Source organism: Kribbella sandramycini (assembly GCF_013131805.1).
GTDB lineage: Bacteria > Actinomycetota > Actinomycetes > Propionibacteriales > Kribbellaceae > Kribbella > Kribbella sandramycini.
Genome location: NZ_JABJRC010000001.1, coordinates 402,783 through 459,993, shown reverse-complemented (window position 1 = coordinate 459,993; position 57,211 = coordinate 402,783). Strand labels below are relative to the sequence as shown.

The 57,211-nt window shown below is 69.5% G+C and carries 51 protein-coding genes (1 of these 51 running past the window's edge); 37 read left to right on the top strand and 14 right to left on the bottom strand.

The window, feature by feature from the left end; all coding sequences use genetic code 11:
- On the bottom strand, nucleotides 1-270 hold the 5' portion of the coding sequence (locus tag HPO96_RS01970) for a glycosyltransferase (protein ID WP_202885463.1). Its footprint begins 957 nt before the window's first position; 270 of the gene's 1,227 nt are visible here — the first part of the coding sequence; it begins with the start codon at nucleotides 268-270; the stop codon falls past the left edge of the window.
- Nucleotides 267-1,589 carry a UDP-glucose dehydrogenase family protein gene (locus HPO96_RS01965; protein WP_171670473.1) on the bottom strand — a complete coding sequence of 441 codons (1,323 nt, stop codon included), beginning with the start codon at nucleotides 1,587-1,589 and terminating at the stop codon, nucleotides 267-269. Before HPO96_RS01965 ends, HPO96_RS01970 begins: the two co-directional genes overlap by 4 nt.
- A gap of 103 nt (nucleotides 1,590-1,692) precedes the next feature.
- On the opposite strand from HPO96_RS01965, the gene HPO96_RS01960 reads away from it, so the two are divergent.
- On the top strand, nucleotides 1,693-2,277 hold the full coding sequence (locus tag HPO96_RS01960; RefSeq protein WP_171670471.1) for a hypothetical protein: 585 nt from the start codon (nucleotides 1,693-1,695) through the stop codon (nucleotides 2,275-2,277).
- Entirely contained in the window at nucleotides 2,274-2,936 is a 663-nt protein-coding gene (locus HPO96_RS01955; RefSeq protein WP_171670470.1) for a hypothetical protein, read from the top strand. Before HPO96_RS01960 ends, HPO96_RS01955 begins: the two co-directional genes overlap by 4 nt.
- A 31-nt stretch (nucleotides 2,937-2,967) precedes the next feature.
- Here HPO96_RS01955 and HPO96_RS01950 read toward each other — a convergent pair whose 3' ends face one another.
- From HPO96_RS01950 to HPO96_RS01940, 4 genes are read right to left on the bottom strand one after another with little or no spacing between them, the layout of a single operon-like run.
- Nucleotides 2,968-3,309 (bottom strand): helix-turn-helix domain-containing protein, encoded by a 342-nt coding sequence (locus tag HPO96_RS01950; RefSeq protein WP_171670468.1) that lies wholly within the window; start codon nucleotides 3,307-3,309, stop codon nucleotides 2,968-2,970.
- Nucleotides 3,306-3,563, bottom strand: coding sequence for a type II toxin-antitoxin system RelE/ParE family toxin (locus tag HPO96_RS01945; RefSeq protein ID WP_337796475.1), 258 nt, complete (start codon nucleotides 3,561-3,563; stop codon nucleotides 3,306-3,308). Before HPO96_RS01945 ends, HPO96_RS01950 begins: the two co-directional genes overlap by 4 nt.
- Nucleotides 3,523-3,690, bottom strand: a complete 168-nt coding sequence (locus tag HPO96_RS39490; protein WP_337796548.1) for a hypothetical protein — start codon at nucleotides 3,688-3,690, stop codon at nucleotides 3,523-3,525. The genes HPO96_RS01945 and HPO96_RS39490 overlap by 41 nt, the downstream gene beginning before the upstream one ends.
- Nucleotides 3,691-3,743: 53 nt before the next feature.
- The gene (locus HPO96_RS01940) at nucleotides 3,744-4,529 is read right to left on the bottom strand and encodes a class I SAM-dependent methyltransferase (RefSeq protein ID WP_171670467.1); all 786 of its coding nucleotides are present in this window, start codon (nucleotides 4,527-4,529) and stop codon (nucleotides 3,744-3,746) included.
- Nucleotides 4,530-4,687: 158 nt separating this feature from the next.
- On the opposite strand from HPO96_RS01940, the gene HPO96_RS01935 reads away from it, so the two are divergent.
- The 17 genes from HPO96_RS01935 (at nucleotide 4,688) to HPO96_RS01855 (ending at nucleotide 22,455) form a co-directional block, all read left to right on the top strand.
- Nucleotides 4,688-5,764, top strand: a complete 1,077-nt coding sequence (locus HPO96_RS01935) for an NAD-dependent epimerase/dehydratase family protein (RefSeq protein WP_171670465.1) — start codon at nucleotides 4,688-4,690, stop codon at nucleotides 5,762-5,764.
- Nucleotides 5,764-6,993 (top strand): class I SAM-dependent methyltransferase, encoded by a 1,230-nt coding sequence (locus tag HPO96_RS01930; RefSeq protein WP_171670463.1) that lies wholly within the window; start codon nucleotides 5,764-5,766, stop codon nucleotides 6,991-6,993. Before HPO96_RS01935 ends, HPO96_RS01930 begins: the two co-directional genes overlap by 1 nt.
- A 26-nt stretch (nucleotides 6,994-7,019) precedes the next feature.
- The gene (locus tag HPO96_RS01925) at nucleotides 7,020-7,847 is read left to right on the top strand and encodes a sugar phosphate nucleotidyltransferase (protein WP_171670462.1); all 828 of its coding nucleotides are present in this window, start codon (nucleotides 7,020-7,022) and stop codon (nucleotides 7,845-7,847) included.
- Nucleotides 7,847-8,500, top strand: a complete 654-nt coding sequence (locus HPO96_RS01920) for a PIG-L deacetylase family protein (RefSeq protein ID WP_171670460.1) — start codon at nucleotides 7,847-7,849, stop codon at nucleotides 8,498-8,500. Before HPO96_RS01925 ends, HPO96_RS01920 begins: the two co-directional genes overlap by 1 nt.
- Entirely contained in the window at nucleotides 8,494-9,612 is a 1,119-nt protein-coding gene (locus HPO96_RS39485; protein ID WP_171670458.1) for a class I SAM-dependent methyltransferase, read from the top strand. Before HPO96_RS01920 ends, HPO96_RS39485 begins: the two co-directional genes overlap by 7 nt.
- Nucleotides 9,612-10,160 carry a dTDP-4-dehydrorhamnose 3,5-epimerase gene (rfbC, locus tag HPO96_RS01910; protein WP_171670457.1) on the top strand — a complete coding sequence of 183 codons (549 nt, stop codon included), beginning with the start codon at nucleotides 9,612-9,614 and terminating at the stop codon, nucleotides 10,158-10,160. Before HPO96_RS39485 ends, rfbC begins: the two co-directional genes overlap by 1 nt.
- Nucleotides 10,157-11,473, top strand: coding sequence for a glutamate-1-semialdehyde 2,1-aminomutase (locus tag HPO96_RS01905; RefSeq protein ID WP_171670455.1), 1,317 nt, complete (start codon nucleotides 10,157-10,159; stop codon nucleotides 11,471-11,473). The genes rfbC and HPO96_RS01905 overlap by 4 nt, the downstream gene beginning before the upstream one ends.
- A gap of 22 nt (nucleotides 11,474-11,495) precedes the next feature.
- Entirely contained in the window at nucleotides 11,496-12,137 is a 642-nt protein-coding gene (locus HPO96_RS01900; RefSeq protein ID WP_171670453.1) for a phosphatase PAP2 family protein, read from the top strand.
- On the top strand, nucleotides 12,134-13,096 hold the full coding sequence (locus HPO96_RS01895; protein ID WP_171670452.1) for a glycosyltransferase family 2 protein: 963 nt from the start codon (nucleotides 12,134-12,136) through the stop codon (nucleotides 13,094-13,096). The genes HPO96_RS01900 and HPO96_RS01895 overlap by 4 nt, the downstream gene beginning before the upstream one ends.
- 2 nt (nucleotides 13,097-13,098) lie before the next feature.
- A complete protein-coding gene (locus HPO96_RS01890; RefSeq protein ID WP_171670450.1) occupies nucleotides 13,099-14,322 on the top strand; it encodes a polysaccharide pyruvyl transferase family protein in 1,224 nt (407 codons plus the stop codon).
- The gene (locus tag HPO96_RS01885) at nucleotides 14,319-15,593 is read left to right on the top strand and encodes an MATE family efflux transporter (RefSeq protein WP_171670448.1); all 1,275 of its coding nucleotides are present in this window, start codon (nucleotides 14,319-14,321) and stop codon (nucleotides 15,591-15,593) included. The genes HPO96_RS01890 and HPO96_RS01885 overlap by 4 nt, the downstream gene beginning before the upstream one ends.
- Entirely contained in the window at nucleotides 15,590-16,732 is a 1,143-nt protein-coding gene (locus HPO96_RS01880; protein ID WP_171670446.1) for a glycosyltransferase family 4 protein, read from the top strand. The genes HPO96_RS01885 and HPO96_RS01880 overlap by 4 nt, the downstream gene beginning before the upstream one ends.
- A 260-nt stretch (nucleotides 16,733-16,992) precedes the next feature.
- Nucleotides 16,993-18,483 (top strand): sugar transferase, encoded by a 1,491-nt coding sequence (locus HPO96_RS01875; RefSeq protein ID WP_337796474.1) that lies wholly within the window; start codon nucleotides 16,993-16,995, stop codon nucleotides 18,481-18,483.
- The gene (locus HPO96_RS01870; RefSeq protein ID WP_171670443.1) at nucleotides 18,483-19,412 is read left to right on the top strand and encodes a GDP-L-fucose synthase family protein; all 930 of its coding nucleotides are present in this window, start codon (nucleotides 18,483-18,485) and stop codon (nucleotides 19,410-19,412) included. The genes HPO96_RS01875 and HPO96_RS01870 overlap by 1 nt, the downstream gene beginning before the upstream one ends.
- The gene (gmd, locus tag HPO96_RS01865) at nucleotides 19,409-20,392 is read left to right on the top strand and encodes a GDP-mannose 4,6-dehydratase (RefSeq protein WP_171670441.1); all 984 of its coding nucleotides are present in this window, start codon (nucleotides 19,409-19,411) and stop codon (nucleotides 20,390-20,392) included. The genes HPO96_RS01870 and gmd overlap by 4 nt, the downstream gene beginning before the upstream one ends.
- A gap of 5 nt (nucleotides 20,393-20,397) precedes the next feature.
- Nucleotides 20,398-21,174, top strand: a complete 777-nt coding sequence (locus HPO96_RS01860) for a WecB/TagA/CpsF family glycosyltransferase (protein ID WP_171670439.1) — start codon at nucleotides 20,398-20,400, stop codon at nucleotides 21,172-21,174.
- A gap of 9 nt (nucleotides 21,175-21,183) precedes the next feature.
- The gene (locus tag HPO96_RS01855; RefSeq protein WP_171670438.1) at nucleotides 21,184-22,455 is read left to right on the top strand and encodes an MATE family efflux transporter; all 1,272 of its coding nucleotides are present in this window, start codon (nucleotides 21,184-21,186) and stop codon (nucleotides 22,453-22,455) included.
- Nucleotides 22,456-22,496: 41 nt separating this feature from the next.
- Here the strand turns inward: HPO96_RS01855 and HPO96_RS01850 are convergent, their stop codons facing one another.
- The 3 genes from HPO96_RS01850 to HPO96_RS01840 form a co-directional block, all read right to left on the bottom strand.
- Complete coding sequence (locus HPO96_RS01850; protein ID WP_337796473.1) at nucleotides 22,497-24,005, bottom strand: fibronectin type III domain-containing protein; 1,509 nt, start codon at nucleotides 24,003-24,005, stop codon at nucleotides 22,497-22,499.
- A 144-nt stretch (nucleotides 24,006-24,149) separates the two neighbouring features.
- Complete coding sequence (locus HPO96_RS01845; protein ID WP_171670436.1) at nucleotides 24,150-25,670, bottom strand: WD40 repeat domain-containing protein; 1,521 nt, start codon at nucleotides 25,668-25,670, stop codon at nucleotides 24,150-24,152.
- A 147-nt stretch (nucleotides 25,671-25,817) separates the two neighbouring features.
- On the bottom strand, nucleotides 25,818-28,019 hold the full coding sequence (locus tag HPO96_RS01840; protein WP_171670434.1) for a LamG-like jellyroll fold domain-containing protein: 2,202 nt from the start codon (nucleotides 28,017-28,019) through the stop codon (nucleotides 25,818-25,820).
- 136 nt (nucleotides 28,020-28,155) lie between these two features.
- Between HPO96_RS01840 and HPO96_RS01835 the strand changes: the two genes are divergently transcribed.
- Together HPO96_RS01835 and HPO96_RS01830 are read left to right on the top strand one after the other, a co-directional pair.
- A complete protein-coding gene (locus HPO96_RS01835) occupies nucleotides 28,156-29,781 on the top strand; it encodes a Wzz/FepE/Etk N-terminal domain-containing protein (protein WP_171670433.1) in 1,626 nt (541 codons plus the stop codon).
- 2 nt (nucleotides 29,782-29,783) lie between these two features.
- The gene (locus HPO96_RS01830; protein ID WP_337796472.1) at nucleotides 29,784-31,127 is read left to right on the top strand and encodes a hypothetical protein; all 1,344 of its coding nucleotides are present in this window, start codon (nucleotides 29,784-29,786) and stop codon (nucleotides 31,125-31,127) included.
- Here HPO96_RS01830 and HPO96_RS01825 read toward each other — a convergent pair whose 3' ends face one another.
- A complete protein-coding gene (locus tag HPO96_RS01825; RefSeq protein WP_337796471.1) occupies nucleotides 31,128-32,288 on the bottom strand; it encodes a right-handed parallel beta-helix repeat-containing protein in 1,161 nt (386 codons plus the stop codon).
- Nucleotides 32,289-32,796: 508 nt separating this feature from the next.
- On the opposite strand from HPO96_RS01825, the gene HPO96_RS01820 reads away from it, so the two are divergent.
- From HPO96_RS01820 to HPO96_RS38880, 4 genes are all read left to right on the top strand, one after another.
- Entirely contained in the window at nucleotides 32,797-33,354 is a 558-nt protein-coding gene (locus HPO96_RS01820) for a hypothetical protein (RefSeq protein ID WP_171670429.1), read from the top strand.
- Between the two features lie 125 nt (nucleotides 33,355-33,479).
- Nucleotides 33,480-34,907 (top strand): PepSY-associated TM helix domain-containing protein, encoded by a 1,428-nt coding sequence (locus HPO96_RS01815; protein WP_171670427.1) that lies wholly within the window; start codon nucleotides 33,480-33,482, stop codon nucleotides 34,905-34,907.
- Nucleotides 34,908-34,977: 70 nt separating this feature from the next.
- Nucleotides 34,978-35,859: a GTP-binding protein LepA gene (locus HPO96_RS01810; RefSeq protein ID WP_171670425.1), complete on the top strand. Its 882-nt coding sequence runs from the start codon at nucleotides 34,978-34,980 to the stop codon at nucleotides 35,857-35,859.
- 9 nt (nucleotides 35,860-35,868) lie between these two features.
- Nucleotides 35,869-38,940, top strand: a complete 3,072-nt coding sequence (locus HPO96_RS38880) for a helix-turn-helix transcriptional regulator (protein WP_171670424.1) — start codon at nucleotides 35,869-35,871, stop codon at nucleotides 38,938-38,940.
- Nucleotides 38,941-39,257: 317 nt separating this feature from the next.
- Here HPO96_RS38880 and uxaC read toward each other — a convergent pair whose 3' ends face one another.
- On the bottom strand, nucleotides 39,258-40,664 hold the full coding sequence (uxaC, locus tag HPO96_RS01800; RefSeq protein WP_171670422.1) for a glucuronate isomerase: 1,407 nt from the start codon (nucleotides 40,662-40,664) through the stop codon (nucleotides 39,258-39,260).
- A gap of 178 nt (nucleotides 40,665-40,842) precedes the next feature.
- Here uxaC and HPO96_RS01795 point away from each other — a divergent pair, with 178 nt between their 5' ends.
- The 4 genes from HPO96_RS01795 to HPO96_RS01780 all read left to right on the top strand — a co-directional run bounded on the left by HPO96_RS01795 (nucleotide 40,843) and on the right by HPO96_RS01780 (nucleotide 45,203).
- Complete coding sequence (locus HPO96_RS01795) at nucleotides 40,843-41,853, top strand: LacI family DNA-binding transcriptional regulator (RefSeq protein ID WP_171670420.1); 1,011 nt, start codon at nucleotides 40,843-40,845, stop codon at nucleotides 41,851-41,853.
- Nucleotides 41,854-41,866: 13 nt separating this feature from the next.
- Entirely contained in the window at nucleotides 41,867-43,252 is a 1,386-nt protein-coding gene (locus tag HPO96_RS01790; RefSeq protein WP_171670418.1) for a mannitol dehydrogenase family protein, read from the top strand.
- 32 nt (nucleotides 43,253-43,284) lie between these two features.
- Complete coding sequence (locus tag HPO96_RS01785; RefSeq protein WP_171670416.1) at nucleotides 43,285-43,737, top strand: hypothetical protein; 453 nt, start codon at nucleotides 43,285-43,287, stop codon at nucleotides 43,735-43,737.
- Nucleotides 43,738-43,919: 182 nt separating this feature from the next.
- Nucleotides 43,920-45,203: an amidohydrolase family protein gene (locus HPO96_RS01780; protein ID WP_171670414.1), complete on the top strand. Its 1,284-nt coding sequence runs from the start codon at nucleotides 43,920-43,922 to the stop codon at nucleotides 45,201-45,203.
- Nucleotides 45,204-45,512: 309 nt separating this feature from the next.
- Here HPO96_RS01780 and HPO96_RS01775 read toward each other — a convergent pair whose 3' ends face one another.
- Both HPO96_RS01775 and HPO96_RS39480 read right to left on the bottom strand, forming a co-directional pair.
- Nucleotides 45,513-47,339, bottom strand: a complete 1,827-nt coding sequence (locus tag HPO96_RS01775; RefSeq protein ID WP_337796470.1) for a right-handed parallel beta-helix repeat-containing protein — start codon at nucleotides 47,337-47,339, stop codon at nucleotides 45,513-45,515.
- Between the two features lie 124 nt (nucleotides 47,340-47,463).
- Nucleotides 47,464-49,086: a right-handed parallel beta-helix repeat-containing protein gene (locus HPO96_RS39480; RefSeq protein ID WP_337796469.1), complete on the bottom strand. Its 1,623-nt coding sequence runs from the start codon at nucleotides 49,084-49,086 to the stop codon at nucleotides 47,464-47,466.
- Between the two features lie 144 nt (nucleotides 49,087-49,230).
- Between HPO96_RS39480 and HPO96_RS01765 the strand changes: the two genes are divergently transcribed.
- The 6 genes from HPO96_RS01765 (at nucleotide 49,231) to nadA (ending at nucleotide 54,830) form a co-directional block, all read left to right on the top strand.
- Complete coding sequence (locus HPO96_RS01765; RefSeq protein WP_171670409.1) at nucleotides 49,231-50,454, top strand: glycosyltransferase; 1,224 nt, start codon at nucleotides 49,231-49,233, stop codon at nucleotides 50,452-50,454.
- 73 nt (nucleotides 50,455-50,527) lie between these two features.
- Nucleotides 50,528-50,953, top strand: a complete 426-nt coding sequence (locus HPO96_RS01760; protein WP_171670407.1) for an adenylyltransferase/cytidyltransferase family protein — start codon at nucleotides 50,528-50,530, stop codon at nucleotides 50,951-50,953.
- Entirely contained in the window at nucleotides 50,950-51,684 is a 735-nt protein-coding gene (locus HPO96_RS01755; protein WP_171670405.1) for a CDP-alcohol phosphatidyltransferase family protein, read from the top strand. The genes HPO96_RS01760 and HPO96_RS01755 overlap by 4 nt, the downstream gene beginning before the upstream one ends.
- The gene (locus tag HPO96_RS01750; protein WP_171670404.1) at nucleotides 51,684-52,100 is read left to right on the top strand and encodes an FAD synthase family protein; all 417 of its coding nucleotides are present in this window, start codon (nucleotides 51,684-51,686) and stop codon (nucleotides 52,098-52,100) included. Before HPO96_RS01755 ends, HPO96_RS01750 begins: the two co-directional genes overlap by 1 nt.
- Complete coding sequence (locus HPO96_RS01745) at nucleotides 52,100-53,287, top strand: glycosyltransferase (protein WP_171670402.1); 1,188 nt, start codon at nucleotides 52,100-52,102, stop codon at nucleotides 53,285-53,287. The genes HPO96_RS01750 and HPO96_RS01745 overlap by 1 nt, the downstream gene beginning before the upstream one ends.
- A 361-nt stretch (nucleotides 53,288-53,648) precedes the next feature.
- On the top strand, nucleotides 53,649-54,830 hold the full coding sequence (nadA, locus tag HPO96_RS01740; RefSeq protein WP_337796468.1) for a quinolinate synthase NadA: 1,182 nt from the start codon (nucleotides 53,649-53,651) through the stop codon (nucleotides 54,828-54,830).
- Between the two features lie 75 nt (nucleotides 54,831-54,905).
- Here the strand turns inward: nadA and nfi are convergent, their stop codons facing one another.
- Entirely contained in the window at nucleotides 54,906-55,568 is a 663-nt protein-coding gene (gene nfi / locus HPO96_RS01735) for a deoxyribonuclease V (protein ID WP_171670399.1), read from the bottom strand.
- A gap of 63 nt (nucleotides 55,569-55,631) precedes the next feature.
- On the opposite strand from nfi, the gene HPO96_RS01730 reads away from it, so the two are divergent.
- Both HPO96_RS01730 and erpA read left to right on the top strand, forming a co-directional pair.
- Nucleotides 55,632-56,726: a glycerate kinase family protein gene (locus tag HPO96_RS01730; RefSeq protein WP_171670397.1), complete on the top strand. Its 1,095-nt coding sequence runs from the start codon at nucleotides 55,632-55,634 to the stop codon at nucleotides 56,724-56,726.
- 105 nt (nucleotides 56,727-56,831) lie between these two features.
- Nucleotides 56,832-57,188, top strand: coding sequence for an iron-sulfur cluster insertion protein ErpA (erpA, locus tag HPO96_RS01725; RefSeq protein WP_171670395.1), 357 nt, complete (start codon nucleotides 56,832-56,834; stop codon nucleotides 57,186-57,188).
- Nucleotides 57,189-57,211 lie beyond the last annotated feature (23 nt).

Below are 57,211 nucleotides of genomic sequence, written 5' to 3'. Positions count from 1 at the left end.
ACGGGCGCGCAGCACCAGCAGCAGCGTCATCAGGAACGAGTACGCGTACTCGAGGATGAACCCCGCCTTGCTGCCGCCCGGCGCGTAAGCCTTGTACTGATGGACGGCGACGCCGTCGATCACCTGGTACGACGGGTCGCCCGGGCCCTTCGGGCAGACGACCGTGACGTCGTACCCGGCGCCCTTCAGCGCCTTGCACTCCTCCCAGACCCGGCGGTCGAACGGGACCCACAGGTTCTGGATGATGATCAGGACGCGCGGACCGCTCACCAGCCGACTCCTTCGTATCCGGGCAGGGCCTCGACGTCCGCGCCGAGCCGGCCGCTCAGGTCGATGGTCCGGGCCGGTGGGGTGGCCAGGAGCGCCTCGACGGCGGCCGGATCGGTCGCGGAGACCAGGGCGACGTCGGCGCCGCGGAGCGCGGCGGCCGGATCGTCGGTGAGAACCCGCTGCAGGTGCGGAAGTTTGGACTCGACGTGCCGCAGGTTGGCGCCGACCAGCCGAGCCGGGTTCACGATCGCGTCGTAGATGCGCAGGTTGTAACCCTTGCCGATCAGCCGCTCGGCGAGCTCGACATTCGGGCTCTCGCGCAGGTCGTCGGTGGAGACCTTGAAGCTCAGCCCGAGCAGCGCGACCTCGCGGCCGGGCCCGGCGATCACCCGGTCGACGACGTCGCTGACCGTGCGCTCGTTGGTGGCCAGCGTGCCGGCCAGTAGCGGCAGCTCGGTGTCGTTGACGCGCGCCAGGTGCAGCACCGAGCGCAGGTCCTTCGGCAAGCACGAGCCGCCGAACGCGAACCCGGGCTTCAGGTAGTACGGCGAGATGTTCAGGCTGGTGTCCTGGACGAACAACCGCATCACCTCACGGGAGTCGACCCCGTAGTTGCGGAAGATCCGGCCCATCTCGTTCGCGAACGAGACCTTCGTCGCGTGGAACGCGTTACAGGCGTACTTGAGCGCCTCGGCCGTCCGGACGTCGACGACCTGGACCTCGACGTTCAGGAAGCCGAACAGCTCGGTCAGCTGCGCGCCGACCGTCGGGTACTGCGTCCCGACCACGACGAACGGGGGCTCGTAGAAGTCCGCCAGCCCCGACCCCTCGCGAAGGAACTCCGGGCACATCGCCGTCCCGATCGTCAGCCCGGCCGGCGCCGGCAGCTCGGCCAGCACGCCCGCGACCACCTCGTCGACCGTTCCCGGCGGCACGGTGCTGCGGATCACGATGCTGTGGAAGCCCGACTCCGGCGGCGACACCACGTGCGCCGCCTCGGCGATGTCCCGCACGGCCCGCTTGATGTACGTCAGATCCGTACTCCCGGCCGCGGTGGACGGCGTCCCCACACAGATCAGCGAGACATCGGCCCGCTCCAGCGCGAGCCGCGGATCCGTCGTCGCGTGCAACCGCCCCGACGTCACCCCCGCGGCGACCAGCTCGTCCAGCCCGGGCTCGACCACCGGACTGTGGCCCTCGGTGATCGGCCCGACCTTCGCGGTGTCGACGTCGACACCCCAGACCTCGTGCCCGGCGGCAGCCAAACACGCGGCGGTGACCGACCCCACATACCCCAGACCGAAAACGGCAACCTTCATAACGCCCCCCACAGGCTCAGAACACGGCAGCGCCCAAAAGAGCACCCACCAGCCCCCGCTGATACACCCCCTGAAGAATTTCGCGGAAAGTATCCTGAGTCACATGCAGTCCCACCACGACCTCCCCAACGGCGACCGCCTCTGGATATCCGCCCCCGACACCGTCGCGGCGGCCCTGCCGGGAATCGTCGAACTCTTCCGCTCCGGCGAATCCGAGGAGGTCTTCTTCGGCAACCAACGCCCCGAGGGCGCCGTCATCTCCTTCGCCCGGTGGCACGAGTACGAGTCGCTGAAAGCCGAGGCGGCCGCCGACCTGGTCGACGAACAGCGCTTCCGCGAGAACCTGCCGCCCGCCGACCGGACCCCGTACGAACCTCGAACCCCGGGCGCCGTCCTGGACCCCGGCGCCGCGCGCGACGCGGTACTCCACCTCGGCCCAGCCCCGGTCTTCATCGGCGCCGACGACCGTCCGGAGGGCGTCGTCATCAGTTTCGACACCTGGCTCGACTGCGAACAGGTCAAAGCGGACGCCGAAGCCGACCGGCGCCGCTACGACCTCGTCCGCGAACGCCTGGCCGACGCCGACGACCCCACCAAGTGGATCAGCTTCGAGGACATGATGGCCGAGTTCGGACTCGATCCGGACGCGGACGACCTCGAGCCGCCCAAGGGGCACCAGCCGTCGTGAAGTTCCACCTGATCGTCCACGACGATTTCAAGCAGGACATGGTCCGTTTGCACGCTGCGTGGCAGCGGGATCCGACAAGCCCGGAAGGGCTCGAGTTCCAGGCGGCTGTCGCCGGCCTGAAAGCGCTCCGTGAAGGTCGTGAGGACGCGTACGTCGGGAAGCAGCTCGGCTCCGGCCCCCGGTCCTACGATCTGCGCGACTGTGCGGAACTCAAAGTTCCCGTCGTAGCCGAGTGGACGTCACACGGACGCCCGCTCGGCCCGTCGCACCGCCTGGTGTACCGCGAGTTCGAGCCCTTGCCGACTGTCGAGGGCGGTCGGGTCGTTCACGACCCGGCCGCGACCCCCTACCGGCACGCAGTCGCCTTCGCGCACCGTGCTGACGATCCTGCATCGATCGCAGGCGAGCGCCTCGGCAGGCAGCGGTCGGTGCTCGATCGTGACCTGTACGGGCTGACCGGTGGCGGCCGGCCTTCGGTGGGGCCGGACGGGCGGGAGGGGGCGCAGACGACGCCGCACCGGATTCCGGTGCCGGGCGACTTGCTGCGTCAGGCCGCCATCTTGCGTGACAGCCCGCCGCCGACCCCGCGCCCTCCGGGTGGCGAGCCGGGCGCGGCTGCTCGGCATCCGGGTGGACCTGGGCAGCAGCGGGAGCGGTAGGTCCCCGACAGCTGGGCCGGGGCGGAAGCGGTCAGGCCGCGTCGGTGGTGTGCGCGATGAAGGAGACCTCGGCGCTGTCATTGTCGAGCGCGATGTTCAACGAGGCGTCGAGGGCCTGCGCTAGCCGGGCGAGCAGCGGGAGCGTCGGGACAGTGTCCGAGCCTTCGATCCGAGAGATCTTGGCCTGCGTCAAGCCCGCACGGACGGCCAGCTCCGTCTGCGTGAGGCCGAGCGCCGTACGGCGTTCGTAGACAGCCTGAGCAAGTGCCATCGACAGCCGGATCTCCCGCCTGGCCTCGGCGACATCCGCAGGCTCGGTAAAGCCTTCGCTCAGCTTCCGCTCGCGCAAGGTCTTCCATCGGCTGTGGCTCATGATTCCACCTCTCCTGCCTCGATGCTCCGAACGAATTCGTCGTGGGCCGGGCCGTGTTCGGCCTCGCAGACCTTCTTGGCCTGCAACGCTCGCTTCACCTCACTGTCCTCGCGCATTCGCGTCTTGCGAAAGACCGTCAGCAAGACCACGCGGCGGCCGGGCGCCAACCAGTAGGTGATTCGCATCGCCGCTCCGTCAAGGGTTGGGCGCAACTCACGGACTCCCTCGCCGAGATGGCGTGCATATGGGTTCACCCAGCGACTGGGCCGATCGCGCAAGCAGGCCGACGAACTCGTCGATCTTGAGGAAGTGTTTGGCCGGTAGGCTCTCCAGCCAGGCGCGTACCTCAGGCTCGATCTCGACCAGGTAGAGCTCCTCCACATCGGTCAGCGTATATGTCGTTGGCGACATAACAATCGCCGCGGCGGGTTGTCTCAGTTCTTGCGGAGCAAGTAGTAGGCGTAGCGGTGGTCGAGGTTGTTCTGGGGGACGAGGTAGAGGGACTCGGGGGTGAAGCCGAGGCGGGTCATGTCGGTCCAGAAGGTGTCGATGGGGTACGCCGTCATGCTGGCGGCGGTCGACTCGCGGTAGCGGTGGCGGCGGGAGGCGGTGCGGCGGTCGGTGGTTTGGTACTTGGTTTGGACGAAGGCGAGGGCGCCGGGTTTGAGGAGGTCGGCGGCGATCTTCATCAGGCGCAGGCCGTAGTCGGGGCTGGGGACCAGCTCCAGGACGTAGAGGCAGAGGAACAGGTCGGCTTGGCCGATCTGTTCGACGGCGGCCTCGGGGTCGGTCAGGTCGGCTTCGACCGGGGTGAACGGCGTGCCGGTGGCGGCCATCTCGCGGGCGCATTCGGCCAGGGTGGTGGCGTTGACGTCGACCCCGACGAATTCGCGGCAGTGCGGGGCGAAGGCGACGGCGTTGGCGCCGCCGCCGCAGCCCCATTCGACGACGCGGTCGAAGCTGCCGCTCGGGGCGACGTTCGCGAGCCGGGCGAACAGCTTCCAGTGCTCGGTGCCGACCGCGGCCCAGTCGACCGAGTTGAAGATGCCGGCGTCGCGGATGTGCGAGTTGCCGCGCCAGGTCGGCAGGTCGCTGCCCTCGGTCCAGTACGAGCGCGCATCGTGTGCAAGCCGTTCCTCCGAGTCGCCGAGACCGAGCCGGACCGTTGTCCGGTCGACGGCCTCGCGCAGCAGACCGCGGGCTGATCCGATCACGCTCATGGAGCCTCCTCAGGTCGCGCGTCCCGCCCGGGCGGCGACACCGAAGAGAGCTGAGTCACAGCGTGGTTGATACAAGCATCCCGATTCGATGTATCAGGACGGCTCGAAGCGGATCTGTATGAGGCGACAGGGGAGTGTCGGGGTGAGGGAGCGTACGGATGAGAGTGCTGGTCACCGGCGATCGGGGTTACATCGGAGCCGTGATGGTGCCGTTCCTGCGGGATGCGGGCCATTCCGTGGACGGGCTGGACACGGGACTGTACGAAGGATGTGACCTGCTGGGCGGCCCGGATCCGATCGGGACGCGCAGGCCGCGGGACATGCGGGACGTCCGCCCGGAGGAGCTCGAGGGGTACGACGCGGTGGTCTGTCTGGCCGCCCTGTCCAACGACCCGCTGGGCAACCTGGACAAGGAGGCGACGTACTCGGTCAACCTGAACGGCACGCTGAACGTCGCCCAGGCGGCCAAGGATGCCGGCGTCGAGCGGTTCCTGTTCGCGTCCAGCTGCAGCCTGTACGGCGCGGCCGGCTCCGAGGCGGTCGGCGAGGACGCCGAGATGTTCCCGGTGACGGCGTACGGCGAGACCAAGGCGCTGGCCGAGCAGGAGCTGTCGAAGCTGGCCGACGACAACTTCAGCCCGACGTACCTGCGGAACGCGACGGCGTACGGCGCCTCGACGCGGCTGCGGCTGGACATCGTGGTGAACAACCTGACCGCGGTCGCGCTGACCACCGGCCAGGTCCGGCTGGAGAGCGACGGCACCCCGTGGCGGCCGCTCGTCCACATCGAGGACATCAGCCGCGCGTTCCTGGAAGTCATGGAGTCGCCGCGGGACCTGATCCACGACGAGGCGTTCAACGTCGGCCGGTCCGAGGACGTCGTCCAGGTCCGCGACATCGCCGAGATGGTCAAGGAGGTCGTCCCCGGCTCGACGCTGTCGATCGCCGACGGCGCCGGCCCGGACCTGCGCAACTACAAGGTCGACTTCAGCAAGCTGAACGACACCTTCCCGGATCTGAAACTGGCCTGGACGGTCCGCAAGGGCGTCGAGGAGATGTACGCCGCCTACCAGCGGCACGGCCTGACCTACGACGACTTCACGTCGGCCCAGTTCGTCCGGCTGCGCCGGATCCAGCAGCTGCTCGACAAGGGGCTCGTCGACAGCCAGCTGCGCCGCCAGACCGACGTCCAGTTCCCCGGCCCGCTGGCCGATGTTTTCAAGGAGTCCAACTGATGGCCGCTGTGGATTGCCGCCTCTGCGGCCAGGAGCTGACCCGGACGTTCGTCGACCTCGGCATGTCGCCGCCGTGCGAGAGTTTCCTGCGCGCCGACCAGATCGACGCCGGTGAGACGTTCTACCCGCTGAACGTGCGGATCTGCGACAACTGCCTGCTCGTCCAGCTGCCGGCCTACGTCGCGGCCGACGACGTGTTCAGCGACTACCTGTACTTCTCGTCGTACTCGACCAGCTGGGTCGAGCACGCCCGCCGGTTCGTCGTCGACATGCAGGAGCGGCTCGACCTCGGCGCGGAGAGCCTGATCGTCGAGGCCGCGAGCAACGACGGCTACCTGCTCCAGCACGCGACCGCGCTCGGCATCCCGGTGCTCGGTATCGAGCCGGCCGGCAACATCGCCGCGATCGCGAACGAGAAGGGCATCCGGACCGAGAGCTACTTCCTCGGCGAGGCCACCGGCACCGACGCCGCCGCCCGCCACGGCAAGGCCGACCTGGTGGTCGGTAACAACGTCTTCGCGCATGTCCCGGACATCGTCGACTTCGCCAAGGGCCTGCGCGCGCTGGTCAAGGACGACGGTCTGGTGTCGCTGGAATTCCCGCACCTGCTCCGGCTGATCGAGCGTCGCCAGTACGACACGATCTACCACGAGCACTATTCGTACCTGTCGCTCAAGACCGCTTCGCTCGCGCTGGAGAAGGCCGGGCTCAAGGTCGTCGACGTCCAGGAGCTGGCCAGCCACGGCGGCTCGATCCGCGTCTTCAGCACGCCGATCGAGACGGCGGGGCAGCCGACCGAGCTCGTCGGCAAGGTCCTGCAGGACGAGGCGGACGCCGGGCTGCACACGGTCGAAGGGCACTCCGGTTTCGCGAACGAGGTCTTCACGATCAAGGCCGAGCTGGTCGAGTTCCTGATCCAGGCGCAGCGCGACGGCAAGACGGTCGCCGGGTACGGCGCTCCTGGTAAGGGCAACACGCTGCTCAACCACTGCGGCATCCGCGAGGACCTGCTGCCGTACACGGTCGACCGCAGCCCGCACAAGCACGGGATGTACCTGCCGGGCACGCACATCCCGATCTTCGCCCCGGAGCGCCTCGCCGAGACGCGCCCCGACTACATCCTGATCCTCCCGTGGAACCTGCGCGAGGAGATCGTCCACCAGCTCGGCTACGCCCGGGAGTGGGGCGCGAAGTTCGTCGTCCCGATCCCGCGCCTCGAAGTCATCTAGAACGTCTGTGGGGGAAGGAAAGTCTGATGAAGGTCGTGATCTTCTGCGGTGGGTTCGGGCTGCGGATGCGCAGCGGGGTGGACTCGGCGCCGAAACCGATGATGACGATCGGCGACCGGCCGGTCCTGTGGCACGTGATGCGGTACTACGCGCATTTCGGGCACACCGAGTTCATCCTGGCGCTGGGCTTCGGCGGCTCGGCGGTCAAGGAGTACTTCCTGCGCTACGAGGAGACGGTCTCCAACGACTTCGTGATGACCAAGGGCGGGCAGCGGATCGAGCTGCTCGACTCCGACATCAGCGAGTGGAAGATCACCTTCGTCGACACCGGGATCGACACCTCGATCGGCGAGCGGCTGCGCCGGGTCCGGCCGTACCTGGAGGACGACGACGTCTTCCTGGCCAACTACGGCGACGTGCTCACCGACGCCCCGATGGACAAGATCGTCGACCACGTCATCTCCAGCGACGTGACGGCGAGCCTGCTTGCGGTGCCGCCGCAGGCGTCCTTCCACGTGGTCGAGTTCGGCACCGACTCGCGCGTCACCGGGTTGCGCTCGGCGGCCGATCTGAACGTCTGGATCAACGGCGGCTACTTCGTGATCAAGAAAGAGATCTTCGACGTCCTGAACGAGGGCGAGGACCTGGTCGGCGACGCGTTCCCGCGGCTGTCCGCGGTCGGCAAACTCGAAGCCATTCCGCACCACGGGTTCTGGGCGCCGATGGACACCCTCAAGGAGCGCAGCCAGCTCGAGGAGCTGTACCGCTCAGGCAAGAAGCCGTGGGCGCTGTGGTCCCACGAGAACCGCCGGCCGAACCCGCCGGCCACCGACCCGGTAGTGGTGGCGATCTGATGCTGCCGTTCCAGCTCGGCCTGATCGACGGGCCGGTCCACATCGTTGCCCTCGGCGCGCATCCGGACGATATCGAGATCGGCTGCGGCGGCACGCTGCTCAAACTGGCCGAATCGGTGCCGGAGCTGACCGCCGAGTTCGTGATCGCGACCGGTACGCCGCTCCGGCTCGAAGAGGCCCGGCACGGCGCGGAGCTGTTCCTGCCCGAGTGCGAGGTGACCGTCACCTCGGCCGAGCTGCCGGACGGTCGCCTGCCCGCGCACTGGAACGAGACCAAGGAGTTGCTGGAGGCAACGGCCCGGGGCGATGGCCGGAAGCCCGACCTGGTGCTTGCCCCGAGCAAGCACGACGCGCACCAGGATCACCGGCTGATCGCCGAGCTGGCGCCGACGGTGTGGCGCGACCATCTCGTGCTGCACTACGAGATCCCCAAGTGGGACGGCGACATGAGCCGCCCGTCGCTGTACGTCGAGCTCACCGAGGAGCAGTTGCGGGAGAAGGTCGCCCGGCTGCACAAGGCCTACCCCTCACAGGTTGCGCACGACTGGTTCGACGAGGAGATCTTCACCGGGCTCGCGCGGATCCGCGGGATGGAGTGCCGCGCCCGGTACGCCGAAGCCTTCACGACCGGTAAGGGGATGCTGACGTGGTGAACTGCCGGGGCTGCGCCTCCGACGACGTCGTCCTCGTGGTCGACATCGGCGACCAGCCGGTCGCGGACCTCTTCCCGCCGGCCGACGCGCCTGGGCCCGATCCGCGGTGGCCGCTGTCGTTGTGGCTGTGCCGCGACTGCACGCTCGTCCAGCTCGGCCCGGTCGAGGCGCAGATCGCCGAGGAGCCGCTGGCGGTCGAGTCGGCGACGAGCCTCGCGCACGCCGAGTCCTCGGTGAAGGAGATCCTGCGCGACTACCCGGAGCTTGCCGGGGGCATCGTCTTCGAGTTCGGCAGCCCGCACGGCGGCTCCTGGCTGGAGCACCTGTACGCCGCGGGCTCGCGCCTGGCCGGCGACGGCGAGCGGGCCGACCTGGTCATCGACGTCCACGGCCTGGTGCACGAGCCCGCGATGGGCGACAGCTTCGAACTGCGCGCCGAGCGGCTCGCGCCCGGCGGCCTGCTGGTGATGGAGTTCCACCACCTGCTGCCGCTGTTCGTGGGCAACCAGTTCGACACGATCCGGCACGGGCACTGGTCGTACCAGTCGCTGCGCGCCGTCCGGAACATTGCCGCCCGCAACGGGCTGGCGGTCGAGTCGGTCAAGCAGGTCGAGATGTTCGGCGGCAGCCTGATGGTGATGCTGCGGCACACCGCCGACGCGAAGCCGGACCCGTCGGTCGACGTCATCCTGGCCGATGAGGAGGCCGCGGGGATCGCCGACGAGATCCAGCTGGCCAGCCTGCAAGAGGCCGCTTGGCACGCCGCGGGCGCGCTGCACGCCGAGCTGACCCGGCACAAGGCGGCCGGACGCCGGGTGCTCGGGTACGGCGCTCCGTCCAAGGCGCCGGTCCTGCTCGACCTCAGCAAGGTCGGCGCCGACCTGCTGGAGTTCACCGTCGACAAGGCGCCCGGCAAACACGGCCGCCGGATCCCCGGCGCGTGCATGGTCCCGATCCGCCCGGTCGAGGAGCTGAAGGCCGCCCGGCCGGACGTCGTCCTGGTGCTGACCTGGGATATCGCCGAAGAGGTGATCGCGCAGCTCGAGGCCGACGGCGGCTGGGGCGCGACGTACCTCGTCCCGCTGCCCGAACCGCACGAGTTGAGGCGCTGATGCAGGTCGAACAGGTCGCCAACATCGCCGGAGCGCTGATCTTCCGGCCGACGCCGCATGTCGACGAGCGCGGGTTCTTCTCGCGGACGTTCGACCGGGACGTCGTCAAGCAGGCCGGGCTCGACCCGGACGCGTTCGTCCAGGACAGCATCTCCCGCTCCCGGCGCGGCGTCGTCCGCGGGATGCACATCCGCGCGGGCGCGGGGGAGGCGAAGCTGGTCCGCTGTTCGGCCGGCGCCGTACTCGACGTCGTCGTCGATCTGCGGCCCGGCTCACCGACGTACCGGCAGCGCGAGACCTTCGACCTGACCGGCGAGAACCAGGTGACGATCTACGTCCCGGCCGGCTGTGCGCACGGGTTCCAGGCGCTCACCGAGCCGGCCGACGTGTCGTACCGGATCGACCGGGCGCACGACCCCTCCGAGGACGTCTCGATCCGTTGGGACGACCCGGAGCTCGACATCCACTGGCCGCTGCCGGTGACGCTGATGTCCGAACGGGACCTCGCGGCGCCGTCGCTGGCCGAGGCGATCGCGAGGCTGACATGACCAAGTCGTTCGAGAAGTCGATCGCCGCGAACCAGCGGCTGCACGCGGCCATCCCCGGCGGCGCGCACACCTACGCCAAGGGCGACGACCAGTACCCGGCCGACATGGCGCCGGTGATCGAGCGCGGCCTCGGCGCGCACGTCTGGGATGTCGACGGCAACGAGTACATCGAGTACGGCTCCGGCCTGCGCGCGGTCAGCCTCGGGCACAAGCACCCGCGGGTGCTGGAAGCGGTCCGCCGCGAGCTGGACCGCGGGACGAACTTCGTCCGGCCGAGCATCCTGGAGGCCGAGGCGGCCGAGCGGTTCCTGGCCTCGGTGCCGACCGCGGAGATGGTGAAGTTCGCGAAGAACGGCTCGGACGCGACGACGGCCGCGGTCAAACTCGCGCGCGCGATCACCGGCCGGGCCAAGGTCGCGATCTGCTCCGACCACGCGTTCTTCTCCACCGACGACTGGTTCATCACCCGGACGCCGATGGCGGCCGGCATCCCGGACGCGATCGGCGACCTGACCGTCGCGTTCCCGTACGGCGATCTGGCCGCGACCGAGGAGCTGCTGCGCCGCCACGACGGCGAGATCGCCTGCCTGATCCTGGAGGCGGCGACCCAGCAGGAGCCCCCGGCCGGTTACCTGGAAGGCCTGCGCGACCTGGTCCACTCCTACGGCGCGCTGCTGGTCTTCGACGAGATGATCACCGGCTTCCGGTTCTCCGAGGCCGGCGCGCAGGGCATGTACGGCGTCACCCCGGATCTGTCCACGTTCGGCAAGGCGCTCGGCAACGGGTTCGCCGTGTCGGCGCTGGCCGGGAAACGCGAGTACATGGAGCGCGGCGGGCTGCGGGACAGCAACGAGCGCGTCTTCCTGCTCTCCACCACGCACGGCGCCGAGTCGCACGCGCTGGCGGCCGCGATGGCGGTCATGGACGTGTACGCCGAGGAGGGGATCGCCGCGCGCCTTCAGGAGCGTGGCGACAAGCTCGCGGCCGGCGTCCGTGAGGTGGCGCTCGCAGCCGGGGTCGAGGAGCACGTGCTGGTTCGCGGCCGGTCCTGCAACCTCGTGTTCGCGACGCTCGACGAGAACCACGCGCCGTCCCAGCCGTACCGGACGCTCTTCCTGCGCGAGCTGATCCTCGGCGGCGTGATCGGCCCGTCGTTCGTGGTCAGCAGCGCGCTGACCAACGAGGACATCGATCGGACGATCGAGGTGGTCGGGCAGGCCTGCACGGTTTATCGCAAGGCGCTCGACGCTCAGGACGTCTCGGCGTTCCTCCCCGGTCGGCCGGTCCAGCCCGTCTTCCGTAAGTACGCGTGAGAGGGGAACTGTGACTCCGAGGATGTCAGTGGCGCACCGCTGGGCTGTGGTCAGTCTGGTGGTGTTCCTGGCATTGGCTGTGTACGTCACAGTCGACCCGACCGACAACTTCGACCGGATGGCACGCGAGGTGTTCCGGCCCGATGACGTCTGGGGCCCGTGGCAACTGGCGTTCGGCTGGGTCGTGGACACCGCCGGCCCGCCGGTGGCGCTTTTCGCGCTCGCACTGGCCGGGCTGGTGGCCGCCGTCCGGCGCCGACTGCTGACCCCGCTCGTCTATGTGGTCGGCGTCGCCGTTGTCGCCGTGTTCGTCACCCAGGTGACCAAGGCGGTGTTACAGCGACCCGATCCGCATGGCGACGTCGGCGTACTGAGTGGTTCGTACCCGTCCGGGCACACAGCGGTGCTGCTGTGTTGTCTGGGCGGGATCTTGTTCGTCTGGCGCCGCCAACCGCCGCTGTGGGCGTGGTGGCTCGTGCTCGTGGCCGAACTGACCATGGGCTTCGCACTCCTGGTGCTGTCGATGCATTGGTTCACCGATGTCGTCGGCGGCTTTCTGCTGGCAGTTCCCGTTCTGGCGCTCGCATCGTCGCGGCGCTTCCTCGATCCGGTGCACCGGACCATCCGCCCCTCGGCCGTCGACTCAGTTGGGAGCCCGACATGACCCACCCCAGACTCAGCATCGGCCTACCGGTCTACAACGGCGAGGAGTACCTCGCGCAGTCGCTGGACGCCGTCCTCGGCCAGACGTACACCGACTTCGAGCTGATCCTGTCCAGCAATGCGTCGACGGATGGCACGGACGACATCTGCCGGGACTACGCCGCCCGTGACGAGCGGATCACGTTCTACCGCCAGGAGCGCAACGTGGGAGCCGCACCGCACCACGACTTCGTCTTCCGCAAGAGCCACGGCGAGTACTTCAAGTGGGCCTCGGGCGACGACCTGTGGGGCCGGGAGCTGGTAGCCCGCTGCGTCGAGATGCTCGACGCGCACCCGGACGCCGTCCTGACCCATTCGTACACGGCGGCGATCGACGGGACGGACAACGTCATCCAGGCGCTGGAGTACCCGCTGCACACCGACGCGCTGGAAGCGCCGGAGCGGCTGCGCAGCATGCTGCGGGACGGCGATCTGCCCGGTGCGATCCAGGCGGACGACTTCTACGGCGTCATGCGCGCCGACGTGCTGCGCAAGGTGAAGCCGCACGACAGCTTCTACCACGCGGACCAGGTGTTCATGGCCGAGGTCGCACTGCACGGGCGCTTCCTGCAGGTGCCGGAGTGGCTGTACTTCCGCCGGCACCACGAGGGCCGTGCGCTGCAGGCCAACCCGACGATCAGCAGCTGGTCGCGGAACCTGGACCCGAAGCGGGCCAACAAGCTGGTGCACCCGCCGGTGCGGCTGGTCGCCGAGTACATCGGCGGCTACTTCGCCGCCGTCCGCCGGTCACCTCTGTCCGCAGCGGACAAGCGCGCCTGCAACCGGCACATCCGGCAGTGGCTGACCAGCCGCGTCACCCGGCGCCTTCCGGGCGCGGAGCGGCCGCAGCCGATCACGTACTTCGGTGCGGTCGACAAGTTGTCGTTGGGCGCACTCGTCGCCGGTCAGGAGGGGCGCTGACGATGAAGGTCGGACTCTACGGACGCCTCGGCGGCGGCAACATCGGCAACGATGCGATGCTCGACGCCGTTCTCGACTACCTGCGGAAGAAACGCCCGGACGCCGAGCTGGACTTCATGTGCGAAGGGCCGGAGGCGATCACCAAGCGCTTCGGCGTCCCGGCGGTCGAGCTGCACTGGATGCAGTCCCGCAAACCCGCTCGCAACCGCATCGTGCAGAAGCTGCTGACGCTGCTGCGGATCGGGCCGGCCGCGATCATCGACACCTGGCGGACCGGTCGGTGGGTCCGCCGGCATGACGTGGTGATCATCCCCGGCGCCGGCGTCCTGGAGGCGACGTTGCCGCAGCGGCCCTGGGAGCTGCCCTACAGCATGCTCGTGATGGCGGTTTGCGGCGTTCTGTTCGGTGTGAAGACCGCACTGGTCTGTGTCGGCGGCTCTCGGGTCGAAGAACCGCTCATCCGCTACCTGCTGCGCTCTGCGGCGCGCATGGTCACGTACCGGTCGTTCCGGGACGAATACTCACTCGGGGTCGGCCGCGAAACCGGTGTGGCCAAACCGCAGGACCGTGCGTACGCCGATCTCGCGTTCGCGCTGCCTGTCGAACTGGCGCGCGATCCGGAGCCCAGATCGGTCGGTGTCGGGGTGATGGCGTACTACGGCGCCCCGACCGACAGACCGCGAGCTGATGCGGTCCATGCGGAGTACGTCGGCCAGATGTGCGCGTTCGTTCGCAGACTGGTCGACTCCGGGCGCAGCGTCCGGTTGCTGATCGGAGACGCACTCGACGAAGAGGTCGCGAAGGCAGTGGTCGACGACGCGCAGTCGTACTGGACCGGCTCCGGCCCGGTGCCGGTCAGCTACCAGCCGTTCACGTCGTTCGACGGTCTGCTGGACCAGGTCGCTTCGGTGCAGACAGTCGTTGCCATGCGCTACCACTGCGTCGTTGCCGGTCTGAAACTCGGCCGTCCGACGCTGGCGATCGGATACGGCCGCAAACATGACGCACTGATGGCAGACATGGGTCTGCCGCAATACGTCCAGGATGTCCGCACCCTCGACCTCGACCGGCTGGTCGAGCAGGTCGCGGAGCTGGAGTCCCTCGAACCGCAGATCATCAAGACGCTCGCCGAGCGGGCCGCGGACTGCCGCGAACGGCTCGAAGAGGGTTTCAAGGATCTCGACACCGCGCTGTTCACTTCCACGAGGACGCAGGTCACCAGATGAGCACAAACCTGCGGCGGCAGGTCGCCGGCCGGCTGGGGTGGGGGATCGCGGACCAGGCGGTCTCCAGCCTGGGCAACTTCCTGCTCGGCGTCTTCGTGGCCCGCCTGCTCGGCGCCACCGGCCTGGGCGCCCTGGGCCTGGCCTTTCTCGCCTACTCGATCGCGCTGAACTGCTCCCGCGCGCTGTCGACCGACGCGCTCATGGTGCGCTTCAGCGTCGCGGACGACGCGAAGCGCCGCGAGGCCGTCGCCGCGGCCGGAGGCGTCGCGCTGCTCGTCGGTGTGGTCGGCGGCGCCTTGTGTGTCGGGATCGGGTTCGCCATGCGTGGCGTCTCGGGGACCACCGGCGCGGCCTTCATCGCGCTCGGCGTCGTGCTGCCCGGTCTGATGCTGCAGGACAGCTGGCGGTCGGCGTTCTTCGCGGCCGGCGAGGGCCACAAGACCTTTCTGAACGACACGGTCTGGACCGTGCTGATGATCGGCGGCCTGTTCGCCGGCCAGTACCTGGGCTTCGGACTGACGGCCGCACTGTTCACCTTCGGCGGGACGGCGGCCATCGCCGGACTGTTCGGCATCTGGCAGGCCGGCGTGCTGCCGCGGCCAGCTGCGGCAGCGGGCTGGCTGCGCAGTCACAGCGACCTCGGCGTCCGGTTTCTGATCGAGAACGTCGTACTCGGCGCCGGCGGCCAGATTCGGCCGCTGATCGTGGCAGCGACCGGTGGGCTCGCCGCCGCGGGCGCGATTCGCGGTGCGGAGATGCTGATCGGTCCGGTGGCCGCGCTGCTGATGGGCGTCGGTCAGGTCGCCGTACCGGAAGCGGCTCGGGCGCTGGGCCGTAGCGACCGGGCGCTGTGGAAGCTGTGCAGCGCTCTGAGTGGTGGGCTGGCCAGCATGGCGCTGGCCTGGGGTGTTGTGATTCTGCTGGTCTTCCCGCTCGGCCTCGGTGAGTTGGTGCTCGGCTCGGTGTGGCTGGGTGCGGAGGCGCTGGTCCTCGGTGTGATCGTCAGTGCGACCGCAGGCTGCATGCAGGTCGGGCCTTCGGCTGGACTGCGTGCGTTGGGACGTGCTGACCAGACGATGCAGGTGCAGGTCATCGTGACGTCCCTGTTCGTCGCGTTGGCCACGCTCGGCGGCTTCTTTTGGCAGGCGCAAGGCGTGGTGTGGGGGAGTGCCAGCGCCTCGGTGTTCGGTGCCGCGCTGTGGTGGTGGAAGCTGGCCAAGGCCCGCCGCGAACACGTCGCCGGTCTTGTCGTCGCAGGAGCGCCCGCATGAGCGAGATCGTTATTGCCAGTCTGATGCGGTACGCCGGTGGTTCTGGACTGCAGAGCCACGTTCGGACCTTCGACTCCTACCTGCGCAGCCTGGGCGCGCCGGTGCAGGTCGTCACACCGTTCGAGGCGCGCTCACCGTTCGTACTGCCGATTTTCGCCGCCAGGATCGGCATCCGGCCGGTCAGCCGGGCTGCGGCGGTCTGGTGGCATCAGTTCTGGCATGCGCGCTACCTGAAGACCGCATTGGCCCGCTGGCTTGAGGAACGACCGGATGCGGTCATCTATGCGCAGTGTCCGATTTCGGCCGGTGTCGCGCTTGAAGTTCGGACGACGCAGCCCGTGGTGATGGTGGCGCACTTCAACGTCTCACAGGCCGATGAGTGGGCTGATGAGGGTGAGCTGCCGCGCAACGGCCGGTTGTTCCGGTCGATCCGCGCATTCGAGGAGCGTGTGCTCAGCCGGCTCGACGGAATCGTCTATGTGTCCGACTACACGAAGACCGGGCTGGAGAACCAGGTCCCGGCGCTGAAGGTCGTACCGAACGCCGTCGTACCGAACCCGGTCGCGCCGAGCCAGGACCGCGGCTTGACCACCCCGCGGGCCGACCTGATCACTGTCGGCCGGTTGGACTCCCGCAAGAACCACCGGTACCTCCTCGACATCCTGGCCGCTGCTGCGTCCCGAGGGCACCGCTACACCCTCTCTGTGGTTGGGGACGGCGGCGACCGTGCTGCGCTGGAGGCGCACGCGGCCGAGCTCGGACTGGCTGACCAAGTGACGTTCCTCGGCTACCGGCCGGACGCTCGGCGGCTGATGCGGGAACACCGTTTGTACTGCCACACCTCCAAGACCGAGAGCTTCGGCATCGTCCTGGTCGAGGCGATGGCCGAGGGCGTTCCGGTACTGGCCGCGCCGGTCGGCGGCGTCCCCGAAGTGCTGCGGTCGGGCACGGACGGCCTGTTCTGGCCGCTCGAGAACGCCGAGGCCGCTGCGGACGTATTGATCGGATTGATGGTCGACGAGCCGGAGCGCGACCGGATGGCGGCCGCGGCCGTGCAGCACGCGCAGACCTGCTTCTCCACCGAGGCGGCCGGCCGGCAGTTGCTGGAGTTCGTCGGAAGTGCCCGTTCTCGGGTCTGAGACTGCCTGTCTTCCTGGCCGCCGGAGTGTGTGCAAGTTCTCTGCAACGGTTCGGCCCAGTTGCTCGCCGGGTCCGGACGGCCGTAGTAATCTGCGGTGACCCGCCGCCGACCGGCGGGTTAATTCTGGGGATGTGAGGCTCTCAAGGATTTCGCCGTCACTTAGGACGGCGATCACCGTTTGACAGGTATGAAGCGCAGACTGCAGACTTCGCCGGGCACCGTCCGTGACCGGGCGATTGCAGCATGGAACGAGGGCGAGTGAGCGGAGCAGAGGCGCCGGGCGCGGTCGACGGACGCCGCCCGCTCTGGGTCGTACCGCACGAGGTTCCGGCCATCGTTCCGCGCTCGTCGCGATCGACCGAGCCGCAGTGGGTCGGCGTCTACCGGTGGGCCGCCGTCGGCGGCGATCTGCTCGCCGCGATGCTCGGGGTCTTCGTCGCCCTGCTGACCAGGTTCGGCAGCGAGGTCGGCAGTGGCTACCTGATCGTCAGCAGCCTGCTGCCGCTCGGCTGGGTCGCCGCGGTCGCGCTGTCCAAGGGCTACGACCCGCGCTTCTTCGGCGTCGGGCCGGACGAGTTCCGCTCGCTGCTGCGCTCCGGCGTCGGGCTGACCGCGGCCGTCGCGATGGCGTCGTACGTGACCAAGACCGAGATCGCCCGCGGCTTCGTCGTGCTGGCGATCCCGGTGATGTGCGCCTCCGCCCTGTTCCTGCGCTACGCCCTGCGCAAGGACCTGCACCGGCACCGCGTCCGCGGCCGCTGTATGCACAGGGTTCTCGTGGTCGGGCACAGTGGCCCGGCCGCAACTTTGTGCGAGCACCTCGAGAGCCGCCCGACCGACGGGTTCCGCGTGGTCGCGACCTGCCGCCCGCGCAGCGACGCCGAGCCGGACGCGCTGCTCCAGCCCGACGAGCTGGACGAGGCCGACATCCTGGCCGCCGCCGACCGGCACGCGGTCGAGGTCGTTGCCATCGCCACCGATCCCGAGCTGGCCGGGCAGTCGCTGCGCCGGCTGTCCTGGGCGCTCGAGCAGCGCGGCGTCGAGCTGATCGTCTCCCCGGGCATCATCGAGGTCGCCGGCCCGCGGATCTCCGTGCGTCCGGTGGCCGGCCTCTCGCTGCTGCACCTGGAGCGGCCGTCGGTCAGCGGCGGCCCGCACCTGATGAAGGCGGTCTTCGACCGGCTGTTCGCGCTCGGCATGATCATCCTGCTGGCGCCGCTGCTGGCCGGTCTGGCGCTCGCCGTCTGGTTGTCCAGCCCGGGCCCGGTGCTCTTCCGGCAGCAGCGCGTCGGCCGTGGCGGCGCCGAGTTCACCATGCTGAAGTTCCGGAGCATGTACGCCGATGCCGAGCAGCGCCTCGGCGATCTGTACACGCTCAGCGACGGCAACGGCGTCATCTTCAAGATGCGCAACGACCCGCGGATGACGCCGCTCGGCCGCTGGCTGCGGCGCTTCTCGCTCGACGAGCTGCCGCAGCTGTTCAACGTGCTGCGCGGCGACATGTCGATGGTCGGCCCGCGCCCGCCGCTGGCCGAAGAGGTCGCGCTGTACGCCGCCGACGACTCGCGGCGGATGCTGGTCAAACCCGGGCTCACCGGCCTGTGGCAGGTCAGCGGCCGCAGCGACCTGTCCTGGGACGAGTCGGTCCGGCTCGACCTGCGCTACGTCGACAACTGGTCGATGACCCTTGATCTGCTGATTCTCTGGAAGACCGTGCGTGCGGTGATCTACGGCGCGGGAGCGTACTGATGGATGTTGGTGGGACCGTCTACGTGGCCGGCCATCGCGGCCTGGTCGGGTCGGCGATCTGGCGGCGGCTGCAGGCGGCCGGGTACACCCGGCTGATCGGGGCGGCGTCGTCCGAGCTGGATCTGCGCGACCGCGCGGCGACGTCCGCCTTCTTCGCGGAGCACCGGCCGGAGGTGGTGATCGACGCGGCCGCGCGGGTCGGCGGGATCCTCGCGAACCGGGATCATCCGACCGAGTTCCTCAGTGACAACCTGCGGATCCAGGTGAACCTGATGGATGCCGCGCTCGAGGTGCGGACGCCGCGGCTGCTGTTCCTCGGGTCGTCGTGTATCTACCCGAAGTACGCCGAGCAGCCGATCCGCGAGTCGAGTCTGCTGACCGGCGAGCTGGAGCCGACCAACGACGCGTACGCGATCGCGAAGATCGCCGGGATCATGCAGGTCCAGGCGGTCCGCCGGCAGTACGGGCTGCGCTGGATTTCGGCGATGCCGACCAACCTGTACGGGCCGAACGACAACTTCGACCTGACCAGCTCCCATGTGCTGCCCGCGCTGATCCGGCGGTTCCACGACGCGAAGGTGTCGGGTGCGCCAGAGGTCGTGCTCTGGGGGACGGGCACGCCGCGGCGCGAGTTCCTGCACGTGGACGATCTGGCCGACGCCTGCCTGCACCTGCTGGAGCACTACGACGCGCCGGAGCCGATCAACGTCGGCGTCGGCGAGGACGTGACGATCCAGGAGCTGGCCGCGCTGGTCGCCGAGGTGGTCGGCTACGAAGGGGCCCTGAGCAACGATCTGTCCAAACCGGACGGGACGCCGCGCAAACTGCTCGACGTCAGCCGGCTCGGCGAGCTCGGCTGGAAACCGTCGATCACCCTGGCCGAGGGCGTCGCGGCCACCTACGCCTGGTACCTGGAGAACGCAGTATGAAGAAGGCCTTGATCACCGGTATCACGGGCCAGGACGGTTCCTACCTGGCGGAGCTGCTGCTCGCCAAGGGCTACGAGGTGCACGGGCTGATCCGCCGCGCGTCGACGTTCAACACCAAGCGGATCGACCACCTGTACGAGGATCCGCACCAGTCGGACAAGCGGCTGTTCCTGCACTACGGGGATCTGACCGACGGGTCGCGGCTGGTGACGTTGCTGGCGTCGATCCGGCCGGTCGAGGTCTATCACCTGGCGGCGCAGTCGCATGTGCGGGTCTCGTTCGACGAGCCCGAGTACACCGGCGACACGACCGGGATGGGGACGACCCGGCTGCTGGAGGCGATCCGGATGGTCGGGCTGGACTGCCGGTTCTACCAGGCCTCGTCGTCGGAGATGTTCGGCGCGACGCCGCCCCCGCAGAACGAGGACACCCCGTTCTACCCGCGCTCGCCGTACGGCGCCGCGAAGGTCTACGGGTACTGGATGGCGCGGAACTACCGCGAGGCCTACGACCTGTTCGCGGTGAACGGCATCCTGTTCAACCACGAGTCGCCGCGGCGCGGTGAGACGTTCGTGACCCGGAAGATCACCCGCGCGGTCGCGGCGATCAAACTGGGCAAGCAGGATCGGTTGTACCTGGGGAATCTGAGCGCCTGCCGCGACTGGGGCTACGCGCCGGAGTACGTCGAGGCGATGTGGCGGATGCTGCAGCACGACACCCCGTCCGACTACGTCGTCGCGACCGGGACGTCGTACTCGGTCCGTGATTTCGTTGCGCTGGCCTTCGACCACGTCGGGCTGGACTGGGAGAAGTACGTCGATCACGACACCCGGTACGAGCGCCCGACCGAGGTCGACTCGCTGATCGGTGACGCCTCCAAGGCGACCACCGAGCTCGGCTGGAAGGCCCAGACCCATGTGCCCGAGCTGGTTCGCATCATGGTCGATGCCGATCTCGCCGCGCTGACCCCGGAGGACTGACCCGAATGACCGACCTGGAGGCTCCGGCCACCGCCGCGGACCGTGTCGATGTGCTCGGCGTCCACGTCAGCGTGACGAATCTCGACGACACCGTGGCGACGTTCGCGCGCTGGATCGACGACGGCGCTCGGGAGCTGGTCTGCGTGACCGACATGAACGCGCTGCTGCACGCCCGCGCCGACGAGCGGCTGACCGAGGTGTACAACACCGCGGGCCTCGTCGTCCCGGACGGAATGCCGCTGGTCTGGGCCGGGCAGAAGGCCGGCTTCGAGCAGATGGACCGCGTCGCCGGGCCCGACCTGCTCGAGCGCGCGATGGCCGAGGCGGCCGAGCGTGGCTGGACGCAGTACTTCTACGGCGGCGCCGAGGGTGTCGCCGACGAGCTGCGGATGGCCTTCCAGGAGCGGCATCCGGCGCTGAAGGTGGTCGGGGTCGAGTGCCCGCCGTACCGCGCCCTGACGGCCGAGGAGGACACGGACGTCGTCGCCCGGCTGAACGAGGCGCGTCCGGATATCGTCTGGGTCGGGCTGGGCGCGCCGAAACAGGAGCGCTGGATGGCCGAGCACCGCTCGGTCCTGAACGCCCCGATCCTGGTCGGCGTCGGCGCGGCGTTCGACTTCCACACCGGCCGGCTGGACCGCGCGCCGTTGTGGATGCAGCGCGCCGGGCTGGAGTGGAGCTACCGGCTCTACAAGGAGCCGCGGCGGCTGTGGAAGCGGTATCTGATCGGTATCCCGCGTTTCGTGTTCGGCGTCCTGCGCCGCCCGCCGCGCGCTGTGTAGCGTGCGGGGGTGAGGTTCCGGCGGCCGAAGAAACTCCGTCGACTGGCCGGGCCGGCCGGTCGCGCCGGTTGGGGGTTGGCCGATCAGGCGCTGTCGAGCCTGAGCAACCTCGCGGTCGGCGTCGTCGTGGCGCGCTCGAGTACGGTCGCGGACTTCGGCGTCTACGCGCTCGCGTTCGGCGGCTACACGATCGCGCTGAACGTCTCGCGGGCGATCTCCACCGAGCCGCTCGCCGTCCGGCACTCCGGCGAACGGACGCCGGAGTGGCAGCGCGCCGTCCGCGCCGCCACCGCGACCGCGCTGTTCGCCGGCTTCCTCGGGCTGCTGGTGGGGGTGGCGATCGCGCTCTTCCCCGGCGTCCCGTCCAAGGGCGTTCTGCTCGCGTTCGCCGTGACGCTTCCGGGGCTGCTGCTCCAAGACGCCTGGCGCTGGGCGTTCTTCGTGGTGGGGGAGGGCCAGAAGGCCTTCCTGAACGACCTGATCTGGCTGCTCGGCATGCTGGTGATCTTCGGCGGCCTCTACCTGACCGACACCGCCTCGGCGGCCACGCTCACGCTGGCCTGGGGGCTCGGCGGGGTGATCGCCGCCGTGGTCGGCCGCTTCCAGGCCGGTGTCGCGCCACGCCGTCAGCTGATCCAGGAGTGGATCCGCCGGAACTGGGACCTGAGCCCGAAGTACGTCGGCGAGATGCTCGCCGTCTCCGGCACCATCCAGGTCTACATGCTCGGGATCACTGCCGCGGCCGGCCTGGTCGCGACCGCCGGTATCCGCGGCGCGCAGGTCCTCCTCGGGCCGGTCAACGTCCTCAACCAGGGCATCCGGATGATCTCCATCCCCGAAGCGAGCCGCGCCCTCGCCCACTCCTACCGCCGCCTCTGGCTGGTCGGCCTCGCGATTTCCGTCGGCGTCGGCGGTGGCGCACTCGCCTGGGGAGCGGTCTTCCTCCTGCTCCCGCCGGTCGTCGGCACTGAACTGCTCGGGCCGGGCGTCTGGGAGCAAGCCCATGCCGTCCTGGTCCCGGTGATCCTGCTCCAGGCCCTCGGCGCCTCCAACGCCGGCGCCTTCGCCATCCTCCGCGCCCTCACAGCCGCCAACCGCGGCCTCGGTGTCCGTCTGGTCTCCTCGGTCGTCCTGATCGTTCTAGGCGTCGGTGGAGCCCTCCTCTGGGGCCCTTCCGGCGCCGCCTGGGGCCTCGCCCTCGCCTCGTTCCTGACTCTGCTCCTCTGGTGGCACCAAGCCAACCGTGCCATCGCCACCCACCGCCGCCGCAGCAACAAGTGAGCCCCCGACCCGGGTGGGGCGGGGGCTCAGCAGGTGCGTTGCTACTTGACGGTGATGGTCGAGTAGCCGCCGCGGACGGTGTTCTTGCCGTCGGTGACTTCGATGCGGTACATCTGCGACCCGAGCGGCGCGTTGGTGTCGGTCAGGGTCACGGTCGGGCGGCTCCAGAAGGTGGAGTTCGCGGTGGCGGTGGCGACGACGGTGTTGGTCGAGCCGCGGAGCAGCCGGTAGGTCAGGGTGATGTCGTCGTTGTCGAGTGACGTCTGGACAGTCGCCTTGACCTGCTTGGTGACGGCGTTGGACAGCGTCGGCAGCGCCGGGCCCAGGGGAGCGGCGCCGTTGCCGAGGTTGGTGAAGCGGGTCAGGCCCTGCTGACCGGCGCCGTTCACGGTGGTGAAGTCGCCGCCGACCCACAGGTCTGTGCCGCCGGTGGCCGAGACGAGCGGGCCGACCTGGGTCGGGGCCGCCGCGTTGGTGTTCGGGAACCAGGGGCCGAGCGCCCCGTCGGCCGGGTTCTGCAGGAGTAGGTAGTGGTTGCCGGTGCCCTCGGGGAAGGCGCCCGGGCAGCTGTGCGCGTGCGAGCCCTTGAAGAGCCAGCCGCCGACCATCGTGAGCGCCTCGGTGGCGCCCAGGCAGGAGCTCTTCCAGACCAGGTTGCCGGTCGCGATGTCCGCGGCCCACGTCCCGTCGAAACAGCCGCCGCCGTCACCGGCGTTCGCGAAGTACACGCGGTTGCCGACCGTCTCGATGTCCTTGACCCGGCTCTTGCAGGTCGACGTCGGGTTCGGGACGGCGGACGCCGCGGAGAACGGCAGGATCGCACCGGTCGAGCTGCTCACGCTGCCGACGGCCCACCGGCTGGTGGCGCCGATCTTGGTGAACGTGCCGCCCAGGTAGACCTTGGAGTTGTCGTCCGCGGCGTCGATCGCGTACACGTCGGCGTCGAGGTTCGGATTCCAGGCCTGGAGGGCCCCGGTGGACACGTTGATCGCGGCCGCACGGTTCCGGGCGACGTTGTTGACCAGGCCGAACGAACCGCCGAAGTACAGACTGGTGCCGCCGAGCGCGAGCGTCTTGACCCGGTACGACACGCTCGGCTTGATGTTCGCCACGAGCGCGCCGGTGGCGGTGTCGAACGCGGCGATCCGGTTCCGGGTGACGGTGCCGACCTTGGTGAAGTCGCCGCCGACGTAGATCCGGGAGCCGTCCGGCGAGGCCACGATGGACCAGACGACGCCGTTCAGGACGTGGTTGAACGACGTGTCGAGCGCACCGGTGCTCTGGTTGAACGCGGCCAGGTACGTCCGCTTGGTCTGGCTGGCGCCGGGCGCGGCGCCGGGTGGGCGGACGTTCAGGAAGCGGCCGCCGACGTAGGTCTTGCCCTTGGCAACGGCCAGGCCGAGCACACTGGCGTCGGTCTGCCAGGCGGATGCGGGTAGCGCGGTGAGCGGACCGCCGGTGCTCACTGCGGTTTGAGCCGGCTGCAGGGCGACGAAGATCCCGGCGGCGCCGAGAGCTGCCGCGCCGAGCGCAGCAATAAGTTTCCTCACTGGTATGAACCCCCCTCGGGTTCAACTGTAGGTCGGCCACCCCCAGTGGCCTATGGGCGAGAACGGGCGAATTTCGGGGGACCGGCGGGCGGCCGGTGGGCGATGTGCGAAGGGTCTGCCCGATCGGGCAGACCCTTCCTGGTTCTACTTGACCTTGACGCTCGCTGTCGAGCTCTTGACGGTGTTGCGGTCGTCGGTGACCTCGATCCGGTAACCGACCGTCTGGCCGGTCTTCACTCCGGTGTCGGTCACCGTGTAGGACTTCCGCGCGTCCCAGTGGTACGAGTTGTACTTGTAGGACCCGATCTTGGTGTTGCCGCGGAAGACGTTGTACGTCAGCGTGATGTTGTCGACGTCGTAGACGTCGGTGAACTTGAGCGTCACCTTGGCCTTACCGGCCGTCAGCGCGGGCGCCTTCGGGACGGCGGGGACGGCGCCGCCCGGCGTGCTGCTGAATCGGGCGAGGCCCTGCTGGCCCTTGCCGTTGACGTTGCGGAAGTCGCCGCCGGTCCACAGGCCGGTGCTGTCACCGGCCATCGCCAGCGGTCCGACCTGGGTGGTGCTGTTCGGATCGGCGTCCGTGTTCGGGAACCAGGGCCCGAGCTTGCCGTTGGCAACACTGTGGACGAGCAGGAAGTGCGTCCCGGTGCCGTCGCCGAAGGAGCCGTCCTGGCTGCAGTCGTGCGCGTGCGAGCCCTTGTAGAGCCAGCCGTCGATCGCCTTCAGCGCTTCGTTCGCGCCCAGGCACTTGCTCTGCCAGAGCAGCTTCCCGGTGGTGGCGTCGGCGGCGATGATGCCGTCGTAACAGCCGGCGCCGTCACCGCCGTTACCGATGAAGACCCGGTTGCCGAGGGTGTCGATCGTCTTGACCCGCGTCGTGCACTGCCAGGTCGGCTTCGGGATCGCGCTCGCCGCGGGCATCGCCAGCGCGGCACCCGTGGTCGAGTTCACCATCGCCAGCGAGTAGTGATCACGGTCGTTGATGGTCGTGAACGGGCCGCCCACGAACACCCGCGTCCCGTTGTCCGACGTCTGCAGCGCGTACACGTCGTCGTCGGCGTTCGGGTTCCACTTGAGCAGCGCGCCGGTGCTGAGCGTGACCGCGCCGAGCCGGTTGCGAACCTGACCGGCGATCTTCGTGAACGCGCCGCCGATGAAGACGCTGTTGCCGTAGATCGCCAGGGCCTTCACCCGGGCCGCGACGACCGGCGCCCACGAGGGTGCCAGCTGGCCGGTCGCAACGTTGAACAAGGCAACTTTGCTGCGCTTGACGCCGTTCACGGTGGTGAAGTCGCCGCCGATCACGACCCACTTGCCGTCCGGGCTGGTCGCGATGCTGTAGACCGCGCCGTTCAGCTTCGGCGCGAAGGTGGTCGGCGCGCCGGTGGTCTTGTTGAAGGCCGCGACGTACGTGCGGACCGACTCGCGCTGGCCCTTGGCCGCGCCCGGCGGGCGGATCCTGGTGAAGAGGCCACCGGCATAGACCGTATTACCGGCGATCGCGAGCGCGTTCACGCTGCTGTTCGTCTGCCACGCCGATTGCCGGACCGCGGAGACCGCGGACCCGAATCCCTTGGAGGCCGCCTGGACGGGCGGGCCGGACGGGATCAGCGCCGCGGCGACGACGGCCGAGGCGGTGACGATGGCCAGAACTAGCTTCTTCATCAAGTTCCTTTGACTGGGCGGGGGATCAGTCGACGGCGCGGGCCGCACAGACGCGCCAGCAGCGGACACTAGCGCTCTGGGCGGCCGGCTGGAAACCGAGCCCCCACCCGCGTTATGACTTTGTGCTACAACTCCCCGACAGAATGCTCATCGCGCATCGTAGTGCCTCTGGACCTGCAGAGCGCTCAGGGCATACGGGTAGACGGCCGCTTCGTCGATACCGAGCCCGGTCTGGGTGGCCCCGCCGCCGCTCCAGGAGCTCGTGTTGTCGTAGCCGATCCGCCACCAGCCGTAGTACAGCGCGGCGGTGCCGGCGGTGGTGCTGCCGACCAGTATGCCGTCCACGTACAGCCGCATGATGCCGTCGCCGAACGTGCCGACGACGTGGTGCCACTGGCTGTTGTTCTTGCCGGACGGGCTGCTGATGGTCCGCTGCGAGCCGTCGTTCACGCCGAAGGTGATGGCGCCGTTCGACCGCATGTAGAGCATCCGGTCGCCGCCGCCGGCGCTGTTGCCGGTCTTGGAGCTGCCGAAGCCGAGGATGCGGCCGCCGCGCAGCGAGCTCTGCTTGACCCACGCCTCGACCGTGAACTGCTGCGGCATGCTGAAGGCCTTCTCGCCGACCATGCGGCCGCTGCTCGAGCTGGTGGTCGCAGAAGTGTTCCCTGCGATCGCACCGCTCGCACCGAGCGTCATACCGGTGAAAGTGCCGTTGTTGCTCTGGTTGGACGAGTCGACCGAGGTAGTCGTCCCCGAGGGCTCACCGAGCCGCCAGTACGCCTGCGGGCCATCGGCGTTGATGATCTGGTCGTACGCCGTGGACGTCGTACTGGCCACGGTCACCGGGTCGGAGTAATTGCCGCGCAACGTCGTACTGCCGTCGCTGACCTCGATGCGGTAGTTCGTCGACTCACCCGGCGTCACGTTCGTGTCGGTGTAGTGCAGCCAGGGCCGGTCCCACGGCGTCGACTTGGCGCTCCAGGTCGCGATGGTGGTGTTGCTGAAGCCCTTGAGCAGCCGGTACGTCAGCGTGCTGTCGTCGCTGTCGAGCACGGTCGGGAAGTGGATCTGCACCGTGCCGGTCTCCACGCTGTACGGCGTCAGCTTGGCCGGCTTCGCCGGAGCCGCACCGGGCAGTGCGTTGCTGAAACGCGTCAGACCCTGCTGACCGACGCCGTTCGTGGTCGTGAAGTCGCCGCCGACCCACAGGTCGCTGCCGCCGGTAGCGAAGGCGAGCGGGCCGACCTCCGTCGGCGCACCGGCGTTGGTGTTCGGGAACCAGGGGCCGAGCTGGCCGTCGGTGAGCTGCTGGCTGAGCAGGAAGCGGTAGCCGAAGCCCTGCGGGAAGCCGCCTGCGCCCTGGTTGGCGCAGTCATGGGCGTGTGAGCCCTTGTAGAGCCAGCCGTTGACGACCTTGACCGCCTCGGTCGCGCCCAGGCACTGGTTCTTCCACTTCAGCGTGTTGGTGGCGATATCGGCGGCCCAGGTGCCGTCGAAGCAGCCGCCGCCGTCACCGCCGTTCCCGAAGTAGACGGTGTCCCCGCTGGCGTCGATTGCCTTCACCCGGGTCGTGCAGGAGCCGTTGGGCGGCGGTACGGCGGACGCCCCCGGGAAGGGGAGTACGGTGCCGCTGGCCGGGTCCAGACTGGCCACCGTGTTCTGGCTGGTGCCGTTGACCTGGCTGAACTGACCTCCGGCGTACACCTTGCTGCCGTCGTCTGCAGCGTCCACGGCGTACACGTCGCCGTTCACGTTGGGCGCAAAGGGGAGCAGCGTGCCGGTGTCGGCGGTCACTGCGGCCAGTTTCGGGCGGTCCTGGCCGTTCACCAGCCCGAACGAGCCGCCGAAGTACACGGTGTTGCCGGAGACGGCGATCGTCTTGACGCGGTAGGAGACGCTGGGCTTCCAGTTCGCGACCAGGGCGCCGGTGGCGGCGTCGAATGCGGCGATCCGGTTCCGGGTGACGCCGTTGACGGTGGTGAAGTCGCCGCCGACGAAGATCCGGGAGCCGTCGGCGGACGCCGCTACGGCGTACACCTGGTTGTTGAGGACCGGGTTGAACCCGCTGACCAGCTCACCCGTGGCCTGGTCGAACGCGGCCAGGTAGGCCTGTGCGACCTCATTGGTCCCAGCGGCCGCGCCCGGCGGGCGCACCGAGGTGAACCGGCCCCCGGCGTACGCCTTGCCGGCAGCGACCGTCAGGCCCTGGACGCTGGCGTTGGTCTGCCAGACCGGGCTGTCGGTGGCCGACAGCGAGGCCTCGATGCTCTGGGCGGCCGGTGCGAGCACCAGCGACCCGGCGATCAGCGCCCCGGCGGCGGCAATGGACGTGACGAACCATCTCTTCATACTGCGTTTCTCCCCACGGTCTCTGTGTTGCTCCCTCGAGACCCTTGGGAAGAGAGTAGGGCACAGATCGGGACCAACTCGCCACGCCCTGCCGTCGTAGCTATCCTGAGGCGCTGGTCGACGGAATGAGGATGGGATGGAACCGGGCACTGTGGTCTGGCGGGAGACCGCTCAGTCCCTGCTACGGCAGAAGTGGCTGATCGTGGCCTGCATCGTGCTCGGGCTGGTCGGAGCGACAATTTTCGCGCTCGCCCAGACCCAGCGCTGGACGGCGTCCAGTCAGCTTGTGATCGGCCCGGCCGTGCCGCCGGCGCTGGTCGGCAAGCTGCCCAGCAGCACCGACAAGACCGGTCCGCTCGGTATGGACCTGCCGGCCGAGACGCAGGCCCGGGTGATGGCCAGTCCGCGCCTGCTGCGCAGTGTCGCGGTCACGCTGGGGCTGCCGACGACTGACGAGACCATCCGCGACCTGGCCGCCGTGACGCGGGTCAAGGCGGTCACCGACAACGCCTACCTGGTGACGACCGACGGCCCGACCGCCTCCCAGGCTGTCCAGCGGGCGAACGCGATCGCGACCATCTACCTGAAACAGCGCAACGACGCGGCCAAGGCGCTGCTGACGACGCTGGCCAGCCAGGCGCAGGACCGGGCCCGGACGGCGACTGCGCAGTCCAAGACTTTGGTCAGTCAGATCGACGAGGCTGTGCAGCGTGGCGACACCCAGACGGCGAGCCAGCTACGCGACCAGCGCGTCGGGCTGGCCACCGAGGCCCGGCAGGCTGCAGACGACGCGGCCGCCATGCGGAAGGCGCTGACCGGTGTCGGCGCCGGGAGCGAGCTGGTCACCCCGGCGACAACCGACACGGCCTCCTCATCCCCGATGGTGCTGCGGGACATCCTGGTCGGCGGCATTCTCGGGCTGGTGCTCGGCTTCGGTCTGGCGCTCCTCCGGTCGCATCTGACCCCGTACATCCTGACGCGCGACCAGGCGGCCCGGGCATCGAGCTCGCCGGTCATCGCGGCCTCAGAGGGGAACCGGCGCCGCATCTGGCACCGCTCCGCTCCCGAGCTTCCGCAGTACGAGATCACCGCGCTGGGTGCCGAGGCGAGTGGCGCCCTGGCGCGTCGTGAGCTGAACGCCCGCGCCTTCGCCGGCGGCGGCACGGGCGCGCTGCTGGTCGTTTCGGCGTCCACCAGCCCGAACGCGGCCGGTATCGCGCTCGCAATGGCCGAGGCGAACGCCCGCGACGGCCGCGAGACCCTGCTCGTCCTGGCGGACGTCGAGGGGACTCCGGTCCTCCCGCACGTCACCGGGCACGAGGGTCTGACCGACCTCGTCATGGAGCCGGCGGCCACTCGAGCGATCCGGGCGCGCAAGCTGTTCCGTCCGGGCACTGTCGCCGACCTCTACGTCCTGCCGCCCGGTATGAACCACGAGGAGACCGCCTCCGCTGTCGGGCCCTCGCTGGTCCCAGGCATCGTCGCTGACCTCCCGCCGGGGTACTCCGTCGTCATCCACGGCCCTGCGGCCGTCGGGCGGCACGGCATCTCGCCGCTGGCCGCCGCCGTGGACGCCTCGGTCCTGGTCGTCCAGGTCGGTCACGACAAAGAGATGGACGTCGCCCGCCTGACCGCCGCCCTCCACTACGCCGGAGCGCCGGTGCTGGGCGTCGTCCTGATCGGCGCTTCCGACCACGACGAGACGCTCGGTATCCCGCTCAACTACACCCCGACCGAATCTCCCACCCCCCACGTTCGCTGACCGTGCGTACGCAGCGAGCGGCCGACCTGTTCCGCGATGGTGCGGAATACCGGCTCGGCCGTGGGTGGGGCCCCCGACGGGACCGGCTGGCGCAGGCGGTGCCGGGAACGGTCGAGACGCCGCTGGAGAAGCCGGCCTGGTTCTGGCTGGTTCTGTGGTGTCTGTTCGTACTGGGTGTGCAGCCGTGGTCAGGGCGCGTCGCCGCGCCCCAGGGGACGACTGGCTCGACGAACAGCGTGATGAAGGGGCTGCTGCTCGGTGCGATCTTCCTGATCGCTCTGGCGGCCACCAAGCCCGGCTTCCGGACCAGAGTCAACCCGACCGGCACGCTGTACGTCGTCTACGTGCTGTTCGCGACCGCAACAGCGTTCCTGCTGGCCGAGCCGATGGGCCCGCTGACCCGGCTGGCACGCTTCCTGATCGGTCTGGTGCTGGTCTTCCTGCTCTGGCGGCCGCTCGTCCAGGTCCCGGAGCGGCTCGTCCGAGCGCATCTGTGGGCACACATCCTGCTGGCGATCACTGTGGTCGCCAGCCTCGCCTACGCGCCGAGTCAGGCCTGGCGTCCGCTCAGCTCGCTAGGCAACGGCTACCGGCTCCAGGGCGTCATCATTCCGATGCTGCCACCGCGGGTTGGTGAGGTCGGCGCGATTCTGCTCGGTCTGGCGATCATCGGGTACGTCTGCCGCAAGCTGTCGATGCTGCCCGCGGCCACGCTGATCGGCCTCGGCGGCATTCTGATCGCCGCCAGCCGCACCCGGACGTCTGCTGCCGCGATCGCGTTCGGGCTGGTGCTGGCGTTGCTGCTGACCCGGAAGACGTGGTTCGGGCGGTTGATGACGCTCGGCGTACCAGCCTTACTCGGTGTTGCGTTCCTGATGATCGGCTCGCTGCACACCTGGCTGCTCCGCGGGCAGGGCACCCGGCAGATCAGCTCGCTGAGCGGCCGTACCACCAGTTGGCAGGCCGTCCTGGACGAGAAGGTGTCGGTCCAGACCGCGATCATCGGCCACGGGCTGGGGAACAAACGCGTCCTGCTCCGCCGCGGTGAGGGCGACATCGACGTCATGGCCATCGACAACAGCTGGCTCGGCCTCTACTGGGAGACCGGCCTGCTGGCTGTCCTCATCGTCGCGGTGGCGCTGATCCTCGCGTGGGTGGCCGTGCTGCGCGCGCCCACGCCGTACATCAAAGCCTGTGGCGCCCTGCTGCTCGGCTACGTTTCTGCCGCGTCGCTGAACGAGTCCGGCCTTTCTGACCTCTCGTCGATGACCGTCCACCTCCTGGTGGCCGCCGCCATCTGTGACGCGGACCGGATCCGCCACCGCTCCAGACAGCTGGTTCGCTGATCAACTGGCCTTCGTGATCGAGTCCTGGTCGAAACCGGCGTCCTGCCACTGCGGCCAGGTGAGCGACTTGCCGCGCCAGGCGAAGCGGGTGGTGTCGGGAACGCGGTAGCTGTTGCGGCGGAACGTGATCGCGCCGTCCTGGGTGGGCGAGCCCTTGTTCTCGACCACTCCGGTGCTGGAGCCGGCGTCCTTGAGCACGATCAGGTTGCCCTCGACGACCACACCGCTGAGCACGTACCGCCCGCGCGGCCCGTCGCCGCGGGTCCGGGACTGGATCGAGATGCCGTTCCGGTTGTCCTTCACCAGGTTCCCGCGGACGTGCACGCCGGCGGAGGTGTTCACGTTGATCCCGCCGCCGTCCCACAGGCTCCCGCCGGAGCCGCGCCCGGTGCCGAACCCGTTGCCCTCGACAACGTTCTCCTCGATCACGCCGGCGTAGCTGATTTCGTACCGGATACCGTCGGCGGCGTTGTCGCGGATCCGGTTCGCGCTGATCCTGCGGTCGTACTCGGCGATATCGCTCCACATCCCGACACCGCGGTTCGCGACGATGTCGTTCCCGGAGATCTCGCCGGACGATCGCGTCGACTTGATCCCGCCGGACTCCCAGTCGGCGATCCAGAACCCGTCGGTGTTGTTCCGGGTGACCAGGTTCGCGGTGATCCGGACGCCGGCCGACCGGTACTGCCCGAGCCCGAGCTGCCCGTTGTCGGCGATCGCGTTCCGGCTGACCTCCGCGCCGTCCGCCTCGATCAGCATCACCCCGACCGCGTGGTTCCAGCGCACCTCGTTCGCTGTCACCCGCCAGCCCTTGCCGGCCTCCAACGCACCACCTTGCGGCCGCGATGCGAAGTGCTCGATCACCAGCCCGCTCACACCGACGTTCGCCGCGCTCTTGTCGAACGCCGTCGTCGTCCGCGACATCTCGACCTGTTGGCCGGCCGGGTCGTCGGCGACGTACACCGCGTTCGCCTCGTAGTCCCCGAAGAAGGTTCCCGGCCGTAGCTCCGCAAGGCTCATCACCCGGCTCAGATGCTTACCGCCGAAGAACACCTGCTCACCGCGCTGACACGGATTGGCCCGGTTGTCCTCACACTGCCCCTTCAACGGATAGGCCGCCGGCAGCACGCCCCTGGCGACCCACCGCTCTCCGTCTCGCACCCACCCGGTCAGCGCAACCGCTCCACTCAGAACTGCGCCAACCCCACCGAACGTATCCCCGTCCCGAGGCACCATCGCCTGGCCGATCCGATGCACTCCGGGCGCGAAGCAGAACGTTGTACCTGCCGGAGCCGCATCAATCACCGCCTGCGCCTCGGCTCCCACCGCGATAGCCGTCCCACGGCACGGCTCTGCCGCCTCCGGACCAGTAACCCCTAATGCCTTGCCCGCCGCAGCCGGCGCCCCAGTGGGCACCGTCACCGCATCATCCGGCTTGGGTGCCGCAGCGTCGTCAGTGCACCCCGCGACCAGCACCCCCACGACCAGGGCGACTCCCCAGCCCACGACCCCACGCCGCCTCATCCCAGCCCCTCCCGAACCCACCCGACAGACCCGCAGGACCCTACCGTGCCGCTCTGGTGCTTCGTGTCTCTACCGGGCCCGATTCCTGCCGTGCGGCTCCTGGGGATTACGCAGGGACACGACGAGATGTCACCATTGCGTGGTCATGGCTGAGGTAGCAGGAACGCGCGCGGTGCGGGCGGCGGTGTTCGCCGTCGTCTGTGTGCTGCTCACAGCCCTGGGCCACAGTCTGATGTCCGCCCAGGAACTGCCGTGGTGGTCGGTAGCCGGCGCACTGCTCGCGGTCTACGGCTGCGGCTGGTGGCTGGCCGCTGAAGAGCGCGACGTCCCGTCGGTCACTGCAGTCGCAGTGGCTGTCCAAGCTGTTCTGCACGGCGGCTTCACCTTCGCCGAGATGTCCATGCAGGCGCCCTCGGCCCACAGCCACACCATGACACTGGCTCCGATGCTCGGGATGTTCGGCGTCCACCTCATCCTGGCGCTCCTGTCCGGCCTCTGGCTCGCGTACGGCGAGCGTGCAGCCTTCCAAGCGCTCACCACGGCCGCACACCGCATCCGCACGGCGTTCGCGCTGGTGGACGCCATACCCCAGTTCCTGCCGCGCCTCCGGCACCCGCGTGCTCTTCAACTCCGGACCACCCGCCGCTGGCGTCTGGTCCACGCCATCGTCTCCCGAGGCCCTCCCGGCACGGTCGCTGTCTAGACCTACCCCGACGCAGTGCCCCCTGTGGCCGCGCCGGGTACGGCCATGCCTGCCTGTCCGGCTGGCCGTAGTGCCGTCTGATCCGGCCGGACCGCCCGCCGGATCGAGGATCTCCGGAGAAGCAGATGGAACGTACTGACGATGTGACGATCGACGCCCCGAAAAAGGCGCCCGACAAACGGGGGAGCGGTGCCAAGGGCGCCGGTCTGTTCCGCGCGTTCTGGCGGTGGCATTTCTACGCCAGCTTCCTGGTCATCCCGGTTGTGCTGATCCTGGCCGTGACCGGGCTGATTTACCTGTTCCGCTTCCAGATCGAACCGGTGCTGCACTCGGACCTGATGAAGGTCGAGCAGCCCCCAGGCCTGGTAGCCCAGCAGTACGCATCACAACTGGAGGCGGTCAAGAAGGAGTTCCCGGACGCGACCGTCGTCTCGATGACCGAGCCGTCCGCTCCGGACCGCTCGACAGTGTTCTCGGTCCAGACCGCCGACGGTGCGGGGCGCGACGTGTTCGTCGACCCCTACCAAGGTCAGGTGCTGGGCTCACTCGATCCGGACGCCACCCTGTCCGGCGCCGCGATCCTGCTGCACGGCGAGTTGATGGCCGGCCGCTGGGGCGACGCAGTGATCGAGATCGGCGCTTGCTGGGCGCTGGTGATGGCGATCACCGGCTACTACCTGTTCCTCCGCGGCCGGGTCGCCCGAGCCCGCCGCCGGACGGCGAAGGCGGCGGGCGCCGTACTGCGCTCACGACACGCGCTGACCGGTTCGGTGCTCGGCATCGGCTTGCTGTTCCTCCTGGTGTCCGGGCTGCCCTGGACGGGGTTCTGGGGTGCCAAGGTGCAGCAGTTCGCCACGAGCCAGGGCAGCTCGATGTGGGGCGAGGACCCGGGCGCACTGTCCAACCCGACATCCACCCTCGACGAGTCGCTCCCGCACAGCCACACGGTGCCGTGGGCGCAGGGCGACGCCAAGGTGCCGAAATCCGATCCGAACCAGGACCGCAAGTCGGTCGCCAACCTGGACACGGCGGTCGCGGTCGGCGTCCAGAACGGGCTGGCGCGGCCGATGACGATCGCGCTGCCCGGTGACGAGGAGGGCGTCTTCTCCGTCATCGGGTACGCCTTCCAGGACCCGGCCAAGGAGCGCTTGCTGCACGTCGACCAGTTCGGCGGGCAGGTGATCTCGACGTACGGCTACGAGGACTACCCGCTGCTCGCCAAGACGGTTGCCCAAGGCATCGCACTGCACGAGGGCCGCCGGCTGGGCACGGTGAACATGTGGCTGACCACGGCCTTCTGTCTCGGCATCGTCTTCATGTGCGTCTCCGGCCCGCTGATGTGGTGGCGCCGCCGGCCCAAGTCCGCCGGCGCCGTCGGCGCGCCGCGCGGCCGAATGCCCCTGAAGGCCACCCCGGCGCTGGCCGTCCTGGTCATCGCTCTGGCTCTGTTCCTGCCGATGTTCGGCATCACGCTGGCGCTGGTGCTCATTCTGGACCGCCTGGTCATCCGCCGGACGCCGAGACTCCGCGCCTGGTTCAACAGCGTCGACTGAGATGTCACATCTCTCCCTTCCCTGGGGTCATGTCTGGTGACAGACGACCTGCCTCAGGAAGGGAGAGGTTGTGCGCACTACGCAGGACCGGCTGCGCCAGTTCGTCGAGAGCTACGGTGCGGAGCATCCGCCGCTGACCCTCGGCGCAGCCGATCTGACCATCAACAACGCCGCTGCGGTTCGGCGTACCTACGGCTCGGTGTTCAACTACCTGACCCGGGTCGAGCTCGAGGTCGAGCGCAACGTCTTGGAGCTGCGGGCACTGATGCCCGACGCAACTGAAACGGACAAGCTCTTCTATCGCGAGGTGTGGTCGCCGCAGGAGCTGCAGCACGGGGTTCTGCTCGACGCCGTCCAGCACGGCCTGGGCATAACGCCGGCGCCCGCCGACGTCGCCCACGTCAGCACGGGCATCCGGCTGGTTGGGCTGCTCTCCCGGTTGCCCGGCATGCTCGACGTCGTCCGGCTGCTCTACTACCTGACTGGTGCGGCGACCGAGAAGTCGGCAGTGATCGCGTACTCACGGCTGGTCAACGGGCTGCGGTCGATGGGGGAGCGGGCGATCGCGGAGACGGTCGTCGCACCGATCCGGCGGCAGGAGCCGGGACACTTCGCGTTCTACCGGCTGTCGGCCGAGGCGCTGGTCCGCGAGTCCGGGCTGCGCGACTGGCAGTTGCACCTCGCGCGATTGTTGCGACGGCACTCCTTCGAGTTGGTTGGCGTGCGCAACCGCCGGCAGCGAGCGGACTTCGGTGATGTTGCCCGTGCACTCGATTTCGACCGGGACCTGTTGGCGGTGGCCCGCCAAGTCAGTCTGGTGGAGCGAGACCTGCTCTGGGCTCGGCAGGAGGGGCTGGAGGTACCGGACTACATACTGGCTGCACTCGACGGTGCGATCACGATGAGTGCGGCCCGGAGTGGGCGGATTGGCAGCGGCCGGGACGCGTTGTAGCGTCCTCGCATGGCGACCGAGCGGCCCCTGCACGGACTACTGGGTCGGGTCGCCGAATGCCGTGTTGTGGCTGAGCTCGTGACGAACGTGCGCTCTGGTACCAGTCAGACCTTGGTAGTGCGAGGCGAACCTGGAATTGGGAAGTCAGCGTTGCTGGGCCATCTGCTGGACTGTGCCGCTGACTCGCGGCTGCTGCGCGTGGCCGGGGCGGAGTACGAGTCCGAGCTGGCGTACGCCGGGCTGCACCAACTGTGCGGACCGCTGTTCCCATTGCTGGAGCGGCTACCGGCTGCGCAGCGCGCCGCGCTCGACACCGCCTTCGGGCTCAGCGCTCGCGGCCCCGCCGACCGGTTCGTCGTGGGGCTCGCCGTGCTCGCTCTGCTCGCGGAAGCCGCCGAAGAGCGTTCGCTGCTCTGCGTGATCGACGACGCCCAATGGCTCGACCAGGAGTCTCTGGTGACCCTCGCGTTCGTGGCTCGCCGGCTGCAAGCGGAGTCCGTTGGTCTGGTCTTCGCAGTCCGCCAGCCCGAGGAGGTGCGAGAGCTGGCCGGCCTTCCCGAGCTACTCATCAGCGGTCTGCGGTACGCCGATGCCCGCGCGCTCCTCGACGCCGCCTGGCCCGGGCGACTCGACGAGACCATCCGCGACCGCATCGTCGCGGAGTCGCGTGGAAACCCGCTCGCGCTGCTCGAACTGCCACGCGGTCTGACACCGGCCGAGCTGGCCGGCGGCTACCACCTGCCGGGCTCGGCGCCGATCGCGACCCAGATCGAGCAGAGCTTCCTCCGCCAGGTCGAGTCGCTGCCGCCGGACACCCGCCGGCTGATGCTGACCGCCGCGGCCGAGCCGATGGGCGACGTCGCCTTGCTCTGGCGGGCGGCAGCTCACCTAGGGCTCGGTTTCGACGCGGCGACGCCTGCCCAGCAGGAGGGCCTGATCGAACTCGATGCTCACGTTCGATTCCGCCATCCGCTGGTCCGCTCGGCTGTCTACCGGGCCGCGTCCCGCTCCGATCGCCGTACCGTGCACGCCGCCCTCACGGCCGCCATCGACGCGACAGCCGACCCCGACCGGCACGCCTGGCACCTGGGCCACGCGACCTCCGGACTCGACGAATCCGTCGCCGTCCAGCTGGAGCACTCCGCCGACCGCGCCCGAGCCCGCGGCGGCATCGCAGCAGCCGCCGCCTTCCTCGAACGAGCCGCCGAACTCACCCCAGACCCCCACCGCCGCGGCGAACGCGCCCTCGCCGCCGCCCAATCCAGATTCGACTCAGGCGCCTTCGACGCCGCCACCGCCCTCCTCGCCTCAGCAGCCACCTACCCAACCAACGCCCACGCCCGCGCCACCGCCGCCCGCCTCCAAGCCCAAATAGCCTTCCGCCTCAACCGCGGCCCAACCGCCCCACCAGCCCTCCTGGCCGCAGCCCAAGCCCTAACCCCCCACGACCCCCAAGCCGCCCGCGAAACCTACCTAGAAGCCCTAGGCGCCACCATCTACGCCGGCCGCCTCCAACCACCCCATTCCCCCCAAGCCCTAGCCCACGCCGCCCACACAGCCCTAACCACCACCCCCACGACCTCCAACACCCCCGCCATCGCCACCGCCGCCGCCTCGGGCGCCCCCGCCACGGCGCCCGCCACCGCTCCCGCGACCCCAGGCACCCGCGCCACGGCGCCCGCCACCGCTCCCGCGACCCCAGGAGCCCCCGCCGCCCCCGCCACCGCCCCCGCCACCGCCTCGGGCGGTCCCGCCACCCCTACCGCCTCCGCTGCCCCCAGCTCCACGACCTCCGGCCTCCCCGCCGCACCCGCCTCCAGCATCCCCACCAGCTCCAGCCAGCCACCCGCCCCGGCCCCACCCCCGCCTTCCACCGCCTCAAGCGGCGGGCTCCGCCCGACGGACCTCCTCCTCGACGGCTTGGCGACCCGCATCACCGACGGCTACGTCGCAGCCGTCCCGCCGCTCCGCCAGGCTCTGGAGGGTTTCGCCGACGCCGACGAGACCGACGTCCTGCGCTGGTTCTGGCTCCCATGGCTGGTGGCAGGAGACATCTGGGACGACGCGAAATGGCACGACCTGTCCACCCGAGCAGTCAGTCTGTGCCGCGAATCCGGCGCCCTGACCCACCTCCCCCTGGCCCTCGGCTACCGCGCCGTCGTACACCTGCACGCCGGCGAGTTCGCCGCCGCCTCGGCCCTCACCGCAGAGGGCGACCTGATCTCCAAGGTGACCGGCGGCGCACCCGTCAACTACCCGCCGATGCTGCTCGCGGCCTGGCGCGGCATCGAACCCGAAGACCTGATGACATCCTTCCGCCCCGACCTCGAGGACGTCGCCTCACGCGGCGAAGCCCGCTGGATCGGCGGCCTCGGCTACGTGAACGCCGTACTCCACAACGCCCTTGGCCGCTACGACGTCGCCCTCGCCGCCGCCCGCCAAGCCTGCGAGTACGACGACCTGGGCATCTACGGCTTCACCCTCGTCGAGCTGATCGAAGCCGCCTCCCGAAGCGGCGCACACGACGAAGCAGCAGCCGCCCTCCGCATCGTCCGCGAACGAACCAGCGCCGCCGGCACCGACTGGGCACTCGGCGTCCAAGCCTGGTCCCGCGCGCTACTCAGCAACGGCCCCACCGCCGAAACCCTCTACCAGGAGTCGATCGACCGCCTCCAGCAAACCCGCATCCCCATCCACCTGGGCCGCGTCCGCCTGCTCTACGGCGAATGGCTGCGCCGCGCGAACCGCCGCACCGACGCCCGTCACCAACTCCAAGCCGCCCACGACCAGTTCAGCGATCTTGGCGCCGACGCCTACGCCGAACGCGCCCGCCGCGAACTCCTGGCCGCCGGCGGATCCCCCCACCGCCGCCACGAACCAACCCGAGGCCTGCTCACCAGCCAAGAGTCCCAAATCGCTCGCCTAGCCCGCCAAGGCCTCTCCAACCCAGAAATCGGCGCCGAGCTCTACCTCAGCCGTCACACCGTCGACTGGCACCTCCGCAAAGTCTTCGCCAAACTCGAAATCACCTCCCGCAAACAACTATCCCGCCTCCCCCTCAGCCGCCTCGAATCCGCCTGACCGACCCCCAACCACCCAACGACCAGCAATCAGCCAACCGCGAACCACCCACCCCGAACCATCCGCGCGGTACGGGCGTACGGCAACCGCCGCAGGTCCACACCGCGGATTGACCGAGGACAAGCCGCGCGCAGCGAACTGGCCAGGGCGAGTCGACTGTAGGGAACTCGCGCACCGCGAACCGCCCGCCGATCGAGCGAACGCCTAGCAAACCCCTCGGCGACCCTCGCGGTGTCACCTCAGGCTGTAGGTGAGACGGCCGCCCGGGCAGGTGTCACCCGCAGCCCGGCAGACATGACCACCGCCCCCGGTGCGGCTCAGCGTAGGTAAGTGTCGCGAGCGAGGTTGTAGGCAAGGTCTTGGGCGACCTCGAGGGCGTCGTCCTCGTCGAGCCGGTGCTGGACGACGAGGTCGGCCAGATACCCGGCGTCGATGCGCCGGGCGAGGTCGTGACGTGCGGGGATCGAGAGGTACGCGCGGGTGTCGTCGACGAAACCGGAGGTGTTGTAGAAACCGGCCGTCTCCGTCACGAGCTCGCGGAACCGGCGCATCCCGTCGGGGCTGTCGAGGAACCACCAGGGCGCCCCGAGCCGAACCGCGGGATAGACACCGGCCAGCGGCGCGAGCTCACGGGAGTACGTCGTCTCGTCGACCGTGAACAGCACGAGCCGGAAACCCTCGGCGTGGCCGAAGCGCTCGAGCAGCGGGCGCAGCGAGCGGGTGAACTCGGTCGTCACCGGGATGTCGTGCCCCTGGTCCGGCCCGTAGGTCGCGTGGATCGCCGGGTCGTGATCGCGCAGGACACCAGGATGCAACTGCATGACGAGCCCGTCCTCGGCCGACATCACAGCTGACTGGAAGAGCATGTGCCCAGCGAAGGCCGCCGCGTCCTCGGGGGAGACCTGGCCCTTCAACGCGCTCGCGTAGATGCGCTCCGCATTCGCATCCGTCAGCGGCGTCGTCGAGGCACTGAAGTGCCCGTGGTCGGTCGCGCGGGCGCCGGCCTGGACGAACACCTGCCTGCGTTGGCGAATCGCCTCGAGGTAACCGCCGTACGACGAGGTGTCGACCCCGGACAGCTGCCCGAGCTGCTCGGCCAGGTAGCACCAGCCGGGCCGATCGAGGTGGACGACGGCATCCGGCCGGAAGGTCGGGATGACCCGGCCGGGGAGATCCGCGGCGACCTTCGCGTGCAGCGCGAGGTCGTCAGTGGCGGCGTCCGTGGTCGAGAGCAGTTCGATGTTGAACCGGTCGAGCAGCGCGCGCGGCCGGAAATCGGGCTCGGCGATCCGGGCGGAGATCTGGTCGTACAACTCGTCGGCGGTCTCCGGCGACGGCTGCACGGTCAGCCCGAGGACCTCGGCGAACTCGTGCTCCAGCCAATAGCGGCTCGGCGTCCCCCGGAACAGCCGCCAGTGGGCGCAGAACTCACGCCAGACCTCGCGCGGATCCGCCGTCCGGTCGCCGTTGCGGCGGGGGAGGCCCAACCGGTCCGGCGAGACGCCCTGGGACACGAGCATCCGGGTGACGTAGTGGTCGGGGATCACGAGCAACTCCGCCGGGTTGCCGAACGGGGCGTCGGCGGCGAACAAGCCGATGTCGACGTGTCCGTGCAGACAGAGCAGCGGCAGGTCTTTGGTCGAAGCGTGGATTCTCCGGGCGATGTCACGCGCCGGACCGGCGGGCAGAGCGCGGTCGGGGTGGGGCTGCAGGGCCTTGGGCATGAGGTCCTCCCGGGACGATCGGTGAAACGCAGAGTGAAAGGATTGCAGGCGATTCCTGATCGGGCAAGTCGTTGTCCACAAGGCGATTTCTACCCCGCGACACGCCCGGGGGCGGCGAGTTTGACAATGTTCTGCAACCGGTTGCAAGCTTGCTCGACACCGGCCCGAGGAGGTGGCGATGCCAGCAACGATCCGCGATGTGGCGCGCCTGGCAGGGGTGTCGCCGTCCACCGTCTCCCGCGCGCTCTCGATGCCGGAGATGGTCAACGCGGCCACCCGGGCCCGGGTGGCGACGGCGGTCGAGCAGCTCCAGTACCAGCCGAACCGGGCCGCCCGCGGCCTGACCACCGGGCGGACGGGGAACGTCGGGCTCGTCGTCCCCGATCTGGCCAACCCGCTCTTCGCGAGTGTGGCGAAAAGCGTCCAGGCGCGAGCCCGCCGGCAGGGCGTCGCCGTCTTCGTCGCGGACACCGAAGAGGATCAAACCGTCGAGGCCGGATTGATCAGGGCGCTGGCCCAGCAGGTCGACGGGCTGATCCTGTGCTCACCACGCTCCGATACCGATGACCTGGTGACGATCGCCGCCGAGACCAACGTCGTGCTGATCAATCGGAGCGTCGACGGTATCGCCGGTGTCGTCTTCGACAACGAGGAGGCGATGCGCCAGGCGGCGGCGCATCTGGCTGCCCTCGGGCACACCAAGATCGCCTGGGTGGGCGGGCCGCAGGCGTCGTGGTCGAGCCAGCACCGCAAACTCGGTCTACTCGCCGCCACCCGGGAGCAAGGCGTCGAGCTGGTCGCGGTCGGTAGCTTCGCACCGACGTACGAGGGCGGCGTCGCCGCGGCAGACCAGGCGGTCGCCACCGGCGCGACCGCCGTGATCGCCTACAACGACCTGGTCGCGATCGGCCTGCTGAACCGTCTGCATGCGCGGGGGATCGCGGTGCCCGGTGAGATCAGCGTGCTCGGCGTCGACGATATCGAGATGTCGCGGATGGCGACGCCGGCGCTGAGCACGATCCGGCTGCCGAAACAGCGCTCCGGCGAGATGGCCGTCGAGATGCTGCTCGGCCTGATCTCGATGCCTGATCCGCTGCCGCCCATCCGGCTGCGCAACACCCTGATCGGTGAGTTGATCGTCCGCGATTCCACCGGTCCCGCTCCGCGTCACCCGTCCGGCAAAGGCTGAAAGAGGTCCTCCCGTGCCCAGGCTGAGTCTCACCAACCTCCCCGTCACACCCGCCGTCGACCCGGGCTCCCTATCGATCGGCGTCGTCCACCTCGGGCTGGGCGCCTTCCACCGCGCACACCAGGCCGTCGTCACCGAGCGGGCCGCCGTCGCCACCGGTAACACCCGCTGGGGGATCAGCGGGGTGAGCCAACGCTCGGCCGCGGTCCGTGAGCAGCTGGCCCCGCAGGACGGTCTGTACGCCGTTCTGGAGCGTGGGCTGGGTGATCCCACCGTTCAGGTGATCGGGAGTATCCGCGAGGTGCTGACCGCTCCCGAGAGCCCGGAGGCGGTGGTCGCCCGAATCGCTGACCCGGCCGTCTCGGTGGTGACCCTCACCGTGACCGAGAAGGGGTACCGCGCGAAGGGCGGCGGGCTCGACCTCGACGACCCGGAGATCCAGGCCGACCTGACCGGTCGCCCGCCCCGGACGGTCGTCGGCCAGCTGGCCGCCGCGCTGGCCCGGCGCGAGGCGCCGCTGACGATCGTGTCCTGTGACAACCTCGTTGCCAACGGCCCCTTCTTGCGCCGCCTGGTCGCCGAGTACTTCGACGCTCGCGGCAAGACGCCCGACGTCTTCGCGGCGTCCCGGTTCCCCGCCAGCATGGTCGACCGGATCGTCCCCGCGACCACCGAGGACGACCGCGCCGAGGCCGCCCGGTTGCTCGGCGTCCGCGACGAGGCGGTCGTCGTCGCCGAACCGTTCCTGCAATGGATCATCGAAGACGAGTTCGCCGGCGACCGTCCGGCCTGGGAGCGCGGCGGCGCCGTCCTGACCGCCGACGTCGCCCCCTGGGAGCAGGCCAAGCTCCGCATCCTGAACGCCACCCACTCGATGCTCGCCTACCTAGGCGCTCTCCGCGGCTACGAAACCATCGCCGAGGCCGTCCGCGACGACGAGCTCGCCGCCCTGGCCCACACCCTCATCACCGAAGACGTCATCCCGACCCTCACCCCACCCGACGGCCTCGACCTCACCGCCTACGGCGCCACCGTCCTGGAGCGCTTCGCCAACCCCGCCCTCAAACACCGCACGACCCAAGTCGCCATGGACGGCTCCGTCAAACTCCCCGTCCGCCTCCTCGGCACCCTCCAGGACCGCCTCACCGCCGGCGCCGAGCCCACCACCCTCACCCTGGCTGTGGCAGCTTGGATGGTCTACGTCCACACCACGCCCGCCCTCGACGACCCCCAGGCCCCCGCTCTCAAGTCCGCCCTCGCCAACGCCACGACTCCCACCGCCGTGGTCGACGCCCTTCTCGCCCTTCCCACGATCTTTCCCGCAACCCTCCAATCAGCCCCCGCCCTCCGCGACCTCCTCATCACTCAGGTAGCCGCGCTCACCCCCAGAAACCAGTAGGCAACCGCGGCTTCACGCGAGAACCTGCTCTTGTGAAGACTCACCAGACCTACGTCTTGGACCATGCCTCGTGGTCCCGCGTGCGCGTCGTCACTGCGTGTCGACAGGTCCTGGACGTGTTCCGCCCGGACGCCGCCATCTTCGAGTGCGACATCCCAATCGACGATTCCGAGTGGCCACCCGAAGTCCAAGCAGCAGCCCAAACCCTCCGCGTCCACGCCCAAACCAACGGCAAGCGAGAACGCGGCGGCTACGCAATGACCGGCGTCACCCCCGCAACCCACCCCACCTGGCCCGCCTTCGCCACCTTCTGCCCCTTCTCCTACGACGCCACCGTCTGGGACCACCAAGGCCGCGACCTGATCTCCCTGGCCGACGAAGCCACCTGCTTCACCCTCACCCTCACCCACCCCCAGTACCAAGCCCTAACCCACCTACCCGACATCCCCCTGGTCCCCCTCCACACCTGGCGCCGCACCCGTTAACACCTGCCCCCACCACCCACGCGCATAGGCCCAACAGCCGCGGCCGGGCGACGCCGTCCCTCGGCTTCTTCCGTACCTGACATCAGCGTTCGCTGACACCAGCGTGCTGGGTGTTGGGCGGTCGATACTTTGGTTTCTTGGCTTGGGGCTGAAGGTGGGCTGGGGGTGTTTAGGGTCGGGGGATGGGTGTTTCTCGGCGGGTGGTGTTGGGGTTCGGGTCGGCTGCGGTGGTTTCGGGTGGGTGGGGTGGAGTGGCGGTTGCGGGGGAGCCGCGGGGTGGGGCGGTGGTGATTCGGGATGCTCGGGTTTTTGATGGGTGGCGGGTGTTGCCGGGGCGGCGGTGGGTGCTGGTTCGGGGTGGGGTGATTGCGGGGATCGGGGTGGGGGCTGCGCCGGCGGACGGGGTGCCGGTGGTGGAGGGGCGTGGGGGGATGTTGGTGCCGGGGTTGATCGACTCGCATGTGCATACGTTCGAGGGGAGTGGGGCGGATGCGCTGCGGTTCGGGGTGACGACCGAGCTGGAGATGTTCGGGGAGCCGGCGGGGCTGGGAGCGGCGCGGAGACGGCGGCGGTCGCGTGGTCGGGTGGGGACGGCGGATCTGTGGTCGGCGGGGAATGGGGTGACGGTGCCGGGTGGGCATCCGGTGGCGCCGGGGTACGACTTCCCGCGGGTCGGGCCGGAGACGGATGTGGATGCGTTCGTCGCGGATCGGATTCGGGAGGGGTCGGACTACGTCAAGTTCGTGTACGAGCCGGGTAATCCGCCGGAGCGGCCGTTGCCGAGCCTCACGCGTCGGCAGGTTGAGGGGACGATTCGGGCGGCGCACCGGCGTGGGCGGCTGGCGGTCGGGCATGTGGAGAAGCTGAAGCTGTACGTCGAGGCGGTGCTCGCCGGGGCAGATGGGATCGTGCATGCGCCGTACGACGCGGTCGCGACCGATGCGGACGTCGCGGCGATCCGGCGGACGCGGAGTTTCGTCGTCCCGACGATGTCGGTTGTCGATTGGGGGCTGGGTGCGCGGTCGCTGCTCGAGGACGAGCGGATCGCCGGCTGGCTGAGCCCGACTCAGCAGTACTTGCTGTCCCAGGAGCCGCCGGATCGGCCGGGGCGTCCGGATTTCCTGGGGATTGCCAGGGCGAACGTACGGCGATTCCACGCGGCCGGCATCCCGGTGCTGGCGGGGACGGATGCGCCCGTGCGCGCGAATGTGAGCGGGGCGAGCTTGTTCACCGAGCTCGAGCATCTGGTCGCCGCTGGTTTGAGCCCGGCGGAGGCGCTCAGCGCGGCGACTGCCGTGCCTGCCCGACGTTTCCGGCTGGCCGACCGGGGTCGCATCGCCGTCGGCTACCGCGCCGATCTGCTGCTCACCTCAGCCGATCCGACCCGCGACATCCACAACCTCCGCACCTTGCACACCATCTGGAAGAACGGCCACCAAGTCGACCGCACCCCGCCGAAGGAGTAGCCCGATACATGGCAGTCGGCTCCCGGGGTGCCGCCTTACGGCGGATGGGCGCCGGTGGGGCGGCGCAGGTGACCGGGCGGGAGTGGAGTCGGGCCTTGAGGGCGGAAAGGCGGGGTGAGTTCGGAGCCCGGTGGGCGTGAGCGGGAGAGGTGGGTGGGCGGGGAGCCGGTGGCGTGGGAGGGGTTGGCTGGTGGAGCGGTGCGGGTGGGAGTGGGCGGGCGGGTGCCGGGTGGTGTGAGTGGGTAGGCGGGTGCCGGGTGGTGGGGGCTGGGCGGGTGGCGGGTGGTGAGCGGCTGCCTCGGCGCGGGGTTAGCGGGGTGGGGGGAGGCGGTTGGGGAGGAAGGTGCTGGATTTGTCTTGGCCGGTGGCTTGCCATTGTTGGGCGGTGTACCAGTGGCCGGTTTTCTGGAAGCGGTTGAGGGTGAGGCTGTCCAGAAGGTAGGCGTTCTTGTCGAGGGTGACTTCGCCGGTGGGAATGGCGGCGCCGGAGTTCTGGACGATGCCGGTGGCGGTGGTGCCGCCGCGCATGGTGACCTGGTTGCCGGTGATGGAGATCTTGCGGAGCACGTTCTGGCCCCAGGGGCCGGAGCCGCGGGTGCGGGACTGGACGGAGATGCCGTTGACGTTGTTGGCCACGACGTTGTCGCGGACCTGGACGTTCGACGAGGTGTTGATGTTGATCCCGCCGCCGTCCCACAGCGAGGTGCCGGAGCCGCGGCCGGTGCCGTGGCCGTTACCGGTGACGAGGTTGCGGGAGATGACGCCGTTGCGGCCGATCTCGAAGCGGATGCCGTCGGCGGCGTTGTTGGAGATCGTGTTGCCGCTGAAGGTGCGGCCGTCGTCGTAGGCGTCGCTCCACAGGCCGACGCCGCGGTTGGCGTGGATCACGTTGCCGGTGACGGCGCCGCCGTTCGACCAGGTGGTCTTGATCCCGCCGGACTCCCAGTCGGCGATCCAGAAGCCGTCGGTGTTGTTGTTGCTGACGATGTTGCCGGAGATGGTGCCGTTCACCGTGCTGTACTGGCCGACGCCGAGCTGCCCGTTGTGGTGGATGTTGTTCTTCTCGAGGACGGCGCCGTCCGCGTTGACGAGCATCGCGCCGACGGCGTGGTTCCAGCGGATGTCGTTACCGCTCACCCGCCAGCCGTGGCCGAGGACGACGGCGCCGCCCTGCGGCGGGGTGGCGAAGTGCTCGATGGTCAGGTCGCGGACGGTGACCTTGGTCGCCGTGCTCTCGATCGCGGTCTTGGTCTTCGACATCTCGACCGAACGCCCGGCCGGGTTGGAGCCGAGGTAGACGGCGTTCGCGGTGTAGTCGGCGTAGAAGGTGCCGGGGGCAACTTTGTCGCGGGTGGCGACGCGCTTCTGATGCTTGCCGTCCACGAAGACCTGCTCGCGGAGATAGCAGATGTTCGCGACGTTGTCCTCGCACTGACCGGTCCGCGCGTACGCCGCCGGCAGCACGCCTGTCGTCACCCAGTCGCCGTTGGACGCCGTCCACTTCGTCAGCGGGACGGAGCCGGTGAGAATCGCGCCCGGCAACCCGGTCAGCACCTGCTGGGACTTGGGCCGGATCGTCTCGGTGATCCGATGCAGCCCCGAGGCGAAGCAGAACGTCGTCCCGACGGCGGCCGCGGCGATCACCGCGGCCGCGTTCTGCGCGGTCGTGATCGTCGTACCGGCACAGGCCGGCGCGTTCGGAGGCGGCGTCGTGGGAGGCGGTGTGGTCGGCTTGCTGGGAGAGGACGTCGGCTCGTCAACGGGCACGGTGCGGACAGTGATCGGTCCGACCGTGACCGGCGCCGACGGCAGCACAGAGGGCAACACTGACGGAAGCACGGACGGGAGCACCGGCGGCGGCTCCGACAGGACGCCGGTCGGCGGGACGTCGGCAGGCACCGAGGGAGCCGAATCCGGACCGCCCGTGGGCGTCGGCGTACCCGGGATCAGCGCCGACCCCGAGACCTCGAACGGCGCCGCGGACGGCGTGTCGGCGGCGCGCGGCAGGTAGGGGACAGCGCCGTCGGACAGGCGGAGACCGACGGTGCTGGGGGCGCCCAGCGCCTGCTGGGCGAGGACGGCGGCGGCGATGGCGCCGGTCGTCAGGAGCGCGAATGCGGTGCGAGGGTTCTTCACTGAGGAGCCTCCGGGGGCACAGGTGTTCCTCTGCGCACCCCCCATGGCGCGACTTCAAGTCAGCAGCGTACTACGTCCGGTAGCCGATGCAATACCCATTGTTGGTTGCTTTGTGCCACGAACTTCAGTTCAGGCTGAAGGTGCTGGAGGCATCCAATCCGGCGCTCTGCCACGCCAGGGCGGACAATTTGGCGCCCAGATTGGCGAAGTGTTTGGTGCCCAGGGCATCGACCAGGTAGTCGTTGTCACTGAACGTCACTTCACCCGCCGGCAGCGGCGCGGCCTTGTTCTGCACCGTTCCGGTCGCCTGCGCCCCGGTCATCGTGACCGTGTTCCCCGTAACGGTCACATCCCGCAGCAAGTACGCGCCCCACGGCCCGGCGCCGCGGGTTCGTGACTGGATGGCGATCCCGTTGACGTTCCCGGTCAGCCGGTTGTCGCGGACCTCGACATTCGACGAGGTGTTGATGTTGATCCCGCCGCCGTCCCACAGCGTCTTGCCGGAGCCGCGCCCGGTGCCGTGCCCGTTCCCGGTGATCACGTTGCCGGAGATGACGCCGTTCCGGCTGATCTCGAACCGGATGCCGTCGGCAAGGTTCCCGCTGATCGTGTTCCCGCTGATCACCCGGCCGTCGTCGGCGACGTCGGCCCAGATCCCGACCCCGCGGTTGGCCTTGATCAGGTTCCCGCTGACCGTCCCCGACGAGCGGGTGGACTTGATCCCGCCGGACTCCCAGTCCGCGACCCAGAAACCGTCGGTGTTGTTCTCGCTGATCACGTTCCGGGTCACGGTCGCCGCGGCCGAGCTGTACTGGCCGAGGCCGAGCTGCCCGTTGTGGTGGATCAGGTTCTTCTCGATCCGCGCCTTGTTCGCCTTGACCAGCATCACGCCGACGGCATGGTTCCAGCGGACGTCGTTCGCCGTCACCTGCCAGCCCGGACCCGACACCAGGGCCCCGGACTGCGGTGCGCTGGCGAAGTGCTCGACGGTCAGCCCGCGGACGACGACGCCCGTCGCGCCGGACTCGATCGCGGTCTTCGTCTTCGACATCTCGACCGAACGCCCAGCCGGGTTGGAGCCGATGTACACCGCATTCGCCGCGTAGTCGGCGTAGAAGTTGCCCGGGGCCACCGCTCCGGCGCTGGCGACCCGCGTCAGGTGGGCGCCGTCCAGGAAGACCTGCTCCCGCAGGTGGCAAATGTTGGCCACGTTGTCTTCACACTGCCCCGACTTCCCGTACGCCGCGGGCAGCACGCCACGCACCACCCAGCGGTCGCCGTCCCGCGTGAAGCCGGTCAGCGGCACGGAGCCGGTCAGTACGGCGCGCGCCGAGCTGGCGAGCACTTGACCGGCCTTGGGCCGAATCGTCGTACCGATCCGGTGTAGACCAGCAGCGAAGCAGTACGTCGTACCGGCAGCGCCGTCGGCGATCACGTCGGCCGCGTCGTCACCGGGCTCGATCACCTTGCCCTTGCACGGTCCCGCGACCGCCGGACCGGCCGCGGCCTGGTCGACGACCGGGATCGTCGGCGCGGCGGTGGTGACCGGAGGTGTGGACGGCGTCACCGGGGTCGACGGCTTCGGCTTCTGGCTCGGCTTCGCGGACGGCGGGCGCGAGGTAGCCGCCGGCTTGCCGGGGGCGGGGGTGGTGGCCCGCTGGGTCGGCGGCTTCTTACCGGCCTGGACCGGCTCGGAGGCTGGGCGTGACTTGGCGGCGGTTGTCGCGTTGTTCTCAGTTGCGATCACTGGCAGGGCGACCGTAACGACAGCGACGGCGGCAGCGATTAGTGCTGCGAGCCAAGACTTTCTCAACGCACCCTCCGAGGGTTGCGGTTCACCATTCCGCCTGGCGACACCAGGCGTAGCCACCGCGAGACTTAAGGTAGTGCCATGCGGGTCGCCATGTTGCACAACCGTTACCGGAGCGGTCAACCCAGTGGCGAGAACACTGTTGTCGCGCAAACGGTTGATTTGCTGGGTAACTCCGGACATGAGATCGACCTGTACGCCCGAAACAGCGACGATATCGCCGCGATGGGCCGAAAAGATCGCGCACTGTTACCGTTCCGCTCCGTATGGTCATATTCGGCCGAACGCGATTTAACACAGCTATTGCAGGCGAATCGGCCCGATGTGGTGCACGTCCACAACACTTTCCCGCTGTTCAGCCCGTCGGTGCTGCGGGCCGCGGCCAAGCTCGGCCTGCCGATCGTCGCCACCCTGCACAACTTCCGGCTGATGTGCGCGAACGCCGTCCTGCAGCGGGACGGCCGGCCCTGCGACTCCTGCGTCGGCAAGCTGCCGCTGGCCGCCGTCCGGCACAGTTGCTACCGCGAGTCGCGCGTCCAGACGTTGCCGCTGGCCACGAGCATCGGCGTCCACAACAGCCTGCACACCTGGCAGCGGTACGTGACCACGCTGATCGCCCCGTCGGAGTTCGTGCGCGAGCGGTACGTCGCGCACGGGTACGACGCCGATCGGATCGTCGTGAAACCGCATGCGGTCCCGCATGACGGCCAGGTCCGCAGCGGGCCGGGGGAGGCCGTCGTCTTCCTGGGGCGCCTGGTCGAGGACAAGGGGTTCGCGGATCTGTTGCGGGCCTGGGATTCGTCACTCGGCCGGCTCGTGGTGATCGGCGACGGGCCGTTGCGGGCCGAGGCCGAGGCGCGGGCCCGCGAAGACCTGTCGATTCAGGTACTTGGGCAACTTCCGTGGGCGCGTTGTATGGAAGTCCTTCGCCAAGCGCGCGCCGTCGTCGTCCCGGCGCGTTCGTATGAGACCTTCGGACTCGTGGTGGTGGAGGCGTTCGCGCACGGCGTTCCGGTGGTCGCGTCCCGGCTCGGGGCGCTGGCCGAGCTGGTGGACGACGGCGAGACGGGCGCGCTGGCCGGGCCCGGGGACGCCGAAGGGCTGCGGAAGGCGATCGAACTGGTGAGCGATCCGGTGACTTCGGTAGCCTTCGGCGAGCGGGCCCGACAGGTCTATCTCGACCGCTTCACCCCGGAGCGCGACCTCGCGGCCACGGAGAGGATCTACTCGGATGCGATCGCCCGGTACGCCGACGGCGCGCGCGGCCGGAGGGGACGCTGGGCCAGTCGTGACGCAGGGGTATAAGGTGCGACGGGTCGAGACCGGTTCGTCTCGACCGAGAGAAGGCTCCGTGGGGGAGCCGCAGGGGGAACGTAGCTTGCCGCAGATCGGATTTCTGGCCGGGGTCTTCGACCTGTTCCACGTCGGGCATCTCGACGTGCTCGGGCATGCCCGTCAGGCGTGCGACCGGCTGGTGGTGGGAGTGCTGAGCGACGAGTGGGCCGTCGAGGCCTGGGGCGCGCGGCCCGTCGTCCCGCTGCTGGAGCGGGCGCAGATCCTCGAGCACCTGCGGGTCGTCGACGAGGTGATTGCGGTGGACGACATCCGCCCGCAGTGGCTGCTCGGCGAGCTGGGCGTTGCGACGGTCTTCGCGGCCGGCGGCACGGACGGCGTCCTCGGGGTGGACGAGCTGACCGGCGTACCGGCCGGGCTGGTGCGGGTGCTGCCCGCGGGCCGGGTCTCGCGCAGCGCGATCCTGCGGGCCGCGATCGACCAGCGGCAGTCCCGCAGCTCGGTGGCATGACCGCGGGCACGCTCGGCGAGGTCGTCGCCCGGCTGTCCCAGGCGCAGAAGCCGTCCGCGGGCACCCCGGCGTACTCGCGGTTCGTCAACCGCCGGATCGGCCGCGTCTTCGCGGCCGCCGCCTTCCTGGCCGGCCGGACGCCGAACCAGGTGAGCATCACCAGCGGCCTCTGCTCGCTGGCCGGGATCGTGCTGATCGCGACCGTCCGGCCGTCGTTCGGGCCGGCGCTCGCGGTGACCGCGCTGCTCGTGCTCGGCTACGGGCTGGACTCCGCGGACGGGCAGCTGGCCCGGTTGCGCGGCGGCGGCTCGCCGCTCGGTGAGTGGCTGGACCACATGATCGACTCGGTGAAGATCGTGCTGCTGCACAGCGCCGTGCTGATCTCGTTCTACCGGTTCGATGCTTTTAGCAACGATCTGGTGCTGCTCGTGCCGCTGGCCTACGTGTGTATGTCGTCGGTGCTGTTCTTCGGGCTGATCCTGATCGACCAGTTGCGGCGGCGGCACGGCGATGTCGTGCAGAAACCCAACCAGCGCGGCGATTCGGTGCTGAAGTCGTTGCTGATCGCACCTAGTGACTACGGCGTGCTCTGCCTGGTCTTCCTGGCGTTCGGGACGCCGGCGGTGTTCGGCGTCCTGTACGGCGCGCTGCTCGCCGTCAACCTGCTCTTCCTCGCGGCCGCGGTCCGCAAGTGGTACCGCGAGATGGCCGCGCTCGGAGCGCCGGCCTGATGGGCGTCGTCGGCTACGCGCCGGGTGTCTACGACATGTTCCACATCGGGCATCTGAACATCCTGCGCCGGGCCCGCGAGCACTGCGACCACCTGATCGCGGGCGTGGTCGAGGACGATGTCGTGACCCGGATCAAGGGCCGGCCGCCGGTGGTGCCGCACGACGAGCGGATGGAGGTCGTGCGCGCGCTCGGGCTGGTCGACGAGGTCGTGAGCGACTGGTCGAGTGACAAGTTCGAGATGTGGAAGCAGTTGCGGTACGACGTCCTGTTCAAGGGCGACGACTGGAAGGGCACCGAGAAGGCCACGCGGCTCGAGCGGCTGCTCGGCGAGGTCGGCGCCCAGGTGCACTACTTCCCGTACACGGCGTCCACGTCGAGTACCGATCTGCGCCGCCTGCTGGAGGGATTGAGCTGATGCCGAGCCGGCCGAAGGTCCTGATCAGCGCCTACGCGTGTCGGCCGCAGGGCGGGTCGGAGCCCGGCGCCGGCTGGGCCTGGGCCAAGGCGGCGGCGCGCGATCACGATGTGTGGCTGCTGACGCGGGGCAAGTTCGCGCACGAGATCGCCGAGGAGCTGGCGGTCCGGCCGATCCCGGGGCTGACCGTCGTACCGCTCGAGCTGCCGCGGTGGGTGCTGAAGCTGCGTCGGCGTCCGGCGGATGTGTACTGGTATTACCCGTTGTGGCAGCGGCTGGCGGGGCGGACGGCGCGGCGGCTGCATGCCGAGCACGAGTACGACGTCATCCATCACCTCACCTTCGCCGTCGACTGGATGTCGGCCGGGGTGGTCAGGCCGTCGTCCGCGAAGGTGATCTGGGGGCCGGTCGGCGGGTCGACGACGGCGCCGCTGTCGATGGCGCAGTGGCTGGGGGCGCGCGGCGTCGTCGGCGAGCTGGTTCGCCGGGTCTACACCGGGCTGCGCCGCCATCTCACCGGACGGCGGACTGCGCGCGCCGCCGATCTGATGGTTGCGCAGAACAACGACGTCGCCGAGACGTTCCGGTCGTCGGCGCGGGAGATCGTCGTCCAGCCGAATGTCGCGATCCGCCGGTTCACGGCGTCCGGGCCCTACGAGCCGTTCGGCCCGCCGGGGGTGAAGACCGCGCTGTTCGTCGGCCGGCTGATCCCGTGGAAGGGCGTCCTGCTCGCGATCAGTACCCTCGCCCGGCCCGAGGCGGCCGACTGGGAGCTCCGGATCATCGGCGACGGCCCGGACTGGGAGCGCGCCGAGCGCCTCGCCGAACAGCTCGGCGTCCGCAATCGCGTCGAGTTCACCGGCCAGCTGCCCCGCGAGTCCGTCCTCGCCGCCATGTTCCGCGCCGACGCCGTCCTCGCCCCCGCCCTCCGCGAAGCCGCCGGCTGGGCCGTCACCGAAGCGCTCGCCTCCGGCTGCCCCGTCGTCTGCCTCGACCGCGGCGGCCCCTCCGTCATCGTCGGCCCCGGCGAAGGCGTCGCCGTCCCCTGGCGCGGCGACGTGGTCGGCGCCCTCGCCAAAGCGCTCGCCTCCCTCGACGGCCGCATCACCCCCGTCGACCGCTGGGGCCCCGACCGCCTCCCGGACCTCCTCGCCACCTGGTACGAAACAGCCCACGTTCCGCGGTGAGCCCCCCGCCCGCCCTGTTCTTCCTGCTTGAGTCTATCCGTGGGAGTGGGGTCGCCTGCGGCGTTGTCCACAGGCTTCCTGGGCGGCGCTGTTGCGGTGGTCGAAGGCGGGTGTCGGGCGGTCCGCCAGGTCCCCGTGCGGGTTGCTCCGGCGCGAGGTCGCTGTTGGGAACTTTTGTGTCGCTCTGCGGCATTTTGTTTCCGGCAAGTGGCGGGCGGTGGCCGAGTTGGGACGGGAGGCGCGGGGCGGGCGGACCTGGGGGGGAGTGGTACGACGGGGGCCGGGTGGCGGGGATTTCCAGGATCTGGGCTTGTGGTGTTGGACATGTGTGGGGGAGCGGGAGTGTGTGACGATGGTTGATGTGACGACTATCGCCGATGGGCAGAAGTCTTTGCCGTTGTTGTTCCTGGGGCAGAACACGGATCCGCATTCGGAGCGGGGGGTGGAGTGTCCGGGGGCGTTGCCGCCGGCTTCGGATCCTGATCTGGTGGAGCGGGCGCTGAAGGCCAAGGCTGCGTTGGGTGACCAGGTGTTCGTGCTGGGTCACCATTACCAGCGGGACGAGGTGATTCAGTTCGCCGATGTCACCGGGGACTCGTTCAAGCTGGCCCGGGATGCGGCGAATCGGCCTGATGCGCCGTACATCGTGTTCTGCGGTGTGCACTTCATGGCGGAGTCGGCCGACATCCTCACCAACGAGAACCAGACGGTGATCCTGCCGGATCTGGCGGCCGGCTGCTCGATGGCCGACATGGCGCGGATCCAGCAGGTCGAGGCGGCCTGGGAGGCGCTGGCCGACGCGGGTGTGGCCGACGTGACCGTGCCCGTCACCTACATGAACTCGAGCGCCGACATCAAGGCGTTCTGCGGCCGCAACGGCGGCGCGGTCTGTACGTCGAGTAACGCCGACGTCGCGCTGGAGTGGGCGTTCGAGCAGGGCGAGAAGGTGCTCTTCCTGCCCGACCAGCACCTCGGCCGGAACACCGCGGTGCTGAAGATGGGCATCTCGCTGGACGAATGCGTCGTCTACGACCCGCACAAGCCGGGCGGCGGGCTGACCAAGGAGCAGCTGGCCGCGGCGAAGATGATCCTGTGGCGCGGGCACTGCTCGGTGCACGGCCGGTTCACGCCCGAGTCGGTGGACGACGTCCGCGCGCGCGTCCCCGGGGTGAACGTGATCGTCCACCCGGAGTGCCGCCACGAGGTGGTCACGAAGGCGGATCTGGTCGGCTCGACGGAGTACATCATCAAGAAGCTGGAGTCGGCCGAGCCGGGGACGTCGTGGGCCGTCGGCACCGAGCTGAACCTGGTCCAGCGGCTGGCCAAGCAGCACGCCGACAAGAACATCGTCTTCCTCGACAAGACGGTCTGCTACTGCGCCACGATGAACCGGATCGACCTCCCGCACTTCGTCTGGGCCCTGGAGAACCTCGTCGCCGGCCACGTCGTCAACCCGATCAAGGTCGACGCCGACACCGAGCACTACGCCAAACTCGCCCTCGACCGCATGCTCGCCCTCCCCGGCAAAACCGCCCGCGACTAGCGGTGCATACGAACGGGTAGAGGTGGGGCGCCGGCGCGGTTCGCCACGCCTGAGCGGCGGCGGCCGGCTCGACTACTACCCGTTCTTCGGTTCGGCGGTGAGCGCGCGGCGGCAGAGGTGGTCGGCGGCTCGGGTGGTTTCGGGCAGCCGGTAGTGGGGTGCCAGGTGCAGGACGTGGGCTATTGCTGTCGGCAGGCTGATGCGGTGGCCGACTGACACGTAGACCGGCTTCACGCCGTGCTGGGTGCGGACGGCGGCGCCGACGACCTCGCCGTCGAGGACGAGGTCGGCGGTGGAGCCGCGGGCTGTGCCGGGCTCCAAAAGCGTGCCGACGAATGCCGTCTTGGCCACCCCGATCGCCGGAATGCCGGTCAGCACGCCCAGATGCGAGGCGAGGCCGAAGCGGCGGGGGTGAGCGATGCCGAAGCCGTCGCAGACCAGCAGGTCAGGCGGCGTCGTCAGCTGGTCCAGAGCCGCCAGCAGCGCCGGGACCTCCCGAAAGGCGAACAGCCCGGGGACGTACGGGAACGTCGTCCGCCCAGGGACCACCGCGCGGTCGACCTCGTTCAGGCCGTCCCACTCCAGGACGACGACGGCGGCAGCCAGCCGATCGCCGTCGTAGGCGACGTCGAGCCCGGCCACGAACCGCGGCGCGGGACCGTGGTCGGTGGCGTCGACCTGGTGGCGGAGCTCTTCCTGGACGGCGATCGCCTCGGCGGCGGTGGTGGGCCAGTGCACCGGTAGACCGTAGACCGAGATGGCGGGAGGCGGCTCCAGTGGTCGGTGGGGGAAGATGACCGCATGCGAGTGCTGATTGCGCCGGACAAGTTCGCCGGGACGTTGAGCGCGGTGGAGGCGGCCGCGGCCATTGAGGAAGGCTGGCGGCGCCGGGATCCGGAGGCTGAGGTGCTGGTGGCGCCGATGGCCGACGGCGGCCCGGGCTTCATCGACGTCCTGTCCGCGGTGGTCGACGGGACGTTGCTCTCGGTGACGGTTCGCGGCCCGCTGGGCGCGGACACCCCGGCGACGGTGCTCGTCGCGGGGGAGACGGCGTACGTCGAGACCGCCCAGGCCTGCGGCCTGCACCTGGTCGAGCCGGCCGATCGCCGTCCGGAGGACGGGACGACGTACGGCGTCGGTCAGCTGATCGCCGCCGCGGTGGACGCCGGGGCGAAGCGGATCATCCTCGGTCTCGGCGGCTCCGGGACGAACGACGCCGGCGCCGGTCTGCTGGCCGCGCTCGGCGCCACGGCAGTGGACGGCGACCTCGCAGCGGGCGCGGCCGGATTGGCCGAGCTGACCGCGGTCGACCTGGAGCCGGCGCTGACCCGGGTGGCCGGGATCGAGTTCGTGGCCGCCAGCGACGTGGAGAACCCGATGCTCGGGCTGCGCGGCGCGACCAACGTGTTCGGGACGCAGAAAGGCCTCACGGACGAGCGGAAGCCTGCTGTGGACGGCTGGCTGACCAAGTTCGCCGAGCTGGCCGGGCGGAAGACCGCCGATCAGAAGGGCGCGGGCGCGGCCGGCGGGCTCGGTTATGCGCTGCTCCTGCTCGGCGCCGAGCGGGTGTCCGGGATCGACCTGGTCGCCGAGCTGACCGGGCTGAAGGAGAAGGCGGCCCAGGTCGATCTGGTGCTCAGCGGCGAGGGCGCGTTCGACTTCCAGTCCCGTGACGGCAAGGTGATCGCCGGGGTCGCCAAGGTGGCCAACGACGCCATGCGGCCCTGTGTGGTGCTCGCGGGCAAGGTGCTGATCGGAGCGCGGGAAATGCGCACGATGGGGGTGGAATCGGCGTACTCGCTGGTCGACGCCGTCGGCGAGGCGCAGGCGTTCGCGGACCCGCACGGCTCGCTCGCGACGGTCGCGGAGCGGGTCGCGAAGACCTGGGCGCGCTGACGGGATTCTTGATCCTCGAAATTGGTGTGCGACCATGGGAATGTTCACGGACCGGGCGCTGTTGCCGGTGTTGACAGGACTTTTGCGAGATGACTGGAGTCAGGAATGACTGAAGCGCAGACCGAGCAGACCGTCGCCAGTGGTGTGCTCCTCACCGACGGGGCCGCAGCCAAGGTGAAGGCGCTGCTCGACCAGGAAGGCCGCGACGACCTCGCGCTCCGGGTCGCCGTACAGCCGGGTGGCTGCTCCGGTCTCCGGTACCAGCTGTTCTTCGACGAGCGTCAGCTCGACGGCGACGTGGTGGCCGACTTCGACGGTGTGAGCGTCGTCACGGACCGGATGAGCGCGCCGTACCTCAAGGGTGCGTCGATCGACTTCGTGGACACGATCGAGAAGCAGGGCTTCACGATCGACAACCCGAACGCGACCGGCTCCTGCGCCTGCGGCGACTCGTTCAACTGAGCTGGCCCCGAAAGCCCCCGGCG

Coding starts and splice junctions, on each gene's coding strand:
- HPO96_RS01965 (WP_171670473.1), bottom strand. CDS start 1,589: ATGAAGGTTGCCGTTTTCGGTCTGGGGTATGTGGGGTCGGTCACCGCC.
- HPO96_RS01960 (WP_171670471.1), top strand. CDS start 1,693: ATGCAGTCCCACCACGACCTCCCCAACGGCGACCGCCTCTGGATATCC.
- HPO96_RS01950 (WP_171670468.1), bottom strand. CDS start 3,309: ATGAGCCACAGCCGATGGAAGACCTTGCGCGAGCGGAAGCTGAGCGAA.
- HPO96_RS01940 (WP_171670467.1), bottom strand. CDS start 4,529: ATGAGCGTGATCGGATCAGCCCGCGGTCTGCTGCGCGAGGCCGTCGAC.
- HPO96_RS01935 (WP_171670465.1), top strand. CDS start 4,688: ATGAGAGTGCTGGTCACCGGCGATCGGGGTTACATCGGAGCCGTGATG.
- HPO96_RS01930 (WP_171670463.1), top strand. CDS start 5,764: ATGGCCGCTGTGGATTGCCGCCTCTGCGGCCAGGAGCTGACCCGGACG.
- HPO96_RS01925 (WP_171670462.1), top strand. CDS start 7,020: ATGAAGGTCGTGATCTTCTGCGGTGGGTTCGGGCTGCGGATGCGCAGC.
- HPO96_RS01920 (WP_171670460.1), top strand. CDS start 7,847: ATGCTGCCGTTCCAGCTCGGCCTGATCGACGGGCCGGTCCACATCGTT.
- rfbC (WP_171670457.1), top strand. CDS start 9,612: ATGCAGGTCGAACAGGTCGCCAACATCGCCGGAGCGCTGATCTTCCGG.
- HPO96_RS01905 (WP_171670455.1), top strand. CDS start 10,157: ATGACCAAGTCGTTCGAGAAGTCGATCGCCGCGAACCAGCGGCTGCAC.
- HPO96_RS01900 (WP_171670453.1), top strand. CDS start 11,496: ATGTCAGTGGCGCACCGCTGGGCTGTGGTCAGTCTGGTGGTGTTCCTG.
- HPO96_RS01895 (WP_171670452.1), top strand. CDS start 12,134: ATGACCCACCCCAGACTCAGCATCGGCCTACCGGTCTACAACGGCGAG.
- HPO96_RS01890 (WP_171670450.1), top strand. CDS start 13,099: ATGAAGGTCGGACTCTACGGACGCCTCGGCGGCGGCAACATCGGCAAC.
- HPO96_RS01885 (WP_171670448.1), top strand. CDS start 14,319: ATGAGCACAAACCTGCGGCGGCAGGTCGCCGGCCGGCTGGGGTGGGGG.
- HPO96_RS01880 (WP_171670446.1), top strand. CDS start 15,590: ATGAGCGAGATCGTTATTGCCAGTCTGATGCGGTACGCCGGTGGTTCT.
- HPO96_RS01870 (WP_171670443.1), top strand. CDS start 18,483: ATGGATGTTGGTGGGACCGTCTACGTGGCCGGCCATCGCGGCCTGGTC.
- gmd (WP_171670441.1), top strand. CDS start 19,409: ATGAAGAAGGCCTTGATCACCGGTATCACGGGCCAGGACGGTTCCTAC.
- HPO96_RS01860 (WP_171670439.1), top strand. CDS start 20,398: ATGACCGACCTGGAGGCTCCGGCCACCGCCGCGGACCGTGTCGATGTG.
- HPO96_RS01845 (WP_171670436.1), bottom strand. CDS start 25,670: ATGAAGAAGCTAGTTCTGGCCATCGTCACCGCCTCGGCCGTCGTCGCC.
- HPO96_RS01840 (WP_171670434.1), bottom strand. CDS start 28,019: ATGAAGAGATGGTTCGTCACGTCCATTGCCGCCGCCGGGGCGCTGATC.
- HPO96_RS01835 (WP_171670433.1), top strand. CDS start 28,156: ATGGAACCGGGCACTGTGGTCTGGCGGGAGACCGCTCAGTCCCTGCTA.
- HPO96_RS01820 (WP_171670429.1), top strand. CDS start 32,797: ATGGCTGAGGTAGCAGGAACGCGCGCGGTGCGGGCGGCGGTGTTCGCC.
- HPO96_RS01815 (WP_171670427.1), top strand. CDS start 33,480: ATGGAACGTACTGACGATGTGACGATCGACGCCCCGAAAAAGGCGCCC.
- HPO96_RS38880 (WP_171670424.1), top strand. CDS start 35,869: ATGGCGACCGAGCGGCCCCTGCACGGACTACTGGGTCGGGTCGCCGAA.
- uxaC (WP_171670422.1), bottom strand. CDS start 40,664: ATGCCCAAGGCCCTGCAGCCCCACCCCGACCGCGCTCTGCCCGCCGGT.
- HPO96_RS01795 (WP_171670420.1), top strand. CDS start 40,843: ATGCCAGCAACGATCCGCGATGTGGCGCGCCTGGCAGGGGTGTCGCCG.
- HPO96_RS01780 (WP_171670414.1), top strand. CDS start 43,920: ATGGGTGTTTCTCGGCGGGTGGTGTTGGGGTTCGGGTCGGCTGCGGTG.
- HPO96_RS01765 (WP_171670409.1), top strand. CDS start 49,231: ATGCGGGTCGCCATGTTGCACAACCGTTACCGGAGCGGTCAACCCAGT.
- HPO96_RS01755 (WP_171670405.1), top strand. CDS start 50,950: ATGACCGCGGGCACGCTCGGCGAGGTCGTCGCCCGGCTGTCCCAGGCG.
- HPO96_RS01750 (WP_171670404.1), top strand. CDS start 51,684: ATGGGCGTCGTCGGCTACGCGCCGGGTGTCTACGACATGTTCCACATC.
- HPO96_RS01745 (WP_171670402.1), top strand. CDS start 52,100: ATGCCGAGCCGGCCGAAGGTCCTGATCAGCGCCTACGCGTGTCGGCCG.
- HPO96_RS01730 (WP_171670397.1), top strand. CDS start 55,632: ATGCGAGTGCTGATTGCGCCGGACAAGTTCGCCGGGACGTTGAGCGCG.
- erpA (WP_171670395.1), top strand. CDS start 56,832: ATGACTGAAGCGCAGACCGAGCAGACCGTCGCCAGTGGTGTGCTCCTC.